A 54,354-nucleotide genomic window follows, 5' to 3' on the forward strand; every position below is an offset into this window, starting at 1 on the left:
CTGTTCCGCTACTCGGCGCTCACCTTCAACGGCCACCGCATCCACTACGACCGGCGCTACGTGACCGGGGTCGAGGGCTATCCGGGCCTGATCGTGCACGGCCCGCTGATCGCGACGCTGCTGGTCGACCTGCTGCGCCGCAACGTGCCGGGCGCGCAACTCGCGCGCTTCGAATTCCGCGCCGTGCGGCCGACCTTCGACATCGCGCCGTTCCGCGTGCACGGCAAACCGGGCGCCGATGGCAAGACCTTCAGCCTCTGGGGCGAAGACGCCGACGGCTGGCTCACGATGCAGGCCACGGCCGTGCTCGCTTGAGGAAGAGATACACATGACAAGACCCCTGGACGGTATCACCGTCATCTCGCTCGAACACGCGATCGCCGCGCCGTTCTGCACCCGCCAGCTGGCCGACCTCGGCGCGCGTGTCATCAAGGTGGAGCGCCCCGAGGTGGGCGATTTCGCGCGCGCCTACGACGGCCGCGTGGGCGGCGAGGCCTCGCATTTCGTGTGGGTGAACCGCTCGAAGGAAAGCCTCACGCTCGACCTGAAGCAGCCCGCCGCGCTCGCGGTGCTGCAGGAGCTCGTGGCCGATGCCGACGTGCTGGTGCAGAACCTCGCGCCCGGCGCGGCCGCGCGCATGGGGCTGGGCGCCGATGTGCTGCAGGCCAGGCACCCGCGGCTCATCGTCTGCGACATCTCGGGCTACGGCGAAGACGGCCCGTACCGCGACAAGAAGGCTTACGACCTGCTGATCCAGAGCGAAGCGGGTTTCCTCTCGGTCACCGGCACGCCCGAAGACCCGTGCAAGTCGGGCAACTCCATCGCCGACATCGCGGCGGGCATGTACGCGTACACCGGCATCCTTGCCGCGCTGCTCCAGCGCGGCAAGACCGGCAAGGGCTCGCACATCGACGTGTCGATGCTGGAATCGCTCGCCGAGTGGATGGGCTACCCGATGTACTACGCCTACGAGGGCGCGCCGCCGCCGCCGCGCAGCGCCGCCTCGCACGCGACGATCTACCCCTACGGCCCGTTCCCCGCGGGCGACGGCGGCACGGTGATGCTGGGCCTGCAGAACGAGCGCGAGTGGCGCACCTTCTGCGAGAAGGTGCTGCTGCAGGCGGGGCTCGCGACCGATGTGCGCTTCGACAGCAACGCACGGCGCAACGAACACCGCGAAGCGTTGCGCGCGATCATCGTGGAGACCTTCGGCGCTTTGAGCACGGCGCAGGTGCTGGAGCGCCTCGATGCGGCGCAGATCGCCAACGCGCGCATGAACGACATGGCCGGGCTCTGGGCGCATCCGCAGCTGCAGGCGCGCGATCGCTGGCGGCAGGTGGGCTCGCCGGCCGGCGACATTCCGGCGCTGCTGCCGGCCGGGCGGCAGAGCGCGTTCGACTACCGCATGGATGCGATTCCCGCCGTCGGCGAGCACACCGAGGCGATCCTGCGCAGCCTGGGGCGTGGCGATGTGGACATCGCGGCGCTGCGCGAGGCGAGGGCGGTTTGAACTCGCTGCTCGCGCTGGCGCGCACTTTTCTGTTCGTGCCCGCCGACCGGCCCGAGCGCCATGCGCGCGCGCTGGCCGCGGGCACGGGCGGCGTGATCGTCGACCTGGAAGACGCAGTCGCACCCGAGCGCAAGGCATCGGCGCGCGAAGGCCTTGCAGCGTCGTTCGCCGCGTTGCCCGAAGCGGATCGGCAGCGCCTGCTGGTGCGCATCAATGCCAGCGGCACGCCGTGGCACGACGACGACCGCAAGACCGCGGCTGCGCTTGTCGCGCAAGGCCTGATCGCAGGCGTGGTGCTGCCCAAGGCCGAGCGTGCCGGCGATCTGTTGCAACTGGCTGATGCCGTAGGTCCCAAGGGCTTGCTGGTGCCACTCATCGAATCGGCGGCGGGCCTCGCCGCGCTCGACGAAATCGCGGCGGCGCCGCAGGTGCTCCGGCTTGCGTTCGGCAATCTCGATTTCCAGGCCGACGTCGGCCTGGCCTGCGATGCGGACGAAGCCGAGCTGGTGCCCGTTCGCCTCGCACTGCTGCTGGCCACGCGCCGCGCCGGACTGCCAGCGCCCATCGACGGCGTGACCGCCGACTGGCGCGACGCACAACGCCTCGCCGCCGACACGGCCCGTGCGCGTCGCGGCGGCTTCGGCGCCAAGCTGTGCATCCACCCCGACCAGGTTGCCCCGGTGCATGCCGCGCTCGGCCCGAGCGCCGACGAGCTCGCATGGGCGCGCCGCGTGATCGAGGCGATCCGCTCCGCGGGCGGCGGCGTGGTGAGCCTCGATGGCCGCATGGTCGATGCGCCGGTGGTGCGCCTGGCCGAGCGCCTCGTCGCGCTCGATGCGCAATCGCCGCCGCCCTGATTCCGAACGAAGAAGACAGATCCGACAACCCTAGGAGACAAAGAAGTGAACCTGAAGAAGAACTGGAAAGCACGCACCCTGATCGCCGCATCGCTGGGCGCCTGCCTCATGGCCGCGCAATCGCCGGCCGCCGCACAGGCGCAATGGCCCGACAAGCCCATCACCATGGTCGTGCCGTACTCGGCCGGCGGCCCCACCGACGTGGTGGCGCGGATGCTGGCCATTCCCATGGGCAAGTCGCTCGGCCAGACGGTGATCGTGGAGAACACCGTGGGCGCGGGCGGCACCATCGCACCGGCGCGCGTGGCCAGGGCGGCACCCAACGGCTACACCATCCTCATCCACCATATGGGCATGGCCACCGCGCCCGCGCTCTACAAGAAGCTCAACTACGACCCGCTGAAGGACTTCGAGTACATCGGCCAGGTGCTCGACGTGCCGATGACGCTGCTCTCGCGCAAGGACTTTCCCGCCAGCACCTACCCCGAGCTGCTGGCCTACGTGAAGGCCAACAAGGACAAGGTCACGCTGGCGAACGCGGGCGTGGGCGCGGTGTCGCAGCTGTGCGGGCTGCTGTTCATGAACCAGATCGGCGTGCAGTTGACGACGGTGCCCTACAAGGGCGCGGGCCCGGCGCTCAACGACCTCATGGGCGGGCAGGTCGACCTTCTGTGCGACCAGACCACGCAGACCGCGCCGGTCATCAAGGACGGCAACCGCGTGAAGGTGTTCGGCGTGACCACGCCCAAGCGCCTGTCGAGCATGCCCAACATCCCGACGCTCGACGAGCAGGGCCTGAAGGGCTTCGACGTGCGCGTGTGGCACGGCGTGTACGCGCCCAAGGGCACGCCGCCGGCCGTGCTCGAGAAGCTGAACGTGGCCTTGCGCGCCGCGCTGCAGGACGACATGGTCAAGCACCGCCTGGCCGAACTCAGCTCGGAGATCGTGCCGCTGGACAAGCAGACCCCCGAGAGCCTGCGCACGCACCTGGCGGCGGAGGTGGAGAAATGGGGGAAGGTGATCCGCGCTGCGGGCGTGCAGGCGGACTGATTTCGTGCGCGTTCAGCCGTTCAGCGGGCGGCCGCTGCGCCCGCCGAGCGGCGGATGCCCGCGATCAGGTGCGACGCCAGCAGCGCGCCGGCTTCGGTCAAGGCCGCTGCGCGATGCAGGCGAATGCCCGCCAGCGGAAGCCGCGGCATCCCGTCTTCCTTCGATAGCGCGCGGAGCCCTTTGGGAAAGGTGCCGGCCTTGAACACGCTGACGGCCAGCCCTTGGGCCACCACGGCCTCGACCGCCGCGCTGCTGTGGCTGACGAACGCCAGCCGCCAGGGGCGGTGGGCCTTGTCCAGCGCCGCCATCGCCCATTCGCGGAAGAGGCACCCCGGGGGGTAGAGCGCGACGGACAGCGGCGCCTGCGCGTCGACCACGTGATCGTGCGCGGCCGCCCACACCGCCTGCTCTTGCCGAAGGAAGTCGCCGCCCCCCTGGCCTCGGGGATGCATGGCGATCACGAGGTCGAAATCTTCCCCCAGGCGCTCGGTCATCTTCGCGGTGAGCCCGGTCTCCATGCTCACGCGGATGCGTGGGTAGCGCTGCCCGAAGCTGGCCAGGAGCGGCGGCACGATGCTCGTGCCGTAGTCGTCCATGATGCCCAGCCGCACCTGCCCTTCGTTCTGGTGCTGGCGAATGCGGCCCACCGCTTCGTCGTGCAAGGCCAGGATGCGGTGCGCGTAGCCGAGCAGGGCCTCGCCGCTGGGCGTGAGCGCCACCTGCGAGGTGGTCCGGGCGAAGAGCGCGGTGCCCAGCAGTTCCTCGAGCCGCTTGACCTGCATGCTCACGGCCGACTGGGTCCGGTTGAGCTGCGCGGCCGCGCGGGTGAACGAGTGTTGCTCGGAGACGGTGACGAAGGTCTTCAGCAGTTCGGGGTCAAGCACGGCGTTGCTCATCGGGTTTGCTGATGAAGCTGATCATGTTTATTTGTTTGTTTTATCAACACCCGCTATTTAGCATCGTCCTTCGACATGACACAAGGATGCCGGTGAGCGCACTTCTTTCGGGTTTGCTGGCCGCGATCGTCTCCAGCGCCATGGGTGGCGCGGCGGTCGGCGCGACGCGCTTCGTCGCGGGTGCGATCGACCCCCTGGCATTGGGCTCGCTGCGCTTTGGCATCGGCTTCGTGCTGCTGCTGCCCCTGGCGATGCGCCGCCGGCAGAACTGGCCGCGGCCGCGGGCGATGCCCAGGGTGGTCGGTCTCGGGCTGCTGTTCTTCGCTGCGTTTCCGGTGCTGTTCAATCTGTCGCTGCACTTCACGACCGCGGCGCGCGGCGCGCTCGCACTGTCGACCTTGCCGCTGCTCACGATGGCGATCGCGGCGCTGCTTGGCGTGGAGCAGCTCACGGCGCGCAAATCGGCAGGGGTCCTCCTGGCGATGGGCGGGGTGGGCATGGCATTGGTCTCGGGCCTCGCGGCGGCGCCGGCCGGTGCGTGGCGCGGCGATCTCACGATGCTCGGGGCGGCGCTCTGCATGGCCTTCTACAGCGTCTGGTCGAGGCCGATGATCCGCGAGACCGGCCCCATACCGTTCACGCTGGTGGCGATGGGCAGCGGCGCCCTGTGCCTGGTCGCCGCAAGCGCATGGCGCGGCGGCTACGCACCGATGGCGTCGTTCGACAGCGGGCAGTGGCTGGCCATCGCCTACCTGGGCGTATTCGGTGGCGCGGTCGTCTTCTTCCTGTGGTCGTACGCACTCGCCAGGACCACGCCCACGCTCGTGGCGCTGTCGGTCACCGTCAACCCGATCGCCGCCGCCTTCGCGGGGTGGGCGCTGATGAACGAGCCGGTGCGCTGGAGCCTCGTCGCCGGGTTGCTGATGGTGTTTGCGGGCATCGCGATATCGAGCACCTCACGGCGCGCGGCATAGAACCGTTGGCGGAATCAGGCGGGGTTGTCTTGCGTCTGCAGCGTCTGGTCGAACAGCGCAAGGAGTTGCCGCGCGAACACCTCCATGTTCGCCGGACGGTCGGTGGTTCCGTTCTCGATGGTCCGGCTCACGGTGACAGCGCCTGCGACTGCCAGGCACACGTGCCCCGGCGCATCGCCATAGGGGCTGCCCGAAGGCCCGGCCGCGCCGCTCTCGCAGATGCCCCAGGTCGCGCGATGGCTCTCGCGGATGCGGGCCGCGATGAACCGGGCGTAGGGCTCGGTTTCTCCGCGCATGTCGCCGATGTCTTCACGCGTGAGGCCCAGCAGTGCCTTGCCGGCGCGCCGCGAATAGACGACCGCGCCGCCGAGGAAGAAAGCCGAGGCGCCGGGAATCGCGAGCAGGGCGGCCGAGACGAGCCCGCCCGCCGAAGACTCCGCGACCGCCACCGTCTGGCGCCGTTCGCGCAGCGTCGCGCCGACGCGGGCGGCGAGCACGGCGAGCGGCTCCAGTTCGGTCGAGGGTGCGGCGCTCACGGCGTCTTTCGCAGCGTGCCGCCCGGCTGGCGCACATACGCCGGCGCGCGCTCGTGGCTCGCCGTGCTGCCGTAGACCGTGTCCGCCGGGTAGTACTCGGCCTGCAGCTGCACCTTGGCCGCGGCTTCCTCGCCGGCGGTGTGGGCGATGAAGGCGAGCATCAGGTCGGTGCCGGCCGAGACGCCCGCCGAGGTCCACACGTCGCCATCCTGCACGAAGCGCTGCTCGACCACCTTCACGTCGCCGAGTGCGCGCAGGCGATCGAGCGAACCCCAGTGCGTGGTCGCGGTCTTGCCCGAGAGCAGGCCCGCCGCATGCAGCACGAAGGCGCCGGTGCATACCGAGAGCAACGCCTTGCAGCCCGGTGCCTGCGCGGCGAGGAACTGCACCATCGCGGGGTTGTCGACCTCGCGCCGCGTGCCCATGCCGCCGGGCACGAGCAGGTAGTCCAGCGGCGGACAGTCGGCGAACGACGCGTGCGGATTGATCGACAGGCCCTTGGCGCAGACCACCGGCTCGCGCTTCTCGGCAACGATGAGGCACTGCTGCGGGCCCGCCGCGAGCTTGCTCCACATGGTGAGCATTTCCCAGGGCCCGACGAAGTCGAGTTCCTCGACGTCGGGGAATACGATGATCCCGAAATTCATACTTTCGAACTCCTTGGCTGCCTGGCCGCTGCAAGAGCGTACAGACCTGAGCATATAGGTTGCACCCGCGCATCGCACCGTGACAGCTGGTTGCAAGCTTGGCTCAGTGTTTTCCTCAGAGGTCGGTGGCCTGAAAATGGCTAGAGTGAAGGCGGCCGTTCAGGCTTTTGCTAAGCACACATCAAGGAAATTTCATGAGCAAGAAAGTTGCATATGTCACCGGAGGCATGGGTGGCATCGGAACAGCCATCTGCCAACGTCTGCACAGGGACGGATTCACCGTGGTCGCCGGTTGCGGCCCTACGCGCGACCACGCCAAGTGGCTCGCCGAACAGAAAGCCGAAGGCTTCGAGTTCCACGCCTCCGTCGGCAATGTCGGCGACTGGCAATCCACCGTCGAGGCCTTCTCCGCCGCCAAGGCAGCGCATGGCGCCATCGACGTGCTGGTGAACAACGCGGGCATCACGCGCGACCGCATGTTCCTCAAGATGACGCCCGAGGACTGGAGCGCGGTCATCGAGACCAACCTGAACAGCATGTTCAACGTCACCAAGCAGGTGGTGGGCGACATGGTGGAAAAGGGCTGGGGCCGCATCATCAATATCAGCTCGGTGAACGGTGCCAAGGGCCAGGCGGGCCAGACCAACTATTCGGCCGCCAAGGCCGGCATGCACGGCTTCACGATGGCGCTGGCGCAGGAGCTGGCCAACAAGGGCGTGACGGTCAACACCGTGAGCCCGGGCTACATCGGCACCGACATGGTCAAGGCCATCCGCCAGGAAGTGCTCGACAAGATCGTGGCCACCATCCCGGTCAAGCGCCTGGGCGAGCCCAGCGAGATCGCCTCGATCATCTCGTGGCTCGCAACGGACGAAGGCGGCTACTCCACGGGGGCCGACTTCTCGGTCAACGGCGGCCTGCACATGCACTGAGCATGCTGACCGCGACCTGATCGAAAAACCCGCTTCGGCGGGTTTTTTCATTGGACAAATGTGGCTTCTACGAATGGAAAACACCTGATCCCGGCCTACAGTTCCCAACCCTTCCGGAGGCAAGTCATGGAACACACAACAAACACACCCGCCAAGAAGCTCCCGCTCTACCGCTCCCTCTACGTGCAGGTGATCACCGCGGTGATCATCGGCGTGCTGCTGGGCTACTTCTATCCCTCCACCGGCGAGGCGATGAAGCCCCTGGGCGACGGCTTCATCAAGCTCATCAAGATGATCATCGCGCCGATCATCTTCTGCACGGTGGTGGTGGGCATCGCCGGCATGGAAGACATGAAGAAGGTCGGCAAGACCGGGGGCCTGGCGCTCCTGTACTTCGAGGTCGTGAGCTCCATCGCACTGGTGGTGGGCCTCGTGCTGGTCAACGTGCTCAAGCCCGGCGTGGGCATGAACATCGACCCGACCACGCTGGACACCAAGGCCATCGCCGCCTACACCGGCCCGGGCAAGATGACCGGCACGGTCGACTTCATCCTCAACATCATCCCCAACACCCTCGTGGACGCCTTCGCCAAGGGCGAGATCCTGCAGGTGCTGCTGATCGCGGTGCTGTTCGGCTTTGCGCTGCACCGGTTCGGCGGCCGCGGCACGCTGGTGTTCGACGTGATCGAGAAGGGCTCGCACGTGCTCTTCGGCATCGTCAACTACATCATGAAGCTCGCGCCCATCGGCGCCTTCGGCGCGATGGCCTTCACCATCGGCAAGTACGGCGTGGGCAGCCTGTTCTCGCTGGGCAAGCTGATGGGCACGTTCTATCTCACGTGCCTCTTGTTCATCTTCGTGGTGCTCGGGCTCATTGCGCGCTTCCACGGGTTCAGCATCTGGAAATTCATCAAGTACATCAAGGAAGAACTCTTGATCGTGCTGGGCACGTCGTCCAGCGAATCGGTGCTGCCCCGCATGATGGAAAAGATGGAGAACCTGGGCGCGAACAAGACCTGCGTGGGCCTGGTGATCCCGACCGGCTACTCGTTCAACCTGGACGGCACCTCCATCTACCTCACGATGGCGGCGGTGTTCATCGCGCAGGCCACCAACACGCCGATGACGCTGGTGCAGGAGATCACGCTGCTCGCGGTGCTGCTGCTCACCTCCAAGGGCGCGGCGGGCGTCACGGGCAGCGGCTTCATCGTGCTGGCCGCCACGCTGTCGGCGGTGGGCCATGTGCCGGTGGCGGGCCTTGCGCTCATCCTGGGCATCGACCGCTTCATGTCGGAAGCGCGCGCGCTGACCAACCTGATCGGCAACGGCGTGGCGACCATCGTCGTGGCCAAGTGGACCAACGAGCTGGACACCGAGCGGCTGCAGGCGGGCCTGAACAACGAGAGCTGGGTCGAGTCCCAGGAGCCCGAAGTGCTCGAAGGCGGCCGCGACAGCAAGATGGTCGGCTGACCGACCACGGGCACCCCCACGGCGTGCCCGAGTGCGCAGGGCATCGGGTGTCCCCCGCAGCGAAATCAAGGAGGAGGGCGAAGCCCGGGGGACATTCGCGGAGGGGGACACCCGGTGGCCTGTGCACCCGCCCTGAATGCCCCTCCCTGAACACCCCTCCCGCAACGCCCTTCAAGAAGGCCGTGTGAAATAAAAGGGCACGCATCGTTCCTGCAAAATGCAGCGATGCCGCACAGCGTCTCCCTCATCAACACCATCGCCGCCGGCCTCGGCCTCGCGCTGGTGTTCGGTTTCCTGGCGGCCAAGCTGCGGTTGCCGGCCCTCGTGGGGTACCTTCTCGCGGGCGTGATCATCGGCCCCTTCACCCCCGGCTTCGTGGCCGATGCAAGCATTGCCGCGCAGCTCGCCGAAATCGGCGTCATGTTGCTGATGTTCGGCGTCGGCCTCCACTTTTCCCTCGACGACCTTTTGGCCGTGCGCAAGATCGCGCTGCCCGGCGCTCTGGCGCAGATCGCCGTGGCCACGCTGCTCGGCGGCGGCCTGGCGCTCTGGTGGGGCTGGAGCCCCGGCGCCGCGCTGGTGTTCGGCCTGGCGCTCTCGGTGGCCAGCACGGTCGTGCTGCTGCGCGCGCTCGAGAGCCTGGGCATCCTCGACTCGTTCACCGGCCGCATCGCCATCGGCTGGCTCGTCGTCGAAGATCTGGCCATGGTGCTCGTGCTGGTGCTCATGCCGCCGCTGGCCGGCGCGCTCGGCGGCACCCCCGACAACGGCGGCGGCCCCGCCGATCCGCTGTGGCAGACCCTGGGCCTCACGCTGCTGCAGGTCGGCGGCTTCGTCGCGCTGATGCTCGTGGTGGGCCGGCGCGTGTTCCCCTGGATCCTCTGGCAGGTCACGCGCACCGGTTCCCGCGAGCTCTTCACGCTGTGCGTGGTGGCCGCCGCCGTGAGCATCGCCTTCGCCTCGGCGGCGCTCTTCGGCGTGTCGTTCGCGCTCGGCGCCTTCTTTGCCGGCATGGTCATGCGCGAGTCGCAGTTCAGCCACCGCGCGGCGCAGGAATCGCTGCCGCTGCGCGATGCGTTCGCGGTGCTGTTCTTCGTGTCGGTGGGCATGCTGTTCGACCCCTCGGTGCTGATCGATCGCCCGCTGCAGGTGCTCGCGGTCGTGCTGGTGATCGTGCTGGGCAAGTCGCTCGCGGCCTGCGCGCTGGTGCTGGTGTTCCGCTACCCGCTGGCCACGGCGCTCACGGTGAGCGCGAGCCTCGCGCAGATCGGCGAGTTCTCGTTCATCCTCGCGGGCCTGGGCGTCTCGCTCGGTCTGCTGCCGGTCGAGGGGCAGAGCCTCGTGCTCGCGGGCGCGCTCATTTCCATTGCCACCAATCCGCTGTGGTTCAGCCTCATCGCGCCGCTGCAGAAATGGCTGCATGCCCATTCCTCGTTCGCGCGCGGGCTCGAATCGCGCACCGATCCGCTGGCCGAATTGCCGATGAGCACCGAGGCGCGCTACCTCTCGCGCCAGGTGGTGCTGGTCGGCTACGGGCGCGTGGGGCGCCGCATCGCGGCCGAGCTCGAAGCGAACGACATTCCCTACGTGGTGGCCGAGCAGAACCGCGAGCTGGTCGAGAAGTTGCGCGAGGCCGGCGTCGCCGCCGTCTGGGGCGATGCGGCGGACCCGGCGGTGCTGATCCAGGCGCACATCGCGCGCGCCCGCGTGCTGGTGGTGGCCACGCCCGATACCCTGAACGTGCGCCAGATGATCGAGACCGCGCGCACGCTCAACCCGTCGATCCAGACCGTGATCCGCAGCCACAACGAGCAGGAAGCCAAGCTGCTCACCCAGGAAGCGTCGGTCACCGTGTTCCTCGGCGAGCACGAACTCGCCCAGGCCATGGCGCGCGACGTGGTGCAGCGCGCGGTGTCGATGGCCGTGCCGGCTTGAGCGCCGAAGGATCCGCTACCCGTTCAGAGGTCTTCGATGACCAGCGTGCGGTAGCGCTGCGCGATGGAGTAAGGGACGGTACGAACCAGTTCCATCAGGCGGTTGGCCGCCTCTTCGTTCTGGGTCTTGATCAGGAGGCCCGTGTGGCCTTCGCGCGCGAGCTTGGTGTAGGCGCGCACCGTGGCGCCCTCGGTGCCCGCGGAGGGCAGGGGGTTGTCGGCGTCGCTCACGGTGGGCGAGATTTCCGCCAGCACCGTGGCCGCAGGAAGAAGGTAGACCTCGTCGCCGCTCACGCCGCTTTCGATCAACCGGTGGCCGATGCGGTCGGCGTCCTCCGCGCTCGGGAACATCACCATCGAATAGCCGGTCGGATAGAACGCGCCGCCGATGCTCGCCCGCATGTTGGATTCAAGGGTGAAGTGCTTCATGTTGCCTCCTGGTTTTGATGAAGGTGCCTGAAACAACCTTAGTTCCCACCCCGCGCAAGCTCTGTAGGAGAAGCCCGGAAGCTCCGGAAGCTGTCAACCGCGCTGTTGTCCCAGTCATTGACAGAAATACGCTGCCATGAAACGCATCCCCATGCCCCTTCCCCGCAACATCGCGCTGACCGTCCACGAGTTGGAGGTCGGCGAGTTCTATTGGGTGCTGATGGAAGAAACCGTGGACGGCACCGGCGCAGATGCGACCGGCGACCAGCGCCACGTCTACGTGCCGCTGGAGGCGGCCCATGACCCCTACGCCAGCTACTCGAACGCACTGGTGGCCGGCGTCGCGGTGATGCGGCGGCTGTTCGGCACCGAAGGCAAACCCGCCTGAGACGCATCGAGCGGCGGTCGCGGTCCTCGCGCCGAGGCCGCTCCCTATAATTCCGCCGGTCGGGTTGTAAGCTTTTCTTAGCAAGACCACCCACACGGTTCGAAGGTGCCCCGCATGCCATTCAGTGGCCTGGGGGTTAAACGGGAAGCAGGTGCGCTGCGTCTTCACGGACGCATCCATTCCTGCGCTGCCCCCGCAACGGTCAGCGGATCTGGAAAACCTCGCGTCGATGCCCCCTGCGGCATCGGCAGCCACTGCGCTTCGGCGTGGGAAGGCGAGGGTTTCGGCTCCGATGCGCACGCACAGTGCCATCGAAGCGCTCCGCAAGCCCGGATACCGGCCTTCGCAACCGCCATCGGACGCTGCGGGAGTGCGGGTCCGGGCATGCCGCTTCGCCCCTCGCGCGACCGGCCCGCCCGCTAGCCGCCTCCCTCGACGTCCTCATTCGGTCAGGAGCCTGCGGGGACGCAGGTCGCGAGGAGAAGTCACATGGGTCAAGCATCGCCGGCGCGCGATCGCACGGACGCGCCGCTGCAATGGGCACGCCTTTCGGGTCTTTCATTGGGGTTGAGCCTGGCTTTCGCGCCAGGCGGCGCCCTGGCGCAATCGGGTGAGGCAGCGGGCGACAGCCGCAGCAACAGCGGTCTCGCGCCGGTGCAGGTCGAGGCCAGCCGCCGCTCGCCGCTGGCCATCGACGAGCCCTCGCACACCGGCAGCCGCCTGGGCCTCACACCGTTGGAAACCCCCGCGAGCATCGAGGTGCTGACCGGCGACACCATCCGCGCGCGCGGCGACGTCTCGGTGATCGATGCCGTCACCCGCGCCACCGGCATCACCGGCTCGCCCGGCCCCGGCAACGGCGGCACGGCGCTGGCGGCACGCGGCTTCAGCGGCCACGGCTCGGTGATGCAGCTGTTCGACGGCACGCGCCTCTACGCGGGCGCGGGCACCGTCACCTTCCCGTTCGACACCTGGTCGGTCGACCGCATCGAGGTGCTGCGCGGCGCCGCCTCGGTGATGTTCGGCGAGGGCGCCATCGGCGGCGCGATCAACGTGGTGCCCAAGAAGCCCACGCGCGGCCCGATCCAGAACGAGGCGCTCGTCACCGCCGGCTCCGACGCCACGCGCCAGGTCGCCTTCGGCAGCGGCGGCGCCATCAACGACATGCTCTCCTACCGCTTCGACATCAGCCACCGCAAGACCGACGGCTTCATGGTGCGCGGCGATGCCGAGAGCCTGGCCGTGGGCGGCGCGGTGCGGCTGGATGTGTCGCCGCAGCTGCAGTTCACGCTCTCGCACGACGAGGGCCGCCAGTCGCCGCAGCGCTACTACGGCGTGCCGCTCATCAACGGCCGCGTGAGCAGCCTCAGCCGCGAGCAGAACTACAACCCCGACGACGCCGAGATCAAGTACCGCGACCGCTGGACCCGCTTCGATGCGCAGTGGATGCCCAGCGACGCCGTCACCGTGCGCAATCAGCTCTACCGCCTGGACAGCAAGCGCCACTGGCGCAACAGCGAGACCTACACCTACAACGCCACCACGCGCCGCGTGACGCGCGGCGATTACCTGGAAATCGGCCACGACCAGGAGCAGACCGGCAACCGCACCGACGCCACCTTCAGGCATTCGCTCTTCGGCATGAAGAACCAGGTGCTGGTGGGCTTCGACGCCAACCGCATCGACTTCCTGCACACCAACGACTCGCCCTACGGCGGCCGCTCGGTGGTGGACCCCTTCGTCTTCAACCCCGGCGTCTACACCTCGCCGGTGGCCTACACGCCGCGCTACAAGACCAGGACCAGCACCTACGCCTTCTTCGCCGAAGACAAGCTGGCCTTCAACGAGCAATGGTCCGTGGTCGGGAGCCTGCGCTGGGACCACGCGAAGATCGCGCGCACCGACCTGCAGAGCGCGGCCAACAACTTCCAGAAGACCTTCGTCTACGGCACGGGGCGCCTGGGCGTGGTGTACGCGCCCGATGCGTCGCAGTCGTTCTACGCGCAGGTGGCGCGCGCGGCCGACCCGCTGGGCTCGCTGGTCACCACCTCGGCCTCGCAGGCCACCTTTGACCTCAGCACCGGCAAGCAGGTCGAGGTCGGCTACAAGCGCCAGCTGGCCGATGGCCGCGGCGCCTGGACCGTGGCCGCCTACCGCATCGAGAAGAAAAAGCTGCTCTCGCGCGACGCCAACGACCCGACCGTCACGCAGCAGATCGGCCAGCAGTCCTCCGAAGGCATCGAGGCCACGCTCGACCTGGCGCTCACCTCCACGCTCCGGCTCGAGGCCAACGTGGCCAAGCTGCGCGCGCGCTACGACGACTTCAACGAGGCCTCGGGCCGCACGCTCATCTCGCGCGCCGGCAACACGCCGGCCGGCGTGCCCGAGGAGGCCGCCAACCTCTGGCTCAACTGGCGCTTCATGCCGCAGTGGGAGGCCGAGTTCGGCGTGCGCTACGTCGGCCCGCGCCAGGTCGATGCGGCCAACTCGCGCAAGATCGGCTCCTACACCGTGGCCGACGCAGGCGTGAGCTGGCAGGCGAGCCCGTCGCTCAAGCTCGCGTTCCGGGCCTACAACCTGGCCAACCGCACCTACCCGGTGTCGTTCTCGAACAGCGGCAACCAGTGGCTGCTGGGCCGGCCGCGATCGTTCGAGCTGTCGGCGCTGGTGAACTTCTGATGAACTTTCGATCGGTCCGCGCATGACCTCCGCATGGCGCCGCGCCTGGCCCCGCATCCGCCACTGGCTCTACTGGACGCACCGGTGGCTGGGCATCGGCGGGTGCCTCCTGTTCGTCATGTGGTTCGTCTCGGGCGTGGTGATGATGTACGTGGGGTATCCCAACCTCACGGACGAGGAGCGCCTGGCCGGCCTTCGCCCGGTGCGCTTCGAGGAGGCGGTGGTCGCACCATCCGCCGCGCTCGGTGCGTTGCCCGAGGCGCTGCGCGCGCAGCCGCCGCGGCGCATGGCGCTGGAGACGCAGGGCGGCGCCGATCCGCAGCCCGTGTGGCGCATCGTCGATGCGCGCGGCGGGCGGCATGCGGTGTCCGCGCGCGACGGCCGCGTGCTTGGGCCGGTCGATGCCGCGCGGGCCGAGGCCATCGCCCGCGACTTCTCGGGCCAGCCCGGCGCGCGCTGGGCCGAGACGCTGGAGCGCGACCAGTGGACCGTGCCGCAGGGCCTCGACCCGCTGCGCCCGCTGCACCGCGTCGAGGTCGGCGACGCGGCCGGCACCGAGCTCTACGTGTCCTCGCGCACCGGCGAAGTGGCGCGCGACACCCACCGTGCCGAGCGCTTGTGGAACTGGCTGGGCTCCGTGCCGCACTGGATCTACTTCACGCCGCTGCGCGCCGACCCGCCGCTGTGGCACGACGTGGTGGTGTGGCTCTCGGCCGCCTGCATCGTCTCGGCGGTGACGGGCATCGTCATCGGCATCCTGCGCATCCGGCTGCGACGGCGGTTTCGCAACGGTGCGGTCACGCCGTACACGGGGTGGATGGCCTGGCACCACATCGCGGGCCTCATCGGCGGCTTCTTCGTGCTGACCTGGATCGTGAGCGGATGGCTCTCGATGAACCCCAACAAATGGTTCGAGCGCAACCGCGGCGACGCGACCGCGATGGCCAGCTACACGGGCGCCGGGTCGTCGCCTTTCCCCTGGCCGCCGATGCAACTGCCGGCAGGCGAGGGCGCCGCCGCGCCGCGCGAAGCACTGCCGATGTGGTTCGACGGCCGCCCGCTGCTGCAATTGCGCGATGCAGAGGCCCGCGTGCGCGTGGTCGACGCCGCCACGGGCGCTCCCGCATCCATCGCCCGCGACGACATCGTGCGCGCCGCCGCGCGCCTTCGCCCCGGGGCCGGCGTGACGCAGGCCACGCTGCAGACGCGCGAAGACTTCCACTGGTACGGCCACCACCGCGAGCGCACCGTGCCCATCTGGCGCCTCGAATTCGACGACGCCGCGCGCAGCTGGATCTACATCGACCCGTCCAGCGGCCAGGTCGCCGGCAGCAACGACAGCAATTCGCGCCTGCGCCGCTGGCTCTTCAACGCCGCGCACAGCCTCGATTTTCCGTGGCTCATCCACCACCGCCCCGCCTGGGACATCGTCGTGTGGCTGCTGTCGATCGTCGGCACGGTCGCCTCGGCCAGCGGCGTGGTGATCGGCTGGCGGCGGCTGCGGCGCAAGCCCAGGGCGCCGGCCGTGTCCGGAGCGTCGCGCGCGCTCCAGCGTTCATGACGGCGCTTGCGTGATCCATCCCATCCACCAACAATCAACTTTCGCACTGCGGTGCACTACAGGAGGTGCTCGATGCACATCGAACCAGGTCTCGTCGACGGATCCAAGATTTTCCTCAGCTACGCGACGGCAGCCGCCGCGCTGGCCTACACAGGCAAGGTGGCCTTCGACACCCTCGTGAAGGACGGCCCCGCCGCCCTGGCGCTGCGCTCGGCGATCGCCGTGGCGCTGGTGTTCTGCTTCTTCGAGGTGCTGCCGCACCACCCGGTGGGCGTGTCGGAGGTGCACCTGATCCTCGGCACCACGCTGCTGCTGGTGTTCGGGCTCGCGCCCGCGGCCATCGGCCTGGCGGGCGGGCTGCTCATCCAGGGCCTGTTCTTCGAGCCGCAGGACATCCCGCAGTTCGGCATGAACGTCACCACCTTGCTGGTGCCCCTGTTCGCGACGGCGGCGCTTGCGCGGCGCATCATTCCCGAGAACGTGGCCTATGTGGACCTGAGCTACCAGCAGGCCTTCAAGCTGTCGGTGGCCTACCAGGGCGGCATCGTGGTGTGGGTCGGCTTCTGGGCGCTCTACGGACGCGGCACGGGCCTGGAGAACCTCGGCCAGATCGCCAGCTTCGGCGCGGCCTACATGACCGTCGTGCTGGTCGAGCCGCTGGTCGACCTGGGCGTGCTGGCCGCGGCCAAGGGCTGGCGCCGACTGCAAGGCACCGTCTTCGTCGAGCGCCGCCTGTACGGCGGCGTCTGAGCCGAATCCATCGCACGCGCGCCGCAGTCCGCTTGCGGCGGGCCGTAGCGTGCCGCCCCTTCTCTTCGCGCTCCGGCGCCTGAAAACCTCCATTCCATGACACAGAGCAACGCCAAGATTCCCGTCACCATCGTCACCGGCTTCCTCGGCAGCGGCAAGACCACGCTGCTGCGCCACATCCTCGGGAACGCCGAGGGCCGCCGCATCGCGGTGATCGTCAACGAGTTCGGCGAGCTCGGCATCGACGGCGAGATCCTCCGCGGCTGCGGCATCGGCTGCGACGACGAAGGCAACGAGCGCGAAGGCGCGCTGTACGAGCTGGCCAACGGCTGCGTGTGCTGCACCGTGCAGGAAGAGTTCCTGCCCGTGATGCTGCAGCTGGCCGAGCGCCGCGGCGACATCGACGCGGTGATCATCGAGACCTCGGGCCTGGCGCTGCCCAAGCCGCTGGTGCAGGCCTTCCAGTGGCCGGACATCGCCAACATCTTCACCGTCGATTCGGTGGTCACCGTGGTCGACGGCCCGGCCGCCGCCTCGGGCCAGTTCGCCCAGAACCCCGAAGCCGTCGACGAAGCGCGCCGCGCCGACCCCAACCTGGACCATGAATCGCCGCTGCACGAGCTCTTCGAAGACCAGCTCTCGGCCGCCGATCTCGTGGTGCTCAACAAGACCGACCTGATGGACGACGCCATGCGCGCGCAGGTCGAGGCGCTGGTGCGCGAAGAGCTGCCGCCCGAGGTGAAGATCGTCGCCGCGAGCGAAGGCAAGCTGCCGCTCGCGCTGCTGCTGGGCCAGGGCCGCGCGGCCGAGACCACGATCCACCTGCGCGAGAGCCACCACGACCACGAAGAAGACCACGACCACGACGAGTTCGACTCGCTCGTGATCGAGCTGCCGCCGGTGGACCGCGACGTTCTCCTGGCCGCGCTCGCCGCGCTGGTCGAGCAGCACACCATCTACCGCGTGAAGGGCTTCGTCGCGATTCCGGGCAAGCCGATGCGTTTGCTGGTGCAGGGCGTGGGCCGCCGCTTCGACCACCACTTCGACCGCCGCTGGCGCGACGACGAGGCGCAGCGCACGCGCCTCGTGTTCATCGGCGAAGACCTGGACGAAGCGGCACTGCGCAAGGCGCTCGAAGGCGTGGCCGCCGTGCCCGCCTGACGGCCTGACCGCATGCACCTGCTGAGCACCCAGCCCGGACGCTTCGTCGAAGACGACAGCGTCGTCACCCGGCTCGACCAGACGCCGGGCGACATCGTGGTGCTCAGTTCGGCCGACACCACGCTCGCGCTGCTGGCCGCCGCGCGCACCGCGCTGGCGGCCACCGATCCCGGCTACCCGTCGCTGCGGCTGGCCAACCTCATGTACCTGCGGCAGCCCGCCTCGCTCGACCTGTACGTCGATGAGGTGCTGCAGCACGCGCGCGTGGTGGTGGTCGATCACCTGGGTGCCGAATCGGCCTGGGCCTACGGGCTGCAGCAGCTCGAAAAGCTCGCCAAACGCAAGGGCCAGCAGCTCGCAATGTTCTCGGGCGACCTGCAGGAAGACGAAGACCTGCTCGCGCGCAGCACCGTGCCGCGCGCGGTGAGCCGCCAGCTCTGGCAGTACACGCGCGCGGGCGGCGCGGGCAATGCGATGCAGTTCCTGCGCGCGGTGGCCTTCCACGGCCTCGGCCATGGCGAGGCGCCGCTGCCGCCGCGCAGCCTGCCGCAGGTCGCGCTGCATGTGCCGCGCGGCATCGATGCGGCACACACCGTCGCCGGCATCGACGACCTGCGCGCCGGGTGGCACGCGGATGCGCCGGTGGTGGCGCTGGTGTTCTACCGCTCGCACCTGCTGTCGGGCAACACGGCGGCGTTCGATGCGCTCGCGGCCGCGCTGCATGCCGAAGGATTGAACCCGCTGCCGGTCGCGCTCGATTCGCTCAAAGACCCGCTGTGCCTCTCCGCATTCCGGGGCCTTTGCAGCGAACACGACGTGCAGCTCGTGCTCAACACCACCGCCTTCGCCGCGCTCGGGCAGGGCGCGCAGGACGACGCGGGCGAGGCCATTGCATTGGCTGGCGATGCCCCGGTGCTGCAGGTGATCGTGAGCGGCGGCAACCGCGAAGACTGGCTGGCCGACAGGCAGGGCCTGCGCCCGCGCGACATCGCGATGCAGATCGCCTTGCCCGAGATGGACGGCCGCATCATCACGCGCGCCGTGAGCTTCAAGGGTTTGTCGCACCGCTGCGAACTCACGCAGACCGAGGTGGTGAGCTACCAGCCCGAGCCGGACCGCATCGCCTTCGTCGCCGAGCTGGCGCGGCGCTGGTGCAGATTGCGCAGCCTTCCTGCGGCTGACAAGCGCGTCGCGCTGATCCTCGCGAACTACCCCGGCAGCGAAGGCCGCATCGGCAGCGGCGTGGGGCTCGACACGCCGGCCTCGGTGATCGCCATTCTTCGTGCGATGCAGGCCGAGGGCTACGTGCTCGGCGATGCGATTCCGGCCGATGGCGATGCGCTGATGCGGACGCTGCAGCAGGGCATCGCGAACGATCCGGCCCAATGGTCCGCGCGCCCCGCCTGGCAGAGCTACGCGCTCGCCGACTACCGCGCGCGGCTCGCGGCCCTGCCCGAAGGCATGGCCGAAGCCATCGACGCGCGCTGGGGCACACCCGAGCAGGACCCGATGCTGCGGCAAGGCCGCTTCATGATCGCCGGCCTGCGGCTGGGCCGCGTGTTCGTCGGCATCCAGCCCGCACGCGCACTCGGCAACTTGGGCGCGGGGGATTACGGGAGCTACCACGACGCCGAACTCGTGCCGCCGCACAGCTACCTCGCGTTCTATTTCTGGCTGCGCGACGTGTTCGCGATCGACGCGGTCGTGCACGTGGGCAAGCACGGCAACCTCGAATGGCTGCCGGGCAAGAGCATCGCGCTCGCGCAGACCTGCTGGCCCGACGCGATCCTCGGGCCGCTGCCCAACGTCTACCCCTTCATCGTCAACGACCCGGGCGAGGGCGCGCAGGCCAAGCGCCGCACGCAGGCGGTGATCGTCGACCACCTGATGCCGCCGCTCACGCGCGCCGAGAACCACGGCCCGCTGCAGGACCTGGAGCGCCAGGTCGACGAGTACTACGACGCGCTGCTGGTCGACGCGCGCCGCGCCAAGGTGCTGCGCGCGCAGATCCTCGCGGCCGTGCGGGCGCAGCACCTGGTCGAGGAGCTGGGCATGCCGGGCGCGCAAGACGATGCGGTGCTCGCGCGCGTCGATGCGTATCTGTGCGAGCTCAAGGAAACGCAGATCCGCGACGGGCTGCATGTGTTCGGCGCGTCGCCCGAGGCGCGGCTGCGGCGCGACACGCTGCTCGCGCTCGCGCGCTATCCGTCCGCCGATGGCACGGGTGCGAACGCCGGGCTGTTGGGCGCGCTGGCGCAAGACCTGCTGCCGGGCGAAGCCTTCGACCCGCTGGACATCGACGCGGCCAAACCGTGGCAGGGCGCGCGTCCGGCGTTGCTGCAATCGGTGAGCGCTGATGCGTGGCGGCATCACGGCGACACGCGCGAGCGGCTGGAGTTGCTGGCGCAGCAGTTGCTGGAAGCAAACGCCTGCCCGCCCGACATGCCGCACACAGCGGCCGTGATGGGCCGCATCGAGCGAAGCCTTGCGCCCGCACTGGACGCTTGCGGCACGCAGGAACTGCATCAGCTTTCACGCGCGCTGCAAGGCCGCTTCGTGCCTCCGGGCCCGAGCGGTTCGCCTTCGCGCGGCCGGCCCGACGTGCTGCCCACCGGCCGCAACTTCTACGCGGTCGATACGCGCGCCATCCCCACGCCCACCGCCTGGATGCTCGGCCTCAAGTCCGCCGCGCAGCTGGTCGAGCGCCACCTGCAGGAGCACGGCGACTACCCCGTGGCGCTGGGCCTTTCGGTCTGGGGCACGGCCACGATGCGCACCGGCGGCGACGATCTCGCGCAGGCCTTCGCGCTGATCGGCGTGCGGCCCAAGTGGGCGCCGGGCAGCCAGCGCGTGGTCGACTTCGAGGTGCTGCCCACGGTCGGCCTCGGGCGTCCGCGCATCGACGTGACGCTGCGCATCTCGGGGTTCTTTCGCGATGCCTTTCCCAACGCGGTGCAGATGTTCGACGCCGCGGTGCAGGCCGTCGCATCGCAGGAAGACGAAGACGCCGAGCGCAACCCGATCCGCGCGCGCATCCTGCGCGAAGCCGCCGCGCTCGAAGCAGAAGGCGCGACCGCCGAAGACGCGCGCACGCAAGCCGGCTGGCGCGTGTTCGGCTCCGCGCCGGGCAGCTACGGCTCGGGCTTGCAGCCGCTCTTCGACCACGGCGACTGGCAGACCGACGACGACCTCTCCAGTGCCTACGTCGGCGGCAGCGCCCACGCCTACGGCCAGGGCAGCGACGGCGTGCCCGCGGCCGATGCGCTGGTGCGGCGCCTGCGCGCGATGAACGTCGTGCTGCAGAACCAGGACAGCCGCGAACACGACCTGCTCGACTCCAACGACTACTACCAGTTCCAGGGCGGCATGGCCGCCGCCGTGCGCCACCTGAGCGGCCAACAACCCGCGATGTACCACGGCGACCACGGCAACCCGCAGGCGCCGCGCGTGCGCACGCTGAAGGAAGAAATCAGCCGCGTGATCCGCGCGCGCGTGGTCAACCCCAAGTGGATCGATGGCGTCAAGCGCCACGGCTACAAGGGCGCCTTCGAGATGGCCGCGACGGTGGACTACCTCTTCGGCTTCGACGCCACCGCGCGCGTGGTCGGCGACCATCAGTACGCGATGGTGGCCGATGCCTACGTGCTCGATGCCGCCACGCGCGACTTCGTCAATGAACACAATCCGCGCGCGCTGCACGACATGTTGAGCCGCCTGCTCGAAGCCATGCAGCGCGGCCTCTGGCAGTCGCCCGGCGACTATCAGGCCCAACTCGAAAACCTGCTGCTCGACCACGAGCAGCAGATGGAAGGAACGCTCCCATGACCACTGCCGCGCCCATGCCGGTGCCCTTTCCCTTCGCCGCGATCGCGGGCCAGCCGCAGTTGCGCCAGGCGCTGCTGCTGGCCGCGGTCGATCCGGGCCTGGGCGGCGTGCTGATCGAAGGTCCGCGCGGCACGGCCAAGACCACGGCCGCGCGCGCGCTGGCCGAGCTGCTGCCGGGCGCGCCCTTCGTCACGCTGCCGCTGGGCGCGAGCCTCGAAAGCCTCGTGGGCACGCTCGATCTCGGGCAGGCGCTCGCGGGCCATGCGCTCAAGTTCGCGCCCGGGCTGCTGGCACGCGCGCACGGCGGCGTGCTGTACGTGGACGAAATCAACCTGCTGCCCGATGCGCTGATCGATTCGCTGCTCGATGCGGCCGCGAGCAGCGTCAATGTGGTCGAGCGCGACGGCATCTCGCACCGGCATGCGGCGCGCTTCGTGCTGGTCGGCACGATGAACCCGGAGGAGGGCACGCTGCGCCCGCAGCTGCTCGACCGCTTCGGCCTGTGCGTGCAGTTGCGCAACATCGAGGACGCGGCCGAGCGCCAGGCCATCGTGCGCGCGCGGCTCGCGTTCGATGCCGATCCGCAGGGCTTTCGCGCGAAGCACGCGCAGGCCGAAGCCGAACTGGCCGAGGGGCTCGCCAGGGCTCGCGCCGTCGTGGCGGACGCATCGGCACTGCCGTATGGCGATGAAGTACACGAAGCGGTCGGCGCGCTGTGCATCGCCGCGCAGGTCGACGGCTTGCGCGCCGACCTCGTGATGCTGCGCTCGGCGCGCGCGCTCGCGGCGTGGGAGGGCGCGGCGGCGATCACCGCCGATCATGTGCAGCGCGTGGCCGAAGCCGTGCTCTTGCACCGTCGCAAGCCTGAAGCCGAAGGCGCGGCCCCCGCGCAAGCACCTGCGAGGCAGGCCCCTCAGCCCGCGGCGGATAAGAACGGCGCAGGCCAGAACAACGCAGGCGATCAGGACTGGGGCGCCATGCCCCCCGAACCCGTCGGCATCGAACGCGTCAAGCCACTGCGCCCGCTGATCCCTTCGCAAACCGCACCGCAGGCCGCCCCAAAAAAAGCCTGAGCCTCCGGGACGCCGCACCCGCTGGCGCACGTCAGGGCGACTGGAGGCAAGGCAAACAAAGGGACGCATGGCACGGCGCCGCATCGCCGGGCGCCGCGCTCGACTGGCCGCGCACCTTCGCGGCGCGGGGCGCCGACACGCTGCGCGCGGAACACCTGCGCCGCCGCCCGTTGCAGGCGCGCAGCGGGGCGCTGCATTGCTTCCTGCTCGACTGCTCGGCCTCGATGCGCAGCGACGGCAACCTCGCGCGCGCCAAGGGCCTGCTGCTGTCGCTGATGGAAGAGGCCTACCAGCGGCGCGATCACGTCGCGCTCTTGTGCTTCGCCGGCGATGTGGTCGAGCTGCGCCTGCCCCCGCGCCGCGCGAGCGCGTGGAACGACGACTGGGTGGCGCCCATCGCAGCCGGCGGCGGCACGCCGCTTGCGCTCGGCGTCCAGCGCGCCGACCAACTGCTTGCGCACAGCGCGGCACGCCAGCGCTGGCTGTGGCTGCTGACCGATGGCCGCAGCAGCGAGAGCCCCGCGCGGCCCGAAGCGGCCGATTTCGCCTGCGTGGTCGATTTCGAAGCGGCGCGCATGCCGCTGCACCGGGCGCAGCAGCTGGCCAGCCGATGGCAGGCGCGCTACCTGCCGGCCTGAATCACAGGAATCGACAGCGCATTTCGCAGCGCACCGATCGATCGAGACCCGGTGCATGGCCCGCACGGCATAGGGCCGGGCGCCCCCGACGCGGGGTGTTTCGGGTACCTTCGCGGCATGCGCTTCAAACCCTGCTTCCTGCCCCTTGCATGGGCCCTGGCCATGCCCGCCTTCGCACAGACGGCGCCACCCGTGCCGGTGGACGCGGCCGATTGCAAGGCGCAGGAAGCGGTGCTCGAGCGCGACATGGCGCTCGCCCGCTCCCGCGGCCAGATGCTGCGCCGGCGCGAGCTGGGCGACGAACTGGCCGCGCTGCAGGCGCGCTGCGTGGCGCTCGTGCCGCCCGTACCTGCGCAAGGCCGCGCGGCGCGTATCGAGAAGCTGGAGCAGGAAATCCGCACGCTGCGCGCGGAGCTCGATCGCGCCGAGGAGCAGTTGCGCGGCCTCAGGAGCGAATCGCCCTGAGCGCCTTGCGCCTCAGCTTCACCAGGGCAGGTCGCTGAGCGTCGCCGCGGCGCCCTTTGCCGTCACCGGGCCGTCCGGCTCAGACGCGGTTTCCGCGTTCTCTACGGGCGCCAGCATCGTCCCGCGGCAGTTCGGCGAGCCGCAATGGCAGGGGTACTTCGAGGGCGGCGAGCCGTCGTCCGCCGTCAGCGAATAGTCGATGAACAGCTCGTCGCCCGCATCCACGGCCACCAGCGTCTGGAACTTCAGCACCAGCTCGCCGGCGTCGTCGTACTCCTCGACGGCCTCGCAATTCGGCTCGCAGGCGTGGTTCAGGTGGCGCGTGCCGTTGCCGCCCTTGGCGCCGTCGATGGTCTCGTGGTTCGACAGCGTGAAGAGGTACGTGAGCTGGTCGTTCCAGACCTTGGTGGCGATTTCCTGCTTCGAATAGCGGCGGCCTTCGTAGAGGCCGAGGAAGGCCTGCGCCGGCAGGTCGCGCGTGGCGAAGGCGCCCAGGCCGTGCACGCCGCTGGGGCCGACGCGGATGAACGGAGTGGAGGAGGTGGCAGGCTGTTTGTGGCGGGATTTCATGGAGAGGGCTGGACGTCGACCGGCTCGATTGTCAACGCCATGTCGATCTGGCGGATGACAGCCGTCGCGCCGCGCGCGGTGGCTGCATGGAAGAGCGGGCTGCCGGTCGGCTCGTCCACCAGCCGCCAGCGGGTGCCGGGGCGGGTGGCCGCGAGGGCGTCGAGCAGGTCGTGGGCTGCGGCTTCGTCGAGGGCCGCTGCGTCGAGCAGGGCGTTGCCGGCGGGCGCAACGACGGCATACGCGACGAGCGCGGTGCCACGCGTCACGCCGAGCGCGACGGCGCTTTCGTTGTCGATGGCGTCCAGCACGGTCGGCAGTTCGCGGCGCCATGTGGGGCGGGACAGGGCTGCACACGCCGTGTGCACGGCCGCGAGGTCGGCGTGGTCCAGCTGCCTTGCCGCGATGGCGCCGCGCGCCTCGAAACTGCCTTCCAGCACGTCGAGCGTGCGCAGTTCATCGAAGCCCGCCTGACCGTAGAGCACTCGTGCCGGGTTCTGTTCGATGACTTCGAGAAAGACGCGATGCAGCCCCGCCTTCGACCACGCCTCGGCCTGCGCCGCCAGAAGCAGCCGCGCCAGCCCCTGCCGCCGGTGCGTGCCCGCGATGCCGAAGCCCGCGAGGTAGCCGCGCTGTCCGCGCCGCCCGGCGAGCGAGATGCCGCAGGCGGTGCCATCGGCCACGATCACCCGCGACAGCGCGAGGTCCACCACCGCACGCCGCAGGTGCCGCGCGAACAGCGGCTCGTCGAAGCGCACCGGCACGAAATAACCCTCGTAGGCCTGGTTCCAGAGCGCCGTGAGTTCGCCGCGCGTGAAGTCCGCGGCGGGGACGACCGCCATGCCGGTCCTGTGCATTGCCTGCCCTTTTGGAAAGATGAAATCAGCCGACGGGAAGGACCGCCACGAAGCAGGTGCCCTCCGCCGCCGACGAGGTGACTTCCAGCGTGCCGCCATGGGCAGAGACGATTTCCGCGCAGATGTACAGGCCCAGCCCCAGCCCGCCGCCGGGCTTGCTGTTCGCGGGGCGCCAGTAGGGCTGGAAGATCTTCGGCAGGTCGTCCGGCGGAATGGGGACGCCGCCGTTGCTCACCGACAGCACGAGCCGGTCGTCTTCGAGCGCGGCGCGAACGACGATGGGGTCGTGCGGCCCGCCGTGCGTCACCGCGTTGCCGATCAGGTTGGACAGCACCTGCTGGATGCGCGGCGGGTCGCAGCGCACCACGCGGTTGATCGACAACTCGTCGCGGATGTCCAGGTGCGGGTTGGACGCGCGCGCCTCGTCGATCACCTCCTTCAGCCCCGAGGCGAGGAAATCGGCGTCGCGGATCGCCAGGCCCATGCCCGAGCCCAGCCGCACGCGCGCGAAGTCGAGCACGTCGTCGATGAGGCCGGACATGCGGCGCGTGCTCGATTTGAGCCGCGTGCCGAGCTTCACGAGGTCCGGCTCGGCCTGGCGGCGGATCAGCAGCTCGGCCGCCGCGCCGACCGCGGACAACGGGTTGCGCAGGTCGTGGCCCAGCACGGCGATGAACTGCTCGCGCAGCTCGGCCGTGGCGCGCTCGGACTGCAGCGCGACTTCGGCGCGCTCCCGGTGGGCTTCGTTCTCCAGCTGGCGCGCGATCAGGTCGGCGAAGGCGGTGAACATCGCCACGGTGCGCGGGTCGGACACGTTCGCCGGCCGGGGGTCGATGGCGCACAGGTTGCCGAAGTAGTCGCCGTTGGTGTAGACGATGGGCACCGAGATGTAGCTCTCGATGTTGTAGAGCCGGGGCGTGTGGTGGTCGCGGTAGGTGGGGTCGGTGCTCGCGTGGTCGATGACCACTGGCAGCCGCACGGCGCGCGATTCCTTGCAGAGCGTGGTTCCCACCTCGAGTTGGCCGCCGGGCTTCAGGCCGAACTGGATGGTGTCTTCCACCGCGCAGGCGGTCCAGGTGCCATCGGTCACGCGGGCCACGGCGGCGAAGCCCATGCCGGTGTTCTGGCAGATGATCTTCAGCAGCGAGGGCACCGCGCTGATGCGGCCGACGGCGGACACGTCCCGCGCGATGGCTTCTGCGCTGTCCACGAGGGCAGCAGGGGTGGCGGGGGTCGGTGCAGGGGTCAAGGTGTCCGGAATGGTACGTCAGCACCCGTCCAGCGCCCAGTGTCGTGTGACGTGTCCGGGTTCAGCGCCGCGGGTCGCCCAGCGAGGCGAGGCAGCCCACGATGGCGTCGGCCGCCTCGTCCAGCCGGGGGCCGGGGCGCATCATGAGGTCGAAGCGCGCCGAGGCGAAGCTGCAGACGCGCCCGCGCTGGATCGCGGCCATGGCCGACCAACCGGGCCGCGCCGCCATCGCCGAGATCTCGCCCAGCGCCGAGACCATCAGCACGTCGGGGTCGGCGCGCACCACGAATTCGGGGCTCATCCTGGGAAAGGGGCCGAGCGTGCCCGGCACCGCGTTGGCCAGGCCCAGGCGCGCCAGCGTCTCGCCGATGAAGGAGCTTTCGCTCGCCGCCGCCACGCCCCCGTGCACCTCGAAATACACGCGCCGCCCCCGCCAGCCCGCCGGCACGCGGGCGCGCGCCGCGTCGAGCCCGGCATCGAGCCGGCGCCAGAAGGTCTCGCCCGCGCCGGGCTTGCCGGTGGCGCGGGCCACCGTTTCCATCACCCGCCGCATGTCGGCATGGGTCTTGGCGTCCAGGGCCAGCACCTTGATGCCCAGCCGCTCCAGCGGCTCGGCCACGCGGCTGCGCGGGCGCAGCAGCACCAGGTCGGGCTTGAGCGCGACGATGCGCTCGATGTTCGCGTCGTCCATGCCGCCGACCTGCGGCAGGCCCTTCACCGAGGCCGGCCAGTTGGCGTGGCGATCGATGCCCACCAGCCGGTCGCAGGCGTCCAGCGCGCAGACGGTCTCGGTGAGCGAGGGCATCAGCGAGACGATGCGTTTGGCCGGCGCCTGCAGTTCGAGCGTGGTGCCGCGGTCGTCTTCGAGGCGAATGCCGCCGGCATGGGCCACATGGGCCGCCGAGCCGACGCCCAGCGCCACGAAGGCCGCGGCCCTGGCGATGTGGCGAACGGCGGTGGCGGCGGTCGAGAAGGGCTGGCGCTGGGGGAGGGCGTTGGAAGTCATCGGAGCGGGCGTGGTCGGCCCGCTATTGTCGTGGCGCCTGCATGCGCACGAGCCGCGCCGCTTCTTCCGCGCGCGCGTCGTCCACCTCGCGCAGCACGTTGCTCAGGTCGACCGGGCCGGTCTCGCGCACGAAGGTGCCCGCGAGCTCCGTCTCGGGCCTGAGCAGGCCGCGCTCATAGAGCTGCCAGATCTCCTCGCCGTAGTGCGTTTTCAGCAGCGCGGGCGCGAACTGGCCGAAGAAGTTGCGCAGGTTCTCCACGTCGCGCAGCAGCATGCGCCTGGCGTGGTTGTTGCCCGCGGCATCCACGGCCTGCGGCAGGTCGATGATCACCGGGCCGTCCTCGGCCAGCAGCACGTTGAACTCCGAAAGGTCGCCGTGCACCACGCCCGCGCACAGCATGCGCATCACCTCGCGCAGCAGGCTCGCGTGGTGGCGCAGCGCGTCTTCGGGCGAGAAGGCCACGTCGTTCAGGCGCGGCGCGGCGTCGCCGTTGGCGTCGGTCACCAGGTCCATCAGCAGCACGCCTTCCAGGAAGTTGTGCGGCGTGGGCACCCGCACGCCGGCCGCGGCCAGGCGGTAGAGCGCATCGACCTCGGCGCTCTGCCAGATGGCCTCGGTCACCTTGCGGCCGAATTTGGTGCCCTTGGCCATGGCGCGGGCCTCGCGGGTGTTCTTCACGCGCCGGTTCTCGGTGTAGTCCACGGCCTGGCGAAAGCTGCGCTTGTCGGCCTCCTTGTAGACCTTGGCGCAGCGCGTTTCCTCGCCGCAGCGAACGACGTACACCATGGCCTCCTTGCCGCTCATCAGCTGGCGCACGACCGAGTCGACGAGGCCTTCGTCCACGAGGGTCTGCAGTCTCTGGGGTGTCTTCATGTGCGTGCCTCCCGCGAAGTCAGTGGTCGGGTCGAGAGGAAGGCCCTCAGGCTTTCCGTGCCGATCTGGTAGGCCCCATCATGCCTGTGCGGCGCAAAGCCCAGCTGCCGGTTGATGGCCAGCATGGGCGCGTTGACCTCCGCGTTCTGCGTGACGGCCATCACCACCCCGGGGTGGCGCTCCCGCACCAGCTGCAGCATCACCGCCTTCACGCCCTTGGCCAGCCCCTTGCCTCGCCAGCGGCGGGCGACGGCGGTCAGGCGCTGGAACATGCGGTCGGGGTAGAGCCGGTTCCAGCTCGCATCGCACACCGCGGCCACCTCGTCGCCCTCACGCAGCAGCACGAGGAAGTGCTCGCCGCCGCGGCGGTCGATCTCGGCGTACCAGGCGCGAAAGTCCGCGAGCTCGAAGCGCATCGGCGCGCGGGCGAGGCCGGTGGTGGGCGCGTCTTCGAGCAGCGCCGACAGCGGCGCCATCAGCGTGGCGAGCCGCTCGAAGGGCACGCGGCCCGCGTGGATCTCCAGGCAGAGGCCGTGCGCCGGCGCGAGCGCTTCGGCGCGCCAGCGGGCGAGGGCGGCGTTGTCCAGGCCTGCGAAGGCCATGCGGTTCTCCATGCTGCGGTGCTTTTCGGTGGCACCGATCGCGGCAAGGAAGGCGTGGCTCTCGGGCAGGTGGACGTTGAAGGTGGCCGTGGTCTTGCCCTGCGTGTCCATCAACGCCAGCAGTTCCCGCAACAGGAGGCTGCCGACGCCTTGCCGCCGGTGGGATTGCCGCACGCCGCCCGCGACATTGACGAAGGGCGCATGGGCTTCGCAGTCGGGCGTGCCTTCGCGGCGAACGCTCATGTTGATGCTGCCTGCGATGTGGCCATGCGCGTCGCGCGCAACGATGCGGTGCATCTCATGCAACGGCATGGGCTGCTGCATGAATTGCTGGGCGTGGACGTCGCTGGGCAGCGGCTCGTGCGGAAAGTCTTCCTCGTTGCGAAGACGCCAGTAGGCAAGGTACTGCACCCACTCCGCGGCGGACGCGAGGTGCGGATCGAAACGGGAAATCGCGAACGGCCGCGCATCGGCGGCACGGGTTTCAAGCATGGTGGGCCTTGATTCGAAAAGGGAACGGATCGCGCGCGGCACTTGCGTGCCAGCGGCGGCGTTTGAATCGGGCGGTTGTGTCGCGGCGGAAGGCCGCGATGGTCGAACCGGCTGCTATGCCTTCAGGGGCACAGGCTGCGCAGGGAGCGCGTCAGCAGCAGTTCTTGATCGACCCGACAACAAACCGTAGAGGGGTGGGGGAATGAATAGCAGTGTCTTCCATCGCGCACCTCCGGTCTGTGTTGTGGATCGAGGGGTCGAATGTAGCGAGGTTCGCGTGGCCTGTGAAGTGCCATGTGGCGTCACGTCGCGCCATGTGCCTGCGGCAGAATCCAAAAACCAGCAGACAGGGAGTGCCATGGACCCGAAGAAGATTTTCGAAGCGGTGCGCGAAGCCGATGTCGAGATGGTGCGCGCATGCATCGCCGCCGGGGCCGACATGGCCGCGGTGAACGCGCAGGGCTTCACCGCGCTGCAGTGCGCCGCGATGGGATCGAACCAGACCGAGGTCGCGCCGAACATCGCCGTGCTGCGCCTCCTGCTCGATGCCGCGAGCCCGCTCGAATACACCGGCACCGATGGCCGCACCGCGCTCTACCTCGCCGCCGAATTCGCGCCCACGACCGATGCGGTGCAACTGCTCCTGGACGCCGGCGCGAAGGCCGACATCAGCGACGGACATGGCAACCACATCACGGTGAACGCGATGATGCAAGAGGTGGTCGCGCTGCTCGCGCGCGTCACGGGCAAGCCCATTCCCGAACCGCCGCCGCCAGAGCCCGACCCGGTGAAGATGACGACCGCGCAATGGCGCGCCACGAAGGCGAGGATCGACGCCGTCTTCGAGGCGCTGACGAAGGCCGGGCTCGTCGCGCTGCAGGACGCGGGGCAAACGCAGTCCGACGGTTTCTCCGACTGCTCCGAGGCGTTCCACGAACGCGGCGGCGAGACGGCCGGCGTGCACGGCTTCTGCTTCTACACGCGGCAGGACCTGAACCGCGCGAAGCGCACCAGCCAGCTCTCGCTCGCGTACTGGGGCGCGCCGCAGGGCGCCGATGCCGACATGCTGCGCGTCGGCGAACTCATCGTCGACCACTTCCGCGCGGCGGGCTTCGAGGTGCGATGGAACGGGGCCGCGTCGATGCGGCCGGAGGTCGATCTGCGTGAGGCGAGCCCGCAGGCGGAGCCGCCGGCCAGGCCAATGCCTTCCGCCGCGCCCGTAGAACAAGCGGCCGGCACGCAGGCATCGCAATCGAGCTTTCTCTATTTCACGGGCCAAGGCTCCGACAAGGTCTACCAGGTCCACCTGCGCGCGAAGGACGACGGCTGGGTCGTCGACTACGGCAACGGCCGCCGCGGCGGCACGCTCGCCACCGGCACCAAGACCAGCAGCCCGGTCGCCTTCGAGGCCGCGCTGAAGATCTACGAGAAGGTCGTGAAGGAGAAGACCTCCAAGGGCTACACGCCCGACCAGTCGGGCGCGCTCTACACCTCGACCGAACTGGCCGGCCGCATCAGCGGCGAGCTGCCGCAGCTGCCCACGCTGATCCTCGAGGAGCAGGTGGCGCGCTACTTCGAGGACGCGGGCTGGGGCCTGCAGGAAAAGGCCGATGGCGAGAACCGCATCCTGCTGATCGAGGGCGAGACGGTGCGCGGCACCAACCGCCGCGGGCTCTTCGTCGACATCCCGCAGGCCTGGGTCGGCGGGGCGGGCGCATCGGCCGGCCGCACCGTCATCGCGGGCGAGCATGTGGGCGATGCCTTCAAGGCCTTCGACCTGCTGGAACTCGATGGCCAGGACCTGCGCGGCGCGCCCTTCATCGAACGCTTCGGCCATCTGCAAAAGGCAGTGGGCCGCCTGCCGTGGATGGTGGTGCTCGACCTCGAAACCACCGCCGAAGGCAAGCGCCGCCGCGCGGCGCAACTGCTGGCCGCGCATGGCGAAGGCTATGTGCTCAAGGCGCTCGCCGCGCCGTTCGCGGCGGGGCGCAGCGCGACGAGCCTGAAGTTCAAGTTCAACCAGAGCGCGACCTGCGAGGTGATCCGCGTGAACGCGCAGCGCTCGGTGGCCGTGGGGCTGCGCGACGAGACGGGCGCGATGGTCGACATGGGCAACGTGACCGTGCCGCCCAACGAGCCGCTGCCGGCGGCGGGCACGCTGGTCGAGGTGCGCTATCTCTACCGCTATGCGGGTGGCAAGTTCGAGCAGCCGGTCTACAAGGGGCAGCGGCCGGACCTGACGGCAGACGATGCGGTGCTCTCGCAGGTCACGCGCATCAAGGACCGCAGCGCGGCAATGGACGACGAGGCGGCTTGAACCATCGTCGTCGTCCCGCTAGGACAAGGCGTCCTGCTTGGCGAAGATGCTTGCCATTTCCGCCGCGTTCTCGGTTCCCCATGTGCACAGCGGGATGATCGCGTCGGCAAGGCTGCGGCCGAGCGGGGTCAGCGCGTAGTCCACACGCGGCGGCACTTCCTTGTAATCGGTTCGTGCCAGCACGCGATCGGCCTCCAGATCCTTCAATTGCTGGATCAGCACCTTGTCGCTGACGCCTTGGACCAGGCGCTTGAGCTCGCCATAACGCTTCGGACCGTCGCGCAGGAAAAACAGGACCAGTGGTTTCCACCTGCCGGAGATGATGCGCAGCGTGGCGTTGAGCCCGCAGCCGGTATCACAGATTTCAGAGGATGTCGTCATTTTTGGGTACTTACCTAAAAGTGCATACTTGTCCTTAGGTTATCAGAACTCCATACTTGTTCTCAAGCAGCTTTTCTCTCTCTGCTTTGAGCAACTACCAACCATGGATTCATGACATGACCAGACTGAATGGAAAGACCGCCGTGATCACCGGCGGCGCTACCGGCATCGGCCGCGCCGCGGCAAAGCGCTTCATCGAAGAAGGCGCCTTCGTCTTCATCTTCGGCCGCCGGCAGGAAGCGCTCGACGCCGCTGTGGCCAACCTTGGGCCCAATGCCCGTGCGGTGAAGGGTTCGGTCTCCGATCCGGCCGATCTCGACCGGCTCTACACCGCGGTGAAAGCCGAGCGCGGAACCCTGGACATCGTCTTCGCCAACGCCGGCGCGGGAAGCCCGCTTCCGCTCGGCAAGATCACCGCCGAGCACATCGACGAAACCTTCGACACCAATGTGAAGGGGACGATCTTCACGGTCCAGCAGGCGCTGCCGCTGATGGGCAAGGGCGGCTCGATCATCCTCACCGGCTCCAGCGCCGGCACCACGGGCGCCCCGGCAATGACCGCCTACAGCGCGAGCAAGGCGGCCGTGCGCAACCTCGCGCGGTCCTGGGCGGAAGACTTGAAGGGCACCGGCATCCGCGTCAACGTGCTGTCGCCCGGAGCGACCGCGACCGAGCTAGCGAAGGCGGCGCTGGGCGAAGAGGGCCAGAAGGTCTACGCCGCGATGACGCCGCTGCAGCGCATGGCCGATCCGGCGGAGATCGGGGCGGCTGCCGCCTTTCTCGCCTCGTCGGACAGCAGCTTCATGACCGCCAGCGAAGTCGCCGTGGACGGCGGCCTCGCGCAACTCTGACCCACCGAAGGAGAACCACATGAGCTACGCAATCATCGGCTTCGGCAAGGTCGGCCAGGCCCTGGCCAAGGCGTTTGCCCGAAGCGGCATCGAGGTATCCGTTGCAACCACGCGCGACCCGCAAAGCTTTGCATCCGCCGCGGCCGCGATCGGGCCCACGATCGTTCCCAGAACATTGGCGGAAGCGCTCAGGGCGGACGTCGTCTTTCTGGCCGTCCGTTTCGAGTCGCACCCGGAGGTCGCGAAGGCGCTGCCGACCTGGAAGGGCAAGACCATCGTCGATGTGACCAATGCCTACGGCGTGTCCCCCGACGAACTGGGAGGACAGCCTTCTTCCAGCGCGGTCGCGCAGGCTTTCACCGGTGCAAGACTGGTCAAGGGCTTCAACCATCTGGTCGCGGGCGTCCTCGAACAAGATCCGGCCGTGCATGGCGGCAAGAGGGTCGTGTTCCTCGCGAGCGACGACGACAGCGCAGCAACGGAGATCGGCGCGCTTGCGCAAAACCTCGGTTTCTCGCCGATCAAGCTTGGCGGGCTTTCGGAAGGTGGACTGCTTGTGCAGGCGCGCGGAAATACCTGGGGCCAGCTGATCTTCAAGGACCTGGTCAAGTTCGACTGATGAACCGCGATCGCAAATTTCGATGCGATCGTGCCTCGCGCGCCAAGGGCGGCCGCAGTTTGATTGAAGCGCGGGCGGCGCCGGCAGCAAGCCGCCTCTCACGGCCCTATGTCGCGCCTGCCTTGGGCCACCCGATATGCGCAGCGCGACGAAGACTGGCTTTCACGACCTGGCGATGAAAAGGAGCGATCACCAGCAGGTAGGCCCGGCCCAAAAGGTTGTTGCAGTGGACGACCGTCGAGACAGTCAGTTGGCCACCGCGCGCTGGAGACACGTCGGGCGTGTGGAGCACCGACAGCCTGAAATCAAGGTGCTTGTCGTCCTCGCCCAGGACGATCTCGGTGTCGCTTCTGCCGTAGACCTTGAAGATGCCGATGCGGTCGGCGTCGGCTTCGCCGGAGAGCGTCGCAAGGTGCTTGGCGGTCTTCAGGCCAAAGCAGGCAACGATGGCATCGCGGATGTTGGTGAGCCATCCGATCCACGATGGCTGGTGCGCAATGAGGAATCGCCACAGCACATCCGGATCGCTGGAGGTACCAAGGGGAAGTTGAACCGCGAACGCGTCTGCGAGATTCGTCGATTCATAGATCGTTGCGACGGCAGACTGCGTAGGGAGAGCAACAGTCGTTACTGGCGTGAATTCGCTTGGCATGAATGGCACTCCGGGGGCTGATCCGACCCCAGCATCTTAGGCGCCGCCCGCTCGCGTGCCGGAGGCCAGCAAGAGTTCGTTGGGCCCCACCCAGCCGCGATCGCCTTGAAATTGCCCAAGCGCCTCCTCCATCTCTCGCCAAGCCGACTCCCTGGCCTTTGCATCCAGCGGCGCGAGCACTTCCATGATCGGTGAACCCGAGCTCCGAACGAAGGCGACGTAGGCAGCGGCATCGGGGAGTTCGAATGGCGCTGCGAGCGAATCGACTGCGACCTCGACATAGCCAGCCGCCATCAAGAGGCTCGCAAGCCTTCCCGGTGCCGCAAGACTGAACAGACCGCCGTCGGCATAGGGCGAGACGCTGCCGCTCAACCCCCGGTGCTTGCGGGCCACCTTCATCATGGTCGTGATGCAGGGGTTGTTCGCGGGGTCGCCGAACACCAGCGCGACGAAGCGGCCGCCCGGGCGCAGCACGTCGAATGCCGCGGCCAGCGCAGCGGCCGGGTTCATGCAGAACATGAGCCCGAGCCTGCACATCACCGCATCGAAGGGCGCCTCCGCATGAAGCGGCTGCTGCGCGTCTGCGACGGCGAAGCGCACGTTGGCGAGGCCGGCCCCTTCGATGCGCTCGCGCGCGAAGTCCAGGATCCTCGGCGAGATGTCGGTCGCCAGCACGTCGCCCGCCGGCCCGACGGCCAGTGCGATGTCCTTCGTCTGGTCGCCTGCGCCCGCGGCCAGATCGAGTACGCGCGCACCCGGCCAGAGGCGCGCCTCGGACAGCATCGCCGCGGTGGCCTCCCGCAACCACGCATGAACGATCGGCGTGCTGCTGGACCAGCCCTCGGCGGCCTCGTCCCAGGCCCTCGCGGCCGCGTCCGTCATGCGTCCCCCCGGATGCCTGCGTCGACCAGCAGGGGCGCCCAGGCCCGACGGTCGTCCTCGATCTTCGCGGCCAGTTGTGCGGGCGAGCTTTGCGCCGCCGTCATGGCCGCGTCCTCGAGCCGGCGTGCCAGCCCGGCGCTCGCCGCGACGTGGCCGATCGCCTCCGACGCCTGTTCAGTGATCCGTGCCGGCGTGCCAGCCGGCGCGAAGAAGGCGAACCACTCGCGCATCACCGATCGCGCGTGGCCCTGTTCGGCGAGTGTGGGCACCGCCGGCGAGAAGCGGCTGCGCTCGCGTCCCGAGGTGCCGAGCAAACGCAGGCGACCGCTGGCCAGTTGCGGCAGCAAGAGGCCTTCCGGAAGCACGAGCACGGCGACCTGCCCGCCAAGGAGCGCCGCCATGGCGGGCGGGCCACCCGGGTAGGGCACATGGCGCCAGTCCAGCCCGGCCTGGTCGAACAGCATGACCTCCAGAATGTGCGGCAGGGTGCCCGTGCCCGGCGATGCGGCATTGGCCTCGCCGGGATGGCGCCGCATCCACTCGACCAGCATCCGGGTGTCGGCGACCTCCGCCGGCACGGCCTTGCCCACGGCCACGCCAAGATTCATTTCTGCCGCGAGCGACACGGGCACGAGGTCCCGCGCGGGGTCGTAGCCGAGCTTTGCGTACAGCGTGGGGTAGAGGCTGGCGATCGCGCCCTGGCCCAGCAGCCAGGTCGCGCCATCGGGCGGCGCCGACTTCAGCGCCTGCACCGCGATCTGGCCCGCCGCACCGGGCCGGTTGTCGACGACGACCTGCTGTGCGAAGACACCGGCAAGCGCCTCGCCGAAGGCTCGCGCAACGATGTCCGGCACGCTGCCTGCGGGACCGGTGCAGAGGATGCGAAGACGTTCCTGCTTCGCCGAGGAGGCCGATGACGTCGTTTGCCCGAGGGCGGCCGAGCCGCAAACGGCCGCAGTCGCTGCGGCGGCACCGGCCATCAGCACGCGCCGCCGCGGCATGCGGCCATTCGTGAGTGGGCTTGTCGTCATGGGCGGCCTCCAAGTGATGTGGCGGCACCAGCGTAGGCCGGCGCGCCATGGGCCACAAGGCGCGGACTTGCAGAACGGGGCCGCAATAGTGCATAACGGGCGATGCTCGACTGGAACGACCTGAAGTACTTCGTGGCTGTGGCGCAGCACGGCAGCACGTTGGCGGCGGGCCGGGCCCTCGATGTCGATCAGTCCACGGTGCAGCGGCGCCTCACGGCACTGGAGCGGCACATCGGCCGTGCGCTGGTCCAGCGTCATACCACCGGCTACAGGCTCACCGACTTCGGCACCGAGGTGTTGCAAGCCGCGCGCGAGGTCGAGCGGGCCGTGGGCGAATTCGAACAGGTGCTGGTGGTCTCCAAGCGCAATGCGTCCGGTGTGATCCGGCTTACCTGCCCGGAGCCGCTCGTCAATCGCCTGACGCGTTCCGGGCTGCTGGACCGCTTCCATGCGCTGCACCCCGATCTGCATGTGGAATTCGTGATGAGCGACAAGTACGTGGACCTGCGCACCGGCGAGGCCGACGTCGCGCTGCGTTCAGGCGACACCGACGACGCCGTGCTGGTCGGTCGCAAGGTCGGCGATTCGCTGTGGGCCGTCTATGCGAGCCGCGACTACGTGGCGCGCCACGGCCAGCCTTCGTGCATCGAAGAAATCGAGACGCACCCACTGGCGGGGTTTGAAGAGAGCATGGCGGCCCACCGCGCAAGCCAGTGGCTGCGCGATGTGGCACCGCACGCGAACATCGTGGCGCGAAGCGGCAGCGTGCTCGGGCTCCTGCTGTCGGTGAAGGCGGGTGTTGGCATCGCGCCGCTGCCCACGGCGCTGGGGGATTCCGAAGCGGAGCTGGTCCGGGTTCTCGGCCCCATCCCGGCGCTCGCGCGGGACTGGCGGCTCCTTGCAATGCCCGAGATACGGAAGACGGCCCGCGTCAGCGCATTCTTCGACTTCATCGCCACGGAGATCGATGCGCTCAAACCGATCATTACTGGCTAGTGGGGTGATGGCGCCGGGGTCATTCGCATAAAGGCAGGCCGCGAAACCGCAGCCTGCCAAACCGGCCTCTACTGGTCTTTACTGGCCAGTCTCAGGCGCATTGCGTCGCGCCATCGCACTCAACTGAAACAACTCGTTCGCCCGGCGCGTCAGGTCCGACGCGAGCCAATGCAGGTTGGCCAGCTGCGTGGGCCCATCGCCGGTGCGCCAGTCGATGTCTTCTCCGTGGCAGGTCCACATGAGCGCTTCGAGCTGAGCGAGGGTGGCTTCGAGCAAGTCCGTCGGGTCTTGGTCGGGGGAGAGGGGCGTGAGATGCCCGGCTATAGTCTTGGTAGCCATTTGGTGTGCGTCCTTTTCGAAAGTAAGTGCACGTCTTTTGGTTAGACGGCTGGGGTGTGCTACCACCCCGGCCGTCGCCTTTTGATACCTCGCATCTGCATCGCTGCTTTCGCATCGACAACTCGCCGCGAGGCGAAGCGATTCATCATTCATTCGGTTGTGCTGTGGGTGGCGCCTTTCTGATTCCCTTGGCGGGATGTTGAGTGACAAGGGCATTCACTTTAGAGAAGAGCGCGCGCCGTGTGGCGATTGCCGGCACCACGAAATCGCGATTCACGCCAACAAATGCAGCTTCGGCGGTGCCGCAAAAACGAAACGCGAAACGGGCGCCGAGCAGGTATCAATTGGGCAATATTTGAGCGCGGAAATTCGCGTTCATTTCAACGAACGTCCAGCGCCTTGCGCAGCTTCGTCGCCAGCTGCTGCGCCTGCGCGACGGAGGCGATGTTGGTGAAGCCCATGAGCAGCCCTTCGTCGCGAAAGCTCGACGTGCCGCGTTCCGACAGCGGCTGGCAGTTCAGCCCCGCGCGTTGCGCGCGGCGTGCCAGTTCGGTGTCGCGCTCGCGGCGCGTGTCGAAGCGCGCGATCAGGTGCATGCCGCCGCTTTTGAGGTCGATGCGCACGTCGCCGCCGAAGGCCTTGAGCAACGCGGTCACGAGCATGCCGCGCCGCCGCGCATAGAGCAGCCGCATCTTCTTCAAGTGGCGCGGGAAATAACCGCCGCGCATGAAGTCCGCGACCACGGCCTGCGTGATCTGCGGGCTGCCGTTGGAGCCGGTCTGCGCGGCCTTGGCGAACGCGGCGCAGAGCGACTCGGGTGCGACCACGTAGCCCAGCGCGAGGCCCGGGTATAGCACCTTCGAGAAGCTGCCCGCGTACAGCACGCGATCGTGGCCATCCAGGCTCTTGAGCGCCGGTAGGGGCGGGCCGGCATAGCGGTATTCGCCGTCGTAGTCGTCCTCCACGATCCACGCCTTGGCGCGCGAGGCCCATTCGAGCAATTGCAGCCGGCGCGCGAGCGACATCGAAACGCCGAGCGGCGCTTGGTGCGACGGCGTGACGACGGCCATCCGCGCGCCTGCAGCCTTGCGCGTGCCGCGGGCCACGACCATGCCCTCGTCGTCCACCGGCACGGGCACTGCGCGCAGGCCCGCGCTGCGCAGCACCTCCTGCGTGGGTGGATAGCCGGGATCTTCCACCCACACGGCATCGCCCCTGTCGAGCAGCGTGTGCGCGATGAGCGCGAGCGATGCGCGGTACCCGCCCGTCACGAAGACCTGCGACGGGTGGCACGGCACCCCGCGCGAGACCGCCAGATAGGCCGCGATGGCCGCGCGCAGCGGCGCGTAGCCTGAAGGGTCGCCGTAGAACATGTCCGCCGCGGTCGCCGCCCTGGCGCGCCGGGCGGTCAGGCGCGCCCACAACTTGCGCGGAAAGGCATCGAGCGCGGGAATGCCCAGCTGCAACGGCGGTGGCGGCCGGGCATCGGCCAGCGCTTCGCGGCCGGTGTGCGCATCGGCCCGCCGCCGCTCGCGCCGCGCCGAGCGGTGCGCAGGCAGCGAAGGCGAGACCACAGTGCCCGCCTGCCCCTGCGACGAGAAATAGCCCTCGCCGATGAGCAGGTTGTAGGCCGTCTCGATGGTGCCGCGCGAGACGCCCAGCTCGCTCGCCAGGTCGCGCGCCGAGGCGACGCGGTCGCCCGGGTGGAGCACGCCTTGCTCGATGGCCGACCTGAAGCGCGCGTAGATCTGCCGGTACAGCGGCGTGGGCGTGGCGCGGTCGATCGCCAGAAGGATTTCGGACGACTGTTTCTCTTGGATCATGGCATTGTCATTTTGATCAATCTTGCCTCTTTTCGGCAGGACATCCAGAACCTAGCATGGACCCATCGAACAGCCAGCAAGAAGGACATGCAATGCGCGAGAAGATATTCGTGGCGGGTGCGGCCGGTGCCATCGGCACCGCGCTGGTGCCGCTGTTGACCGAGGCGGGCTACGAGGTGTACGGCAGCACGCGCCGCGCCGACCGCGCGAGTGCGCTGCAAGCCCGGGGCGTGACGCCGGTCGTCGTCGATGTGTTCGATGCCGAGGCGCTTCGCGCGGCGCTGGTGCGCATCCGGCCCGGGATCGTGGTGCACCAGCTCACCGACCTGCCGGCCGACCTCGATCCGAAGCTGATGGCCGAGGCGGCCCACCGCAACGCCCGCGTGCGCACCGAAGGCACGCGCAACCTCGTGGCCGCGGCGCTGGCGGCGGGCAGCCACCGGCTGGTCGCGCAGAGCATCGCCTGGGCCTACGCGCCGGGGGCGACGCCGCATGTCGAAGACGATCCGCTCGATCTTGAAGCCGATGGCATCCGCCGCGTGAGCGTGGGCGGCGTGGCGGCGCTGGAGCGCAGCGTGCTGGGTGCCGTCGGCATCAAGGCCACCGTGTTGCGCTACGGGCAGATCTACGGGCCGGGCACGTCGACGGCCGTGCCCAAGGGCGCGAGCCCGGTCCACGTGGAGGCCGCCGCATGGGCGGCGGTGATGGCGCTGCGGCATGCGCAGGGCGGCGTCTTCAACATCGCCGAGGACAACGCCGACGTCAGCAGCGAGAAGGCGAAGCGCGAACTGGGCTGGTACGCGTCGCTGCGGCTGCCGCGAGGCGTGGCGTCATGAAGGCGATTCGGCTTCATCGCAATCAGGTGGGCGCCAGCGTTGCAGCGCTGTCTGTGGTGCTCGCGGCCGGCTGGGCGCTGATACCGCACGGCGGCAAGCAGGAGGCCGTGCAGTGGCTCGACGACGTGTGCAGCGCCGTGAGCCGGCCGATGTTCTCGTCCACGCCGGCGCCTGCGTCTGCGGGTTCCGGCGAGGCCGCACGGCCCGCGACATCGTCCAGGGTGATCTCGTGCGAAGCGCTGCCGAATGTGCCGGGCAAGTCGGTGACCACGGTGATCGTCGACTTTCCGCCGCTCGCGTATTCGCCGGCGCACCGGCATCCGGGCTCGGTGACCGCGATCATTCTCGAAGGCACGATCCGCTCGCAACTGGGCGGCGGGCCGGTGGGCACCTACAAGACCGGCGAGACCTTCTTCGAGCCGCCGCGCACGCTGCATGTGTTCGCGGAGAACCCCGATCCGGTGAAGCCCGCGAAGCTGGTGGCGGTGTTCGTGACCGACGAGAACTGCGGGCCGCTGGTGCTGCCGCCGGACGCGGACTGAGCGCGCTCACCTGCCGCGCGCGGGTTTCTTCGCGGGCGGCGCGGCCTTGCGTGGTGCGAGCGCGCGGCGCAGCGCCGGCGCCTCCTGCTGGATGTGATCCCACAGCCGGTTCGCGACCGGTCCCTGCGGCCGGTCGCGCCGCCGCGCGGCCACCAGCTCTTCGATGCGGCCGGGCAGGTGGCGCCCGGCGATGGACTGCAGCAGGCCGTCGCGCAGCTCCTCCTCGATCAGGAAGCGCGGCATGTGGCCCCACCCGAGGCCCTGCAGGATGATCTCCTTCTTCATCGACTGGTCGGCCACCGTGCATTGCGGCGCGCCCTCGACCATGAAGTAGTCCTGCGGCGCCGAATGGCGCGCCGTGTCGCGCATGACGCACTGGGTGAACGCGCGCATCCGCTCGGGCGTGACGGCGCGCGGCACCGGCTCGGGCAGCAGGCCCGGCGCCACCACGGGAATGAAGGGCACCTTGCACAGGTCCACCCATTCCACGCGCGCATCGCTCTTGTCGACGCGGTGCAGGATCACATCGGCCTCGCCATCGAAGAGTCGCTCCCAGGGCCCCGCGACCGCCTCGAAATGCAGGTGCAGCCGCGTACCCGGGCACTGCGAGAAGAACCGGCCGAGCATGCCCAGCACTTGCGGGCGCGGGCACAGGTCGCCGATGACCACGTGCAGCTCGCTCTCTTCGCCCATCGCGAGCTGCGCGGCGTGGGTGCGGAGGCCCTCGAGTTCGCGCAGCAGCGATTGCGCCCGGCGATGGAACGAGAGCCCCGCCTCGGTGGCGCGCACGCGGTAGGCACTGCGATCGAGCAGCACGAGATCGAGCTGCCGCTCCAGCTTGGCCACGGCGGCGAACACGGCGGGGTGCGAGCGATGCAGCGCCGCCGCGGCGGCCTGGAAACCGCCCGCGCGGATCACCGCTTCGAAGCATTGCAGGTCGTGCAGGGTGAATTCGGTCATGTCAGCTTTGGCTACAGAGATTGACCGATCTTTGTAATTTCTTTGTGAAAGGAGCGCAACTACGATTTGCCTCATTCACTCATCGAACCGAAAGCGAAGCCTCCATGACAGACCTGAATTTCGTGAACGCCGGCGACGGCGCACGCATTGCTTACCGCATCGACGGCGAAGCCGGCAAGCCCGTGCTGGTGCTGTCCAACTCCATCGGCACCACGCTGCGGATGTGGGAGACGCAGATCGAAGAACTGACGAAGCATTTCCGCGTGCTGCGCTACGACCTGCGCGGCCACGGCGCATCGGGCGTTCCCGTCGGTGCTTATTCGCTCGACCGGCTCGGCCGCGATGTGATCGAACTGCTCGATGCGCTGGGCATCGGGCGTGTGCACTTTCTCGGCCTCTCCCTTGGCGGCTTCGTCGGGCAGTGGCTTGGCGTGCATGCGCCCGAGCGCGTCGACCGGCTGATCCTGAGCAACACCTCGCCCTACCTCGGGCCGGGTAAGCAGTGGGATGCGCGCATCGCTGCGGTGCTCGAGGCGCCGGACATGTCGGAGACCGCCGAAGTGTTCCTGGCCAACTGGTTCCCCGAGCGCATGCTCGCGGCCGGGGAGCCCGTCGTCGAAACATTCCGCGCCATGCTGCTCGCCACCGACCAGCAAGGCCTGGCCGGCGCCTGGGCGGCGGTTCGCGACGCGGACCTGCGCCGCACCATCGCGCTGATTGATCGGCCCACGCTGGTGATCGCCGGACTGCACGACACCGTGACGGCTGCGAGCCACGGCGAGCAGATCGCCGCGACCGTGCCCGGCGCCAAGCTGGTCGTGCTGCCTGCGGTGCACCTGTCGAACATCGAATACCCGGTGGCGTTCATGCAGGCGGTGCTGGGGTTTCTGCGCTGAGTTGGAAGCGGGGCGTTTAGAGTCCTTCGATGGCTCTTACCTACGTCTATCTCGCGGTCGCGATCGTTGTCGAAGTGCTCGCGACCAGCTTCCTCAAGGCCTCCGACAGCTTCACCCGGTTGTGGCCCAGCGTGGCCACGGTGGTGGGCTATGCGGTGTCGTTCTACTTTCTCTCGCTCGCGCTGCGGGTGCTGCCTACGGGCATTGCGTACGCGATCTGGTCGGGGGTGGGCATCGTGCTCATCTCGGTGGTGAGCTGGCTGTGGTTCGGGCAGTCGCTGGACGGGCCGGCGATTGCCGGGCTCGGGCTGATCATCGCGGGGGTCGTGGTGGTCAATGTGTTTTCGAAATCGGTGGGGCACTGAATGGACGCCGCGAATCTGCTTCCCCAACTGCCACCCGGAAAGACCTGGATCCGCGCCGACGAAGGCGAGTCCGGCGATGCCGTGTATCGCCGCAGCGACGGCGCCGCGTTCGCGAAGGTTTCACTCGGCAAGGGCGCCGCGCAACTCAATGAAGAGCGCCTTCGCACCGAGTGGCTCGCACCGTTCGGCATCGGGTCGGCGGCCGTGCTGGACTGGCATGCGTCGAGCGATGGCGCATGCCTTGTGACGCGCGCCGTAGCGGGCGTGCCGGCCAGTGATCTCACGGCGGTCCAGCTGCTCGAGGCATGGCCAACCATCGCCGAGCGGGTGAGGGCGCTGCATGCGATTCCGGCGAGCGATTGCCCGTTCCCGCGCAGCCTCTCGGCGATGTTCGATCGCGCCGCCGATGTCGTCGCACGCAATGCGGTGAACCCGGATTTCCTCGACCCCGACCAGCGAGGCATCGCACCGTCGGTGTTGCTGGATCGCGTGCGTGCGGAACTGCCGCAACGGCTGGCGCAGGAGGCGCGCGAGCGCGTCGTCTGCCACGGCGATGCGTGCCTGCCGAACTTCATGGTCGACCCCGAAACGCTGCGCTGCACCGGCCTCATCGATGTGGGGCGGCTCGGAACGGCGGACCGGTACGTCGACTTTTCGCTGCTGCTCGCCAATGCGCGCGAGAGCTGGACGGACGCCGCGCAACCGCTCGCTGCGCGCCAGTCGCTCTTCGAGGTCCACGGCATCGCCGACCCCGATGACGAGCGCCTCGCCTTCTATCTGCGTCTGGACCCGCTGACCTGGGGTTGAGCGGCGGTGGCGGTGGTTGAGGCCACGATTGTTTCCCATCGGTGAACACCGCGGTTCCTTTCGATGAGGGTTTTTACTTAGATGGCGGCGCACAATTCATCTCACGGACCAGCACTCAACTGATCCGAGTGAACAGGGCCCCGAGCGAGGTGGCCGCCCCCGGAGGGACGGCGACCCACCCAAGACCGGTTCGTAATCAACCAAGCAAGAACTTGAACTGAACTGAAGGAAATCCAAATGACCGCCTCGAAGATCCTCTCCGCCGTCGCTGTTGCCCTGATGGCCGTTGCCGGTGCCGCTCACGCTGAAACCTACGAAGGCGTGCAGCAAGTGAACTCCACCGTGAGCCGCGCCGATGTCGCCGGCCAGGCCGTGGTTGCCGCACGCACCGCCAACCCGTACGCCACCGGCGCCAATGCAGGCCCTGCGCAAGTGTTCGTCTCCTCGACCAGCCGCTCTGCGGTCCGCGCTGAAGCTGCTGTCGCCGCACGCAGCGAAAACCCGTATGCCGAAGGCGCCACCTCGCGTGTCGCCCCGGTGCTGGCCAGCGGTGTGGACCGCGCCACCGTGCGTGCCGCAGCCCGCGCTGCCGCTCGTGGCGACGCTCTGCCGCTGTAATCGACAGCACAGCTCGCCTTCGACGGCGAGGCAGACGTACAAAAGCCGGGCCCTGCGAAAGCGGGGCCCGGCTTTTTTGTGTGTCGACTGCGAGGCGAGGCTAGACGATGCGCTCTTCGATCGGCCCCACGCGGTCCGGATAGAAGGCCACGTGGTCCTTGATCTGCGAGACCGAATCGTAAGGCGCCTCGTAGGTCCACACCGCATTCACCGAGCGCTCGCCGCCTGCGGGAATGCTGTAGTAACTGGCCTCGCCCTTGTAGGGGCAGTAGGTGGCGTGCTGCGTGCGTTCCAGCAGCGACATCTTCACGTCCTTGCGCGGGATGTAGTGCACCGTGCCGAAGTGCGACTCGCGCAGCGTGAGCGCATCGCGCGTGTCGGCGACGACGCAACCATCGACCGACACCACCACGCGGTGCGGATTGCGCCCGATGGTGATGGCATGGTCGGGGCCGGGGATCTTGATGGTGCGTTCTGCGGTGGCGAACATGAGCAGGCTCCTTCGGGCGGATCGGTTCAGGTCGGTGTGACGGCAAGAAATCGGCGGATGCGCATCTTGCGCCGATGTCATGACGGTTTGAAGCCCCCCGTGAATCGGCCCATTTGCAGAATGGTTAAAGAGCGGCGAACGCTTTGAAAAACATCGTCATAACGAATACCTAGGTTCCATATCGGAACATGTCGCTACATATCTGCAGTGCCGCAGCCGCATTCAACGCAGTGCGCTCGCGCGCATCACGCTTCGGTGAGCCGCAGCCCGACCGAGCCGGCGACGACCAGCACGATGCAACCCAGCCGCACCGCCGAGAGCGCCTCGCCGAACCACAGCACGCCCATCAGCACCACGCCGACCGAGCCGATGCCGGTCCAGATCGCATAGGCCGCACCGAGCGGCAGGTAGCGCAGCGCCTTGGCGAGAAGGAAGATGCTGACGAGCGCCGTCAGCACACCGAGCACTGAGGGCACGAGCCGCGTCCAGTCTTCCGACTGCTTGAGCGATGCGGCCATCGCGATCTCGACAAGGCCCGCGGCCAACAGAAAAAACCAACCCATGAAAGACTCCTTGTTGCTTGCGGAAAGGGCGCGACCCGATACTTCCCGCGAGCCCATCCATCGACAAGTACGCACCTTCTGGTAACCATGGGAATTGAAAAGTCGTCATTGAAAACGCCCGAGCCTGTGGCACACGAAGCCAACGCTGCGGCCGATGTGTGGAACGCGAGCTGCCCTTCGCGCCGTGTGCTCGAACTCATCGCGAACAAATGGGCGCTGCTGCTCATCCCGCTGCTGCGCGGCGAGCCGCGGCGCAACAACGAGCTGCTGCGCCAGGTCGGCGGCATCTCGCAGAAGATGCTCACGCAAACGCTGCGCGAACTGGAGCGCAACGGCCTCGTGCTGCGCGACGACCACCGGACGGTGCCGCCACACGTGGCGTACCGGCTCAGCGCGCTCGGCCTGTCGCTGAGCAAGACGCTGCTGGCCGTGGACCGCTGGGCCGAGTCGAACCACGCGGCGATCGACAGGGCGCAGCAAGAGGCGCGCGCCCGGCTCTAGGCGGTGTGGTCCGGGTCCGTGCCCGTGTCAGGCACAGCGGGCGCGGAATGCGCATGGTGAGCGCAGCCGGCCCGGTGATTCCATTGCGAGGCCAGGATGATGGTGCACATGTCGATGCGCTTGAAGCCCGGGTCCTTGAATGCGAGCACGTCGTCGTTGAAGGTCCCGAAGGTGGTGTCGGGCCGGTGCTTCATGCCTTGGTGGAAAGCATCGATGATTCCATGCGCAAAGTCCGCTTCGCGGGGAAAGGCGGCGACGACGGCTTCGCGCTGCGCGTCGGTGAACTGGTGGTAGCCGCGGCCCGCCACGTCCATGCCTGCGCCCGCCTGCACCAGCGCAATTTCCGCGCGCATGAACTGAGGGATGCCGGGCGTCGTGTGGAGCGCGACGGCGTTCCACACCGTCTCGATGTCGTGCTCGCCGATGCCGTGCCCCCGCAGGAAATCTCGCGCGGCGTTCGCGCCATCCACCTCGAAGCGAAGCTGGCTTGCTTCGTAGCGCGGGGTGAGGCCGATGTCGTGGAACATGCAGGCCGCGTACAGCAGCTCGGTATCGAACTTCAGGCCGCTGCGCTGCCCCGTCAAGACGCCCCAGCAATAGACGCGCGACGAGTGATGAAAGAGCAGGTCGCTCTCGGTGTCGCGAATGAACTGCGTCATCTCGCGCGCGAGCTTGCTGTCGGGAATGCGTATGCCTGATATGTCGGTGTGCATCGTGAACCTTTGGGTTGCTTGCACACGATCATGGGCGAAGGTCGATCCGAATGGAATGGATGTCTCTGCAACTCCACAATGCAGGCCGTTCAACCGGCCACGCGCCGTGGGCCTCGACCTGCGGTGGTTCGCGCTTGCCCCGGCGCACCGGGTGTGTCCGCACACCCGGCGCGCTCAGGAGCGCGCACCGTTCAGAACGGCGAATCGGGAAAGTAGTACTTCGCCGCGTTTTCCTTGGTCACCAGCACCGACGGAATGATCGTCGTCGCGGGCATCGCGCCGCCTTCCACGCGCGCCTTCGCGGTGAGGTTCATCGCGTCGGCGATCATGCTCGGCGCGTAGGTCACGTCGGCCGAGACGATCTTGTCGCCGTCCATCACCTTCTTGATGTAGCCCTTGGCGCCGGCGCCGCCCACCACCAGCTTCACGTCGTCGCGCTTGGCCTGCTCGATGGCCTTCTGCACGCCCACGGCCATGTCGTCGTCCGAGGCCCACACCGCATCGATCTGCTTGAAGCGCGTGAGGTAGTCCTGCATGACCTTGAACGCGTCGTCGCGGTTCCAGTTGCCGTGCTTGGCATCGAGCACCTTGATGCCGGGGTTGGCCTTCATCACTTCGTTGAAGGCGTCCACGCGCTGGTTGTCGATCACCGTCGGAATGCCGCGCAGGATCACCACGTTGCCCTTGCCGCCCATGGTCTTGGCCATGTACTCGCCCGCCACCTTGCCGAAGCCCGGGTTGTCGCCGGCCACGTAGGCGCTTTGCGCGTTCGGGTCCGTCAGGCCGCGGTCTACCACCGTCACGAACACGCCCTTGCTCTTGACCTGCGCCACCGGCTTGGTGAGCGGCGCCGACTCGAAGGGCAGGATGACGAGCGTGTCGATCTTGTTGACCGTCTGCAGGTCCTGCACCTGGTTGGCCTGCTCGGTGGCCGAGCCGGCGGTCTTCACGAAGACCTTCATGCCGGGGTATTGCTTTTCCAGTTCGGCCTTGGTGCGGTTGGCCCAGTACACGACGCCGCCGGTCCAGCCGTGCGTGGCGGCGGGCACCGAGACGCCCATCACCGTGGCCTTGTTCTGGGCCAGCGCGGGCATGCTCGCCAGCGCGCACACGGCCAGTGCGATGCCCGAAAAAATTCTTCTGTTCGTCATGGTCTCTTGTCTCCTTCGTTGTTGAGAAAGCTAGCTCGTTGGGTTGCTGACTACTTCTTCGCCGTTGTCGTCGTCTCCAGGCCCAGCATCCGGCGAAGCTGCTGGGTATCGGTCTGGGCGCCCGCGAAATCGTCGAAGGCTTTCTCGGTCGTGCGGATGATGTGGCGGCGGATGAACTCCGCGCCCTCGGCCGCGCCGTCCTCGGGGTGCTTGAGGCAACACTCCCACTCCAGCACGGCCCAGCTGTCGTAGTTGTATTGCGCCATCTTGGAGAAGATGGCGCCGAAGTCGATCTGCCCGTCACCGAGCGACCGGAAGCGCCCCGCGCGGTTCACCCACGGCTGGAAGCCCGAGTACACGCCCTGGCGGCCCGTGGGGCGGAACTCCGCATCCTTGATGTGCAGCGCCTTGATGCGCGAGTGGTAGATGTCGATGAACTCCAGGTAGTCCAGTTGCTGCAGCAGGAAGTGCGAGGGGTCGTAGTTGATGCAGCAGCGCGAGTGGTTCTTCACGCGCTCCAGGAGCATCTCGAAGGTCACGCCATCGAAGAGGTCCTCGCCCGGATGCAGCTCGAAGCAGACGTTGCAGTCGGCGTCTTCGAACGCATCGAAGATCGGATGCCAGCGCTTGGCGAGCTCGTCGAACGCGGCCTCGATCAATCCCGCGGGACGCGGCGGCCACGGATAGAGATACGGCCACGCGAGCGCCCCCGGAAAGCTCACGGTGCTCTTCAAGCCCAGGTTGCGCGAGGCCTTCGCGGCGAACAGCATCTGCTCCACCGCCCACGCCTGCCGCGCCACCGGGTTGCGTCGGTAGGCCTCGGGCGCGAAGCCGTCGAAGGCTTCGTCGTACGCCGGGTGCACCGCCACGAGCTGGCCCTGCAGGTGCGTGCCCAGCTCGGTGATCTCCACGCCGTTCTCGCGTGCCACGCCAGCCACTTCGTCGCAGTAGGTCTTCGATTCCGCGGCCTTCTTCAGGTCGAAGATGCGCGCGTCCCACGAGGGAATCTGCACGCCCTTGAAGCCGAGCCCGCCGGCCCAGCGCGTGATCGACGCCCATGAGTCGAACGGCGCGCTGTCGCTGGCGAACTGCGCGAGGTAGATGCCCGGGCCCTTGATGTTGGTGGCCATGTGTCGACGCTCCTGCTAAAGGTTGTTTCAGTGGTTCAGTGGGGGGAGGGCAGCGCCGCCGCGTTCACGGCAGGTTGTCCTTCAGGTAGATGTCGATGCGGATGCGCTCCTGGTCCGCATGCACCGGCTCGCGCGTGAGGCGCGCGATGGCCAGCCGCAGGGCCGATCGGATCTCGTGCCCCGCGTCCTGGTTGATGACCGCGGCCATCGTGCCGTCGAGCAGATCGGCGCGCGCGGCCGGCGTGAGCTCGTGGCCGACGAAGACGATCTTTCCCGCGCGCCCGCTCGCCTTGAGCGTGGCCGAGATGCCCGGGTTGCCCGCGCCCACGCTGTAGAGCGCCACCAGCTTCGGGTGCGCGGTCAAAAGGCGCGCGCTGAGTTGGCGCGCAAGCTTCGGGTCGTCCTTGCCCTCGATCGGCGGCAGCACGCGCAGGCCCGGGTACTCCGCCGCCATGACCTGGCTGAAGCCCAGGCTGCGCTCGGCATGGTCGCGCAGCGAGAGGCTGCCCACAATCACGCCGACATCGCCCTTGACGTCGCCCCTGAGGCCGCCCGAGAAGCGGCCCACCAGCGTGCCCGCGGTGCGGCCGGCCGCCACGTTGTCGATGCCCACGAAGTGCTGGCGCTGCGACTTCGGCACGTCCGACACCAGCGTGATCACGCCAACGCCATGGCTGGCCAGCTTGTCGATGGCTGACTGCACCAGCGGATGGTCCAGCGCCATCACCACGGCCGTGTCGCAGTGGCCCCGCAGCGCGAGGATGCGGCGCGCCAGGCGCTGAGGCTCGAAGACATCGACATGGTGCGTCTGCGCGCTCACGCGGTGGTCTTCCATCCAGCCGCTGCTGCCCGCGATCTGCTCGCGCAGCATCTCGATGAAGGTGTTGTTGCCCGAGGGCAGCACAAAGCTCACCCGGTGCGGATGCGGCCGTGCGAGGCGGGCGGCCGCCGGGTCGGGCCGGTAGTTCAGCCGCTCGACGGCCTGATGCACCTGCGCGATCGAGCGCGCGTGCACGCCGGTGCGCTTGTTGAGCACCCGGTCCACGGTGGCCAGGCTCACGTCGGCTTCGCGCGCCACGTCGCTGAGCGTGGCGCGGCCGGTTTGCAGGGGAAGTCGCTGGGTGCTGGAGGGCATGGGGCGGATTCTGAGGTGCGTACCTCATTTTGATGTGCGGGGAAACCCGGGAGGGATTCGAGGGGAGGACGTCTTGCCCCTTCCCCCTTTGGGGGAAGGCTGGGATGGGGGCAGGCAGAGCGCCCGATGGGTACGCCGCGCGCCCCCACCCCAATCCTCCCCCAGAGGGGGAGGGAGCAAGAAAATCAGGCGGCGGTCGGTGCCGGCTATTGGCGATACTTCCGCCCGTCACACCCAGATATCAGGACCCACCATGGCCGACTACCCCCGCGACATCTACACAGAACCCGAACCCGACCCGCACACGCTCTCCAACCTCGGCCCGCTCACGGGCCTGGCCGGCATCTGGACCAGCGCCACGGGCCACGACGTGGCACCGAAGGAAGACGGCCCCGAAGCCGAGGCCTACATCGAACACGCCGAGTTCCAGCCCATCGACGCGCAGACCAACGGGCCGCAGATCTTCTATGGCCTGCGCTACCACGTGCGCATCGTCAAGCCCAACGAGGTGGAGAGCTTTCACGACCAGGTCGGCTACTGGCTCTGGGAGGCCGCCACCGGCACGGTGATCCAGACGCTGACGATCCCGCGCGGGCAGGCCGTCATGGCCATGGGCCATGCGGCGCCCGATGCGAAATCGTTCAAGCTGGAAGCCGTGCGCGGCGCGGCGACCAACGGCATCCTCTCGAACCCGTTCCTGGAGCATGCGTTCAAGACGCTGCGCTACGACGTCGCCATCACCATCCACGACAACGCCAGCTGGTCGTACGAGCAGGTCACGCTGCTCGATGTGCTCGGCAAGCCCGAGCCCTTTCGCCACACCGACCGCAACACGCTGCACAAGATCGGCGAGCCCACGCCCAACCCGACCGCGCGCGCCGCGCTGGCTCAGTTGGTCGCCGCCTCCACGTCCGCGTGAAACTTCGCCGAGCACCACTCGGTGGCGCCGAAGTAGAGCGATGACTGCGCGCCGCTCGCAAGCGTCGACTGCGCCGACACGCCGAGCGCGAAGTCCTCGTCGAGCGCGCCCCAGAACGACGCGACGTTCTTGCGCCAGTAGTTCTCTGATTTCTCCGTCTTGGGCAGCTCGGGAATCAGCGTGCTCGCGATCACGCGCGAGCGGCCGGGAGCCTCGGGCAGCACGGTGAAGGCGTTGGCGTGGTCGCCCTCGTGCAGGATGAAGGTGGCCGGAAAGAAGAAATAGATGATGTTCGAGTGCGGCCCCACCCGCCATTCGCTCGCCGGCACTTCGCGCAGCCCTTCGATGCTGCGCTTGGGCAGGAACAGGCGCTGGTGCTGCCGGTCGTGGTCGGCCATCAGCAGGTTGTCGTAGAACAGCGCCGCGATGCTGTTGCGGTGCGCGTACTGGAAGTGATAGGTCTCCAGGTTCCCCTCGAACGGAATCTTCCAGTTGGCCGCGTTGTCGAAGGCGTGCTGGTGAAACGGCACCCAGCGGTCGTAGCCCCATGAGCGCAGGTCGGTGCCGAAGCGGCCGAGCCACGCATCGATGTCGAGCGCGGCGCTTTCGCCTTCGGCCAATGCGCGAGGGATGACCCACACGAAACCAAGTGCCTCCGCCACCGGCACACGCGCGAGGCTGCAGTCCGAAGCGGGCGCATGCGGAAAGTCTTCGCCCGAAGGGCGGCCGCGCAATGCCCCGTCGAGCCCGTAGGTCCAGCTGTGGTACGGGCACACGAGCGCGCGCTGATTTGAGACGCCCGCCGGCTTGAGCCGTGCGCCGCGGTGCCGGCAGGCGTTGATGAATCCATTGAGCTGTCCGTCTGGCGCGCGCACGAGCAAGAGCGGCAGGCCCGCCACGTCGATGGCGAACGAATCGCCCGCGTTGGCGAGCGAAGCCGAAGGGCAGAGCGCCAACGGGTAGCGGCGGAAGATGCGCTCCACCTCGCGTTCATGGCGTGCCGGATCGAGGTAGCGCGACACCGGGCTCACGGCCGGTTCGCCGCGCTCGCTGCCGCCGGTTTCGATCAGCGCGAGCGCGCGGCGGATCAACGCGATCTGTTCTTCTTGCTGCATGTGGTTTTGTCTCCGTGCAGGGTGTGCTGCGCCCATTGTGTCGAACGGACCGTTCGCCCGCTTGCATCAACTGGTCGTGTTTGCCATCGCCGGATAGAACAAACACGCATACCTGCGAAGCCCCTATGCCGATAACCTCCAGCCATGGATTTGAAGCAACTGGAGTACTTCATACGCGTGGCCGAGCTCGGCAGCTTCACCCGCGCGTCGATCGCGATCGACATCGCGCAACCCGCCTTGAGCCGCCAAGTGCGCAACCTGGAGGTCGAGCTGAGGCAGAACCTGCTGGTGCGCAACGGCCGCGGCGTGGTGGTCACCGACGCGGGCAAGCGGCTGCTGGAGCACGGCCGCGGCATCCTGCACCAGGTGGAGCGGGCGCGCGAAGACATGAGCCGCTCGCGCGAGGCGCTGGCCGGCCGCGTCGCCGTGGGCCTGCCACCCAGCGTGGCCGGCGTGCTCACGGTGCCGCTGGTGCGTGCCGCGCGCGAGCGCCTGCCCGAGGCGGCGCTCTCGATCACCGAGAACCTCTCCACGGCGATGCAGGAATCGCTGGTCACCGGCCGGCTCGATGTGGCGCTCCTCTACAACCCGCAGCCTTCGACCGACGTGGACAGCGAAACGGTGCTGGAGGAAGACCTGTTCCTGGTCAGCGCCACCAAGGGCACCGGTCCGATGCGGCGCGGCACCCCGCTGCCATTGCGCCAGCTGGCGGGCCAGCCGCTGGTGATTCCCACCCGGCCCAACGCGATCCGCATGCGCGTGGAGGCCGAGCTGGCCGCCATCGGATTGCGCCCGCAGATCGCGCTGGAGGTCGACGGCGTGCCCGCCATCCTCGCGCTCGTGGCCGATGGCGCGGGGCATGCAGTGCTCTCGCGCAACGCGGTCGCCAACGCGGGGCGGCCGCAGCGCTATGCCATCCGGCCCATCGTCGAGCCGATCCTGCGCACGCGGCTCGCGCTGGCTGCGAGTTCGCAGCGGCCGGTCACGCGCACGCAGCGCGCCATGGGCGAGCTGCTGCGCGAGCTCGTGCAGCAGCACCTGGGCGCGCGCGCCGAAGTTCAGAAGCGGTGACGCATGCCGACGCCGAAGCTGCTCTGGCCGTCGAAGCCGGTGAGCCGGTCGCGCATGAAGACGGCGTAGACGTCGGTGCGCTTCGACAGGAAATGGTCGTAGCCCACGGCCCATGTCGTGCGATGCGTTTCGGTGGCTGGCTCCACCTTGCGCTGCGTGCGCGCGACCGATGCCAGGAAGCGGCCCGCGCCCACTGGAACTGCGGCACCTAACTGCGCGGTCGTGGCCGTGGTGCGGATGTCGGGCGTGCGCGTGCGCTGGTACTGGCCGTAGAGCTGCACCGCCCTGAAATCGTAGGAGGCGCCGACGAGCGCCGCGTCCTGCCGCAGGATCGCCGTGGTGAAGCCCGGCCCCACCTGCGCCTGCTGCGCCGACACCACGGCGGCGAAGGGCCCGGCCGCGTAGTTGAGCGTGAGGTTCAGGTTGTGCACGCCGCTGCGGTTCGTCACTTCGCCGAGGCTATAGAGCACGCTCGCGCGCAGCCCGGCGATGGTGGGCGATGTGTACTGCAGCGCGTTGCTCCACACGCTGTCGCCGAGCACCGCGCGGTTGTAGGTTGGCTGCCAGGTGTGCAGCATGACGGGCGAGAACTGCAGCGACGTGCCGAACGGGTTGAACGCGCCGCTCGCCACGAACATCGGGTTGGTCTGCCGGCCCAGCGCCACCTGGCCGAAGCCACCCGCGAGACCCACCCACGCATTGCGCGAGAAGTACGGATCGGTGGCGTTGCGCCCCATGGTGCCGCTGTCGGCCTGGAAGAAGCTCTCCAGCGCGAACTGCGCCTGCAGCCCGTCACCCAGGCTCTCGGCGCCGCGGATGCCCCAGAACGATGTGGTCATGCCACCGCTGTTGAGCACCTTGGTGCGGCCGGGCTCGTCGCTGCGCCGCATCGAGCCGGCGAAGGCGTCGAGCAGCCCGTAGATCTGCGCGCTGGCCGCGGGCGCATCGGCCTGCGCCCATGCGGCGTGGGCCGCGCTGCACAGCGCAAGGGTGGGTAGCAGTCGTTTCATGGTTTGTCTCCTCGTTGGTTTTTTTGAAAAGCAAAGGCCAAAGGCCAAAGGCGCGCACCGCTCCGCACGCCATGGCTGCGCCACGGCGTGAGGGTTGTGTCAGTGGGAGCGCGCGCCGCGGTGCGGGGCGCTCAGTCGTACCAGTAGAGGCGCGTCGGGTTGTCGACCAGGAGCTTGTGCAACTGCGCCGCGTCGTCGCAGAAGAGGGGCAGCAGGTCC

At 68.6% G+C, this 54,354-nt stretch carries 56 protein-coding genes and 1 riboswitch (2 of these 57 only partly in view); of the genes, 30 read left to right on the plus strand and 26 right to left on the minus strand.

Features of this window, described 5'->3' with window-relative positions; all coding sequences use genetic code 11:
• The 4 genes from ACZYRS_RS13465 to ACZYRS_RS13480 all read left to right on the plus strand — a co-directional run.
• Positions 1–315 carry the 3' portion of an HTD2 family dehydratase gene (locus ACZYRS_RS13465; RefSeq protein ID WP_463419664.1) on the plus strand. It extends 576 nt beyond the left edge of the window, so the window shows 315 of its 891 coding nt (coding positions 577–891); its start codon lies off the left edge, out of view; the stop codon is at positions 313–315.
• Positions 316–328: 13 nt separating this feature from the next.
• Positions 329–1,510, plus strand: coding sequence for a CaiB/BaiF CoA transferase family protein (locus ACZYRS_RS13470; protein ID WP_463419665.1), 1,182 nt, complete (start codon positions 329–331; stop codon positions 1,508–1,510).
• Positions 1,507–2,367, plus strand: coding sequence for an HpcH/HpaI aldolase/citrate lyase family protein (locus ACZYRS_RS13475; RefSeq protein ID WP_463419666.1), 861 nt, complete (start codon positions 1,507–1,509; stop codon positions 2,365–2,367). Before ACZYRS_RS13470 ends, ACZYRS_RS13475 begins: the two co-directional genes overlap by 4 nt.
• Before the next feature lie 108 nt (positions 2,368–2,475).
• Positions 2,476–3,417, plus strand: a complete 942-nt coding sequence (locus tag ACZYRS_RS13480; RefSeq protein WP_463422485.1) for a tripartite tricarboxylate transporter substrate-binding protein — start codon at positions 2,476–2,478, stop codon at positions 3,415–3,417.
• 20 nt (positions 3,418–3,437) lie between these two features.
• On the opposite strand, the gene ACZYRS_RS13485 is transcribed toward ACZYRS_RS13480, so the two are convergent.
• Positions 3,438–4,301: a LysR substrate-binding domain-containing protein gene (locus tag ACZYRS_RS13485; RefSeq protein WP_463419667.1), complete on the minus strand. Its 864-nt coding sequence runs from the start codon at positions 4,299–4,301 to the stop codon at positions 3,438–3,440.
• A 104-nt stretch (positions 4,302–4,405) separates the two neighbouring features.
• Here ACZYRS_RS13485 and ACZYRS_RS13490 point away from each other — a divergent pair, with 104 nt between their 5' ends.
• Positions 4,406–5,287, plus strand: coding sequence for a DMT family transporter (locus ACZYRS_RS13490; RefSeq protein WP_463419668.1), 882 nt, complete (start codon positions 4,406–4,408; stop codon positions 5,285–5,287).
• 14 nt (positions 5,288–5,301) lie between these two features.
• Here the strand turns inward: ACZYRS_RS13490 and ACZYRS_RS13495 are convergent, their stop codons facing one another.
• Positions 5,302–5,823: a CinA family protein gene (locus tag ACZYRS_RS13495; RefSeq protein ID WP_463419669.1), complete on the minus strand. Its 522-nt coding sequence runs from the start codon at positions 5,821–5,823 to the stop codon at positions 5,302–5,304.
• Positions 5,820–6,470: a DJ-1/PfpI family protein gene (locus tag ACZYRS_RS13500; protein WP_463419670.1), complete on the minus strand. Its 651-nt coding sequence runs from the start codon at positions 6,468–6,470 to the stop codon at positions 5,820–5,822. Before ACZYRS_RS13500 ends, ACZYRS_RS13495 begins: the two co-directional genes overlap by 4 nt.
• Positions 6,471–6,664: 194 nt before the next feature.
• Between ACZYRS_RS13500 and phbB the strand changes: the two genes are divergently transcribed.
• The 3 genes from phbB (at position 6,665) to ACZYRS_RS13515 (ending at position 10,807) form a co-directional block, all read left to right on the plus strand.
• Positions 6,665–7,402 carry an acetoacetyl-CoA reductase gene (phbB, locus tag ACZYRS_RS13505; protein WP_093431499.1) on the plus strand — a complete coding sequence of 246 codons (738 nt, stop codon included), beginning with the start codon at positions 6,665–6,667 and terminating at the stop codon, positions 7,400–7,402.
• A 126-nt stretch (positions 7,403–7,528) separates the two neighbouring features.
• On the plus strand, positions 7,529–8,872 hold the full coding sequence (locus ACZYRS_RS13510) for a dicarboxylate/amino acid:cation symporter (RefSeq protein WP_463419671.1): 1,344 nt from the start codon (positions 7,529–7,531) through the stop codon (positions 8,870–8,872).
• A gap of 225 nt (positions 8,873–9,097) precedes the next feature.
• Positions 9,098–10,807: a cation:proton antiporter domain-containing protein gene (locus ACZYRS_RS13515; protein WP_463419672.1), complete on the plus strand. Its 1,710-nt coding sequence runs from the start codon at positions 9,098–9,100 to the stop codon at positions 10,805–10,807.
• A gap of 23 nt (positions 10,808–10,830) precedes the next feature.
• On the opposite strand, the gene ACZYRS_RS13520 is transcribed toward ACZYRS_RS13515, so the two are convergent.
• Complete coding sequence (locus tag ACZYRS_RS13520; RefSeq protein WP_198784607.1) at positions 10,831–11,235, minus strand: hypothetical protein; 405 nt, start codon at positions 11,233–11,235, stop codon at positions 10,831–10,833.
• Between the two features lie 136 nt (positions 11,236–11,371).
• On the opposite strand from ACZYRS_RS13520, the gene ACZYRS_RS13525 reads away from it, so the two are divergent.
• The 9 genes from ACZYRS_RS13525 to ACZYRS_RS13565 all read left to right on the plus strand — a co-directional run bounded on the left by ACZYRS_RS13525 (position 11,372) and on the right by ACZYRS_RS13565 (position 23,775).
• Complete coding sequence (locus ACZYRS_RS13525; RefSeq protein WP_463419673.1) at positions 11,372–11,623, plus strand: hypothetical protein; 252 nt, start codon at positions 11,372–11,374, stop codon at positions 11,621–11,623.
• Positions 11,624–11,710: 87 nt separating this feature from the next.
• Positions 11,711–11,982: riboswitch (cobalamin riboswitch) on the plus strand.
• A gap of 130 nt (positions 11,983–12,112) precedes the next feature.
• The gene (locus ACZYRS_RS13530) at positions 12,113–14,302 is read left to right on the plus strand and encodes a TonB-dependent receptor (protein WP_463419674.1); all 2,190 of its coding nucleotides are present in this window, start codon (positions 12,113–12,115) and stop codon (positions 14,300–14,302) included.
• A 22-nt stretch (positions 14,303–14,324) separates the two neighbouring features.
• Positions 14,325–15,863 (plus strand): PepSY domain-containing protein, encoded by a 1,539-nt coding sequence (locus ACZYRS_RS13535; protein WP_463419675.1) that lies wholly within the window; start codon positions 14,325–14,327, stop codon positions 15,861–15,863.
• A 72-nt stretch (positions 15,864–15,935) separates the two neighbouring features.
• Positions 15,936–16,613 (plus strand): energy-coupling factor ABC transporter permease, encoded by a 678-nt coding sequence (locus ACZYRS_RS13540; RefSeq protein WP_198784603.1) that lies wholly within the window; start codon positions 15,936–15,938, stop codon positions 16,611–16,613.
• A 96-nt stretch (positions 16,614–16,709) separates the two neighbouring features.
• Positions 16,710–17,774, plus strand: coding sequence for a cobalamin biosynthesis protein CobW (gene cobW, locus ACZYRS_RS13545; RefSeq protein WP_463419676.1), 1,065 nt, complete (start codon positions 16,710–16,712; stop codon positions 17,772–17,774).
• A gap of 12 nt (positions 17,775–17,786) precedes the next feature.
• The gene (gene cobN / locus ACZYRS_RS13550; protein WP_463419677.1) at positions 17,787–21,599 is read left to right on the plus strand and encodes a cobaltochelatase subunit CobN; all 3,813 of its coding nucleotides are present in this window, start codon (positions 17,787–17,789) and stop codon (positions 21,597–21,599) included.
• On the plus strand, positions 21,596–22,672 hold the full coding sequence (locus tag ACZYRS_RS13555; protein ID WP_463419678.1) for an ATP-binding protein: 1,077 nt from the start codon (positions 21,596–21,598) through the stop codon (positions 22,670–22,672). Before cobN ends, ACZYRS_RS13555 begins: the two co-directional genes overlap by 4 nt.
• A gap of 170 nt (positions 22,673–22,842) precedes the next feature.
• Positions 22,843–23,310 (plus strand): vWA domain-containing protein, encoded by a 468-nt coding sequence (locus ACZYRS_RS13560; protein ID WP_463419679.1) that lies wholly within the window; start codon positions 22,843–22,845, stop codon positions 23,308–23,310.
• Between the two features lie 162 nt (positions 23,311–23,472).
• On the plus strand, positions 23,473–23,775 hold the full coding sequence (locus ACZYRS_RS13565; RefSeq protein WP_463419680.1) for a DUF1090 family protein: 303 nt from the start codon (positions 23,473–23,475) through the stop codon (positions 23,773–23,775).
• A gap of 18 nt (positions 23,776–23,793) precedes the next feature.
• On the opposite strand, the gene ACZYRS_RS13570 is transcribed toward ACZYRS_RS13565, so the two are convergent.
• The 6 genes from ACZYRS_RS13570 to ACZYRS_RS13595 all read right to left on the minus strand — a co-directional run bounded on the left by ACZYRS_RS13570 (position 23,794) and on the right by ACZYRS_RS13595 (position 29,422).
• A complete protein-coding gene (locus ACZYRS_RS13570; RefSeq protein WP_463419681.1) occupies positions 23,794–24,345 on the minus strand; it encodes an SET domain-containing protein in 552 nt (183 codons plus the stop codon).
• Positions 24,342–25,184 (minus strand): GNAT family N-acetyltransferase, encoded by an 843-nt coding sequence (locus tag ACZYRS_RS13575; protein WP_463419682.1) that lies wholly within the window; start codon positions 25,182–25,184, stop codon positions 24,342–24,344. The genes ACZYRS_RS13570 and ACZYRS_RS13575 overlap by 4 nt, the downstream gene beginning before the upstream one ends.
• A gap of 40 nt (positions 25,185–25,224) precedes the next feature.
• Positions 25,225–26,409 (minus strand): GAF domain-containing sensor histidine kinase, encoded by a 1,185-nt coding sequence (locus ACZYRS_RS13580; RefSeq protein ID WP_463419683.1) that lies wholly within the window; start codon positions 26,407–26,409, stop codon positions 25,225–25,227.
• A 100-nt stretch (positions 26,410–26,509) separates the two neighbouring features.
• A complete protein-coding gene (locus ACZYRS_RS13585) occupies positions 26,510–27,454 on the minus strand; it encodes an ABC transporter substrate-binding protein (RefSeq protein ID WP_463419684.1) in 945 nt (314 codons plus the stop codon).
• A 22-nt stretch (positions 27,455–27,476) separates the two neighbouring features.
• The gene (locus ACZYRS_RS13590) at positions 27,477–28,328 is read right to left on the minus strand and encodes a PA4780 family RIO1-like protein kinase (RefSeq protein WP_198784594.1); all 852 of its coding nucleotides are present in this window, start codon (positions 28,326–28,328) and stop codon (positions 27,477–27,479) included.
• Positions 28,325–29,422, minus strand: a complete 1,098-nt coding sequence (locus tag ACZYRS_RS13595; protein ID WP_463419685.1) for an N-acetyltransferase family protein — start codon at positions 29,420–29,422, stop codon at positions 28,325–28,327. The genes ACZYRS_RS13590 and ACZYRS_RS13595 overlap by 4 nt, the downstream gene beginning before the upstream one ends.
• A 358-nt stretch (positions 29,423–29,780) precedes the next feature.
• Between ACZYRS_RS13595 and ACZYRS_RS13600 the strand changes: the two genes are divergently transcribed.
• Complete coding sequence (locus ACZYRS_RS13600) at positions 29,781–31,739, plus strand: DUF6891 domain-containing protein (RefSeq protein WP_463419686.1); 1,959 nt, start codon at positions 29,781–29,783, stop codon at positions 31,737–31,739.
• Between the two features lie 18 nt (positions 31,740–31,757).
• Here the strand turns inward: ACZYRS_RS13600 and ACZYRS_RS13605 are convergent, their stop codons facing one another.
• Positions 31,758–32,120 (minus strand): winged helix-turn-helix transcriptional regulator, encoded by a 363-nt coding sequence (locus tag ACZYRS_RS13605; protein WP_463419687.1) that lies wholly within the window; start codon positions 32,118–32,120, stop codon positions 31,758–31,760.
• 116 nt (positions 32,121–32,236) lie between these two features.
• On the opposite strand from ACZYRS_RS13605, the gene ACZYRS_RS13610 reads away from it, so the two are divergent.
• Together ACZYRS_RS13610 and ACZYRS_RS13615 are read left to right on the plus strand one after the other, a co-directional pair.
• Positions 32,237–32,971 (plus strand): SDR family NAD(P)-dependent oxidoreductase, encoded by a 735-nt coding sequence (locus ACZYRS_RS13610; RefSeq protein ID WP_463419688.1) that lies wholly within the window; start codon positions 32,237–32,239, stop codon positions 32,969–32,971.
• 19 nt (positions 32,972–32,990) lie between these two features.
• On the plus strand, positions 32,991–33,590 hold the full coding sequence (locus ACZYRS_RS13615) for an NADPH-dependent F420 reductase (RefSeq protein WP_463419689.1): 600 nt from the start codon (positions 32,991–32,993) through the stop codon (positions 33,588–33,590).
• Between the two features lie 106 nt (positions 33,591–33,696).
• Here ACZYRS_RS13615 and ACZYRS_RS13620 read toward each other — a convergent pair whose 3' ends face one another.
• From ACZYRS_RS13620 to ACZYRS_RS13630, 3 genes are read right to left on the minus strand one after another with little or no spacing between them, the layout of a single operon-like run.
• Positions 33,697–34,242, minus strand: a complete 546-nt coding sequence (locus ACZYRS_RS13620; protein ID WP_463419690.1) for a DUF2867 domain-containing protein — start codon at positions 34,240–34,242, stop codon at positions 33,697–33,699.
• Positions 34,243–34,278: 36 nt separating this feature from the next.
• Entirely contained in the window at positions 34,279–35,124 is an 846-nt protein-coding gene (locus ACZYRS_RS13625; protein WP_463419691.1) for a class I SAM-dependent methyltransferase, read from the minus strand.
• A complete protein-coding gene (locus ACZYRS_RS13630) occupies positions 35,121–36,155 on the minus strand; it encodes a tripartite tricarboxylate transporter substrate-binding protein (protein ID WP_198784589.1) in 1,035 nt (344 codons plus the stop codon). Before ACZYRS_RS13630 ends, ACZYRS_RS13625 begins: the two co-directional genes overlap by 4 nt.
• 102 nt (positions 36,156–36,257) lie before the next feature.
• Here ACZYRS_RS13630 and ACZYRS_RS13635 point away from each other — a divergent pair, with 102 nt between their 5' ends.
• Positions 36,258–37,151, plus strand: coding sequence for a LysR family transcriptional regulator (locus tag ACZYRS_RS13635; protein ID WP_463419692.1), 894 nt, complete (start codon positions 36,258–36,260; stop codon positions 37,149–37,151).
• A 78-nt stretch (positions 37,152–37,229) separates the two neighbouring features.
• Here the strand turns inward: ACZYRS_RS13635 and ACZYRS_RS13640 are convergent, their stop codons facing one another.
• Together ACZYRS_RS13640 and pdxR are read right to left on the minus strand one after the other, a co-directional pair.
• Entirely contained in the window at positions 37,230–37,490 is a 261-nt protein-coding gene (locus ACZYRS_RS13640) for a hypothetical protein (RefSeq protein ID WP_463419693.1), read from the minus strand.
• Positions 37,491–37,870: 380 nt separating this feature from the next.
• Positions 37,871–39,313, minus strand: coding sequence for a MocR-like pyridoxine biosynthesis transcription factor PdxR (pdxR, locus tag ACZYRS_RS13645; protein ID WP_463419694.1), 1,443 nt, complete (start codon positions 39,311–39,313; stop codon positions 37,871–37,873).
• Positions 39,314–39,405: 92 nt separating this feature from the next.
• Between pdxR and ACZYRS_RS13650 the strand changes: the two genes are divergently transcribed.
• Together ACZYRS_RS13650 and ACZYRS_RS13655 are read left to right on the plus strand one after the other, a co-directional pair.
• A complete protein-coding gene (locus ACZYRS_RS13650) occupies positions 39,406–40,149 on the plus strand; it encodes an NAD-dependent epimerase/dehydratase family protein (protein ID WP_463419695.1) in 744 nt (247 codons plus the stop codon).
• A complete protein-coding gene (locus tag ACZYRS_RS13655; protein WP_463419696.1) occupies positions 40,146–40,691 on the plus strand; it encodes a cupin domain-containing protein in 546 nt (181 codons plus the stop codon). Before ACZYRS_RS13650 ends, ACZYRS_RS13655 begins: the two co-directional genes overlap by 4 nt.
• Positions 40,692–40,697: 6 nt before the next feature.
• Here the strand turns inward: ACZYRS_RS13655 and ACZYRS_RS13660 are convergent, their stop codons facing one another.
• Positions 40,698–41,651: a LysR family transcriptional regulator gene (locus tag ACZYRS_RS13660; protein ID WP_463419697.1), complete on the minus strand. Its 954-nt coding sequence runs from the start codon at positions 41,649–41,651 to the stop codon at positions 40,698–40,700.
• A gap of 104 nt (positions 41,652–41,755) precedes the next feature.
• Here ACZYRS_RS13660 and pcaD point away from each other — a divergent pair, with 104 nt between their 5' ends.
• The 4 genes from pcaD to ACZYRS_RS13680 all read left to right on the plus strand — a co-directional run bounded on the left by pcaD (position 41,756) and on the right by ACZYRS_RS13680 (position 44,337).
• Positions 41,756–42,547: a 3-oxoadipate enol-lactonase gene (gene pcaD / locus ACZYRS_RS13665; protein ID WP_463419698.1), complete on the plus strand. Its 792-nt coding sequence runs from the start codon at positions 41,756–41,758 to the stop codon at positions 42,545–42,547.
• 29 nt (positions 42,548–42,576) lie between these two features.
• Positions 42,577–42,912 (plus strand): SMR family transporter, encoded by a 336-nt coding sequence (locus tag ACZYRS_RS13670; protein WP_042579342.1) that lies wholly within the window; start codon positions 42,577–42,579, stop codon positions 42,910–42,912.
• Entirely contained in the window at positions 42,913–43,719 is an 807-nt protein-coding gene (locus ACZYRS_RS13675) for an APH(3'') family aminoglycoside O-phosphotransferase (protein ID WP_463419699.1), read from the plus strand.
• 237 nt (positions 43,720–43,956) lie between these two features.
• Positions 43,957–44,337, plus strand: coding sequence for a hypothetical protein (locus ACZYRS_RS13680; protein WP_042579341.1), 381 nt, complete (start codon positions 43,957–43,959; stop codon positions 44,335–44,337).
• A 100-nt stretch (positions 44,338–44,437) separates the two neighbouring features.
• On the opposite strand, the gene ACZYRS_RS13685 is transcribed toward ACZYRS_RS13680, so the two are convergent.
• Positions 44,438–44,827, minus strand: coding sequence for a DUF427 domain-containing protein (locus ACZYRS_RS13685; protein WP_198786012.1), 390 nt, complete (start codon positions 44,825–44,827; stop codon positions 44,438–44,440).
• 245 nt (positions 44,828–45,072) lie between these two features.
• Positions 45,073–45,447: a DMT family transporter gene (locus tag ACZYRS_RS13690; protein WP_443083344.1), complete on the minus strand. Its 375-nt coding sequence runs from the start codon at positions 45,445–45,447 to the stop codon at positions 45,073–45,075.
• Between the two features lie 30 nt (positions 45,448–45,477).
• Here ACZYRS_RS13690 and ACZYRS_RS13695 point away from each other — a divergent pair, with 30 nt between their 5' ends.
• Positions 45,478–45,891, plus strand: a complete 414-nt coding sequence (locus tag ACZYRS_RS13695; RefSeq protein WP_198786014.1) for a winged helix-turn-helix transcriptional regulator — start codon at positions 45,478–45,480, stop codon at positions 45,889–45,891.
• Here the strand turns inward: ACZYRS_RS13695 and ACZYRS_RS13700 are convergent.
• The 4 genes from ACZYRS_RS13700 to ACZYRS_RS13715 form a co-directional block, all read right to left on the minus strand.
• Complete coding sequence (locus tag ACZYRS_RS13700; protein WP_463419700.1) at positions 45,888–46,604, minus strand: HD domain-containing protein; 717 nt, start codon at positions 46,602–46,604, stop codon at positions 45,888–45,890. The genes ACZYRS_RS13695 and ACZYRS_RS13700 overlap by 4 nt on opposite strands.
• A gap of 191 nt (positions 46,605–46,795) precedes the next feature.
• The gene (locus ACZYRS_RS13705; RefSeq protein ID WP_198786016.1) at positions 46,796–47,755 is read right to left on the minus strand and encodes an ABC transporter substrate-binding protein; all 960 of its coding nucleotides are present in this window, start codon (positions 47,753–47,755) and stop codon (positions 46,796–46,798) included.
• Positions 47,756–47,805: 50 nt separating this feature from the next.
• Entirely contained in the window at positions 47,806–48,885 is a 1,080-nt protein-coding gene (locus tag ACZYRS_RS13710) for a sugar phosphate isomerase/epimerase family protein (protein WP_198786017.1), read from the minus strand.
• 64 nt (positions 48,886–48,949) lie between these two features.
• Positions 48,950–50,020: a LacI family DNA-binding transcriptional regulator gene (locus ACZYRS_RS13715; protein ID WP_198786018.1), complete on the minus strand. Its 1,071-nt coding sequence runs from the start codon at positions 50,018–50,020 to the stop codon at positions 48,950–48,952.
• Between the two features lie 253 nt (positions 50,021–50,273).
• On the opposite strand from ACZYRS_RS13715, the gene ACZYRS_RS13720 reads away from it, so the two are divergent.
• Entirely contained in the window at positions 50,274–50,939 is a 666-nt protein-coding gene (locus tag ACZYRS_RS13720; RefSeq protein ID WP_198786019.1) for an FABP family protein, read from the plus strand.
• On the opposite strand, the gene ACZYRS_RS13725 is transcribed toward ACZYRS_RS13720, so the two are convergent.
• Positions 50,909–52,054 (minus strand): aromatic ring-hydroxylating oxygenase subunit alpha, encoded by a 1,146-nt coding sequence (locus ACZYRS_RS13725; RefSeq protein WP_198786020.1) that lies wholly within the window; start codon positions 52,052–52,054, stop codon positions 50,909–50,911. The genes ACZYRS_RS13720 and ACZYRS_RS13725 overlap by 31 nt on opposite strands.
• Positions 52,055–52,198: 144 nt before the next feature.
• Here ACZYRS_RS13725 and ACZYRS_RS13730 point away from each other — a divergent pair, with 144 nt between their 5' ends.
• Entirely contained in the window at positions 52,199–53,125 is a 927-nt protein-coding gene (locus ACZYRS_RS13730; RefSeq protein ID WP_198786021.1) for a LysR substrate-binding domain-containing protein, read from the plus strand.
• On the opposite strand, the gene ACZYRS_RS13735 is transcribed toward ACZYRS_RS13730, so the two are convergent.
• Together ACZYRS_RS13735 and ACZYRS_RS13740 are read right to left on the minus strand one after the other, a co-directional pair.
• Complete coding sequence (locus ACZYRS_RS13735) at positions 53,113–54,135, minus strand: porin (protein ID WP_198786022.1); 1,023 nt, start codon at positions 54,133–54,135, stop codon at positions 53,113–53,115. The genes ACZYRS_RS13730 and ACZYRS_RS13735 overlap by 13 nt on opposite strands.
• Before the next feature lie 131 nt (positions 54,136–54,266).
• Positions 54,267–54,354: the end of an amidohydrolase family protein gene (locus ACZYRS_RS13740; protein ID WP_198786023.1), read on the minus strand. The gene runs 788 nt beyond the window's last position; 88 of the gene's 876 nt are visible here — the last part of the coding sequence; its start codon lies off the right edge, out of view; the stop codon is at positions 54,267–54,269.

This window comes from Variovorax sp. AC194 (assembly GCF_979257995.1).

What these genes read in the sequence shown, in the direction of transcription:
- ACZYRS_RS13470 (WP_463419665.1), top strand. Translation starts at nt 329, where the DNA reads ATGACAAGACCCCTGGACGGTATCACCGTCATCTCGCTCGAACACGCG.
- ACZYRS_RS13480 (WP_463422485.1), top strand. Translation starts at nt 2,476, where the DNA reads ATGGCCGCGCAATCGCCGGCCGCCGCACAGGCGCAATGGCCCGACAAG.
- ACZYRS_RS13500 (WP_463419670.1), bottom strand. Translation starts at nt 6,470, where the DNA reads ATGAATTTCGGGATCATCGTATTCCCCGACGTCGAGGAACTCGACTTC.
- phbB (WP_093431499.1), top strand. Translation starts at nt 6,665, where the DNA reads ATGAGCAAGAAAGTTGCATATGTCACCGGAGGCATGGGTGGCATCGGA.
- ACZYRS_RS13510 (WP_463419671.1), top strand. Translation starts at nt 7,529, where the DNA reads ATGGAACACACAACAAACACACCCGCCAAGAAGCTCCCGCTCTACCGC.
- ACZYRS_RS13515 (WP_463419672.1), top strand. Translation starts at nt 9,098, where the DNA reads ATGCCGCACAGCGTCTCCCTCATCAACACCATCGCCGCCGGCCTCGGC.
- ACZYRS_RS13520 (WP_198784607.1), bottom strand. Translation starts at nt 11,235, where the DNA reads ATGAAGCACTTCACCCTTGAATCCAACATGCGGGCGAGCATCGGCGGC.
- ACZYRS_RS13525 (WP_463419673.1), top strand. Translation starts at nt 11,372, where the DNA reads ATGAAACGCATCCCCATGCCCCTTCCCCGCAACATCGCGCTGACCGTC.
- ACZYRS_RS13530 (WP_463419674.1), top strand. Translation starts at nt 12,113, where the DNA reads ATGGGTCAAGCATCGCCGGCGCGCGATCGCACGGACGCGCCGCTGCAA.
- ACZYRS_RS13535 (WP_463419675.1), top strand. Translation starts at nt 14,325, where the DNA reads ATGACCTCCGCATGGCGCCGCGCCTGGCCCCGCATCCGCCACTGGCTC.
- ACZYRS_RS13540 (WP_198784603.1), top strand. Translation starts at nt 15,936, where the DNA reads ATGCACATCGAACCAGGTCTCGTCGACGGATCCAAGATTTTCCTCAGC.
- cobW (WP_463419676.1), top strand. Translation starts at nt 16,710, where the DNA reads ATGACACAGAGCAACGCCAAGATTCCCGTCACCATCGTCACCGGCTTC.
- cobN (WP_463419677.1), top strand. Translation starts at nt 17,787, where the DNA reads ATGCACCTGCTGAGCACCCAGCCCGGACGCTTCGTCGAAGACGACAGC.
- ACZYRS_RS13555 (WP_463419678.1), top strand. Translation starts at nt 21,596, where the DNA reads ATGACCACTGCCGCGCCCATGCCGGTGCCCTTTCCCTTCGCCGCGATC.
- ACZYRS_RS13565 (WP_463419680.1), top strand. Translation starts at nt 23,473, where the DNA reads ATGCCCGCCTTCGCACAGACGGCGCCACCCGTGCCGGTGGACGCGGCC.
- ACZYRS_RS13570 (WP_463419681.1), bottom strand. Translation starts at nt 24,345, where the DNA reads ATGAAATCCCGCCACAAACAGCCTGCCACCTCCTCCACTCCGTTCATC.
- ACZYRS_RS13575 (WP_463419682.1), bottom strand. Translation starts at nt 25,184, where the DNA reads ATGGCGGTCGTCCCCGCCGCGGACTTCACGCGCGGCGAACTCACGGCG.
- ACZYRS_RS13585 (WP_463419684.1), bottom strand. Translation starts at nt 27,454, where the DNA reads ATGACTTCCAACGCCCTCCCCCAGCGCCAGCCCTTCTCGACCGCCGCC.
- ACZYRS_RS13590 (WP_198784594.1), bottom strand. Translation starts at nt 28,328, where the DNA reads ATGAAGACACCCCAGAGACTGCAGACCCTCGTGGACGAAGGCCTCGTC.
- ACZYRS_RS13595 (WP_463419685.1), bottom strand. Translation starts at nt 29,422, where the DNA reads ATGCTTGAAACCCGTGCCGCCGATGCGCGGCCGTTCGCGATTTCCCGT.
- ACZYRS_RS13600 (WP_463419686.1), top strand. Translation starts at nt 29,781, where the DNA reads ATGGACCCGAAGAAGATTTTCGAAGCGGTGCGCGAAGCCGATGTCGAG.
- ACZYRS_RS13605 (WP_463419687.1), bottom strand. Translation starts at nt 32,120, where the DNA reads ATGACGACATCCTCTGAAATCTGTGATACCGGCTGCGGGCTCAACGCC.
- ACZYRS_RS13610 (WP_463419688.1), top strand. Translation starts at nt 32,237, where the DNA reads ATGACCAGACTGAATGGAAAGACCGCCGTGATCACCGGCGGCGCTACC.
- ACZYRS_RS13615 (WP_463419689.1), top strand. Translation starts at nt 32,991, where the DNA reads ATGAGCTACGCAATCATCGGCTTCGGCAAGGTCGGCCAGGCCCTGGCC.
- ACZYRS_RS13620 (WP_463419690.1), bottom strand. Translation starts at nt 34,242, where the DNA reads ATGCCAAGCGAATTCACGCCAGTAACGACTGTTGCTCTCCCTACGCAG.
- ACZYRS_RS13625 (WP_463419691.1), bottom strand. Translation starts at nt 35,124, where the DNA reads ATGACGGACGCGGCCGCGAGGGCCTGGGACGAGGCCGCCGAGGGCTGG.
- ACZYRS_RS13630 (WP_198784589.1), bottom strand. Translation starts at nt 36,155, where the DNA reads ATGACGACAAGCCCACTCACGAATGGCCGCATGCCGCGGCGGCGCGTG.
- ACZYRS_RS13635 (WP_463419692.1), top strand. Translation starts at nt 36,258, where the DNA reads ATGCTCGACTGGAACGACCTGAAGTACTTCGTGGCTGTGGCGCAGCAC.
- ACZYRS_RS13640 (WP_463419693.1), bottom strand. Translation starts at nt 37,490, where the DNA reads ATGGCTACCAAGACTATAGCCGGGCATCTCACGCCCCTCTCCCCCGAC.
- pdxR (WP_463419694.1), bottom strand. Translation starts at nt 39,313, where the DNA reads ATGATCCAAGAGAAACAGTCGTCCGAAATCCTTCTGGCGATCGACCGC.
- ACZYRS_RS13650 (WP_463419695.1), top strand. Translation starts at nt 39,406, where the DNA reads ATGCGCGAGAAGATATTCGTGGCGGGTGCGGCCGGTGCCATCGGCACC.
- ACZYRS_RS13655 (WP_463419696.1), top strand. Translation starts at nt 40,146, where the DNA reads ATGAAGGCGATTCGGCTTCATCGCAATCAGGTGGGCGCCAGCGTTGCA.
- ACZYRS_RS13660 (WP_463419697.1), bottom strand. Translation starts at nt 41,651, where the DNA reads ATGACCGAATTCACCCTGCACGACCTGCAATGCTTCGAAGCGGTGATC.
- pcaD (WP_463419698.1), top strand. Translation starts at nt 41,756, where the DNA reads ATGACAGACCTGAATTTCGTGAACGCCGGCGACGGCGCACGCATTGCT.
- ACZYRS_RS13670 (WP_042579342.1), top strand. Translation starts at nt 42,577, where the DNA reads ATGGCTCTTACCTACGTCTATCTCGCGGTCGCGATCGTTGTCGAAGTG.
- ACZYRS_RS13675 (WP_463419699.1), top strand. Translation starts at nt 42,913, where the DNA reads ATGGACGCCGCGAATCTGCTTCCCCAACTGCCACCCGGAAAGACCTGG.
- ACZYRS_RS13680 (WP_042579341.1), top strand. Translation starts at nt 43,957, where the DNA reads ATGACCGCCTCGAAGATCCTCTCCGCCGTCGCTGTTGCCCTGATGGCC.
- ACZYRS_RS13685 (WP_198786012.1), bottom strand. Translation starts at nt 44,827, where the DNA reads ATGTTCGCCACCGCAGAACGCACCATCAAGATCCCCGGCCCCGACCAT.
- ACZYRS_RS13690 (WP_443083344.1), bottom strand. Translation starts at nt 45,447, where the DNA reads ATGGGCTCGCGGGAAGTATCGGGTCGCGCCCTTTCCGCAAGCAACAAG.
- ACZYRS_RS13695 (WP_198786014.1), top strand. Translation starts at nt 45,478, where the DNA reads ATGGGAATTGAAAAGTCGTCATTGAAAACGCCCGAGCCTGTGGCACAC.
- ACZYRS_RS13700 (WP_463419700.1), bottom strand. Translation starts at nt 46,604, where the DNA reads ATGCACACCGACATATCAGGCATACGCATTCCCGACAGCAAGCTCGCG.
- ACZYRS_RS13705 (WP_198786016.1), bottom strand. Translation starts at nt 47,755, where the DNA reads ATGACGAACAGAAGAATTTTTTCGGGCATCGCACTGGCCGTGTGCGCG.
- ACZYRS_RS13710 (WP_198786017.1), bottom strand. Translation starts at nt 48,885, where the DNA reads ATGGCCACCAACATCAAGGGCCCGGGCATCTACCTCGCGCAGTTCGCC.
- ACZYRS_RS13715 (WP_198786018.1), bottom strand. Translation starts at nt 50,020, where the DNA reads ATGCCCTCCAGCACCCAGCGACTTCCCCTGCAAACCGGCCGCGCCACG.
- ACZYRS_RS13720 (WP_198786019.1), top strand. Translation starts at nt 50,274, where the DNA reads ATGGCCGACTACCCCCGCGACATCTACACAGAACCCGAACCCGACCCG.
- ACZYRS_RS13725 (WP_198786020.1), bottom strand. Translation starts at nt 52,054, where the DNA reads ATGCAGCAAGAAGAACAGATCGCGTTGATCCGCCGCGCGCTCGCGCTG.
- ACZYRS_RS13730 (WP_198786021.1), top strand. Translation starts at nt 52,199, where the DNA reads ATGGATTTGAAGCAACTGGAGTACTTCATACGCGTGGCCGAGCTCGGC.
- ACZYRS_RS13735 (WP_198786022.1), bottom strand. Translation starts at nt 54,135, where the DNA reads ATGAAACGACTGCTACCCACCCTTGCGCTGTGCAGCGCGGCCCACGCC.